Origin of the sequence: Streptomyces sp. NPDC091387, from assembly GCF_044756945.1 — a bacterium.
Classification (GTDB): Bacteria; Actinomycetota; Actinomycetes; order Streptomycetales; family Streptomycetaceae; genus Streptomyces.
Window position 1 is genome coordinate 1 of the sequence record NZ_JBIVTZ010000029.1, and the last position, 55,299, is coordinate 55,299.

Annotated in this window: 52 protein-coding genes and 1 pseudogene (1 of these 53 only partly in view); 29 read left to right on the plus strand and 24 right to left on the minus strand. The window is 71.6% G+C overall.

Annotated features, from left to right (window positions below):
* Positions 1-137 precede the first annotated feature (137 nt).
* Positions 138-1,679: a class I adenylate-forming enzyme family protein gene (locus ACIQM0_RS36590; protein WP_401295063.1), complete on the minus strand. Its 1,542-nt coding sequence runs from the start codon at positions 1,677-1,679 to the stop codon at positions 138-140.
* Between the two features lie 144 nt (positions 1,680-1,823).
* On the opposite strand from ACIQM0_RS36590, the gene ACIQM0_RS36595 reads away from it, so the two are divergent.
* From ACIQM0_RS36595 to ACIQM0_RS36610, 4 genes are all read left to right on the plus strand, one after another.
* Positions 1,824-3,017, plus strand: a complete 1,194-nt coding sequence (locus ACIQM0_RS36595) for an amidohydrolase family protein (protein ID WP_363024206.1) — start codon at positions 1,824-1,826, stop codon at positions 3,015-3,017.
* Between the two features lie 7 nt (positions 3,018-3,024).
* Positions 3,025-4,182 (plus strand): acyl-CoA dehydrogenase, encoded by a 1,158-nt coding sequence (locus tag ACIQM0_RS36600; protein WP_401295064.1) that lies wholly within the window; start codon positions 3,025-3,027, stop codon positions 4,180-4,182.
* 7 nt (positions 4,183-4,189) lie between these two features.
* Positions 4,190-5,137 carry an acyl-CoA dehydrogenase family protein gene (locus ACIQM0_RS36605; protein WP_401295066.1) on the plus strand — a complete coding sequence of 316 codons (948 nt, stop codon included), beginning with the start codon at positions 4,190-4,192 and terminating at the stop codon, positions 5,135-5,137.
* Positions 5,138-5,632: 495 nt separating this feature from the next.
* Positions 5,633-6,214 (plus strand): ATP-binding protein, encoded by a 582-nt coding sequence (locus ACIQM0_RS36610; protein WP_401295068.1) that lies wholly within the window; start codon positions 5,633-5,635, stop codon positions 6,212-6,214.
* 76 nt (positions 6,215-6,290) lie between these two features.
* On the opposite strand, the gene ACIQM0_RS36615 is transcribed toward ACIQM0_RS36610, so the two are convergent.
* Positions 6,291-7,217 carry a cyclase family protein gene (locus tag ACIQM0_RS36615; RefSeq protein WP_363024212.1) on the minus strand — a complete coding sequence of 309 codons (927 nt, stop codon included), beginning with the start codon at positions 7,215-7,217 and terminating at the stop codon, positions 6,291-6,293.
* 83 nt (positions 7,218-7,300) lie between these two features.
* On the opposite strand from ACIQM0_RS36615, the gene ACIQM0_RS36620 reads away from it, so the two are divergent.
* Complete coding sequence (locus tag ACIQM0_RS36620; protein WP_363024213.1) at positions 7,301-8,227, plus strand: SDR family oxidoreductase; 927 nt, start codon at positions 7,301-7,303, stop codon at positions 8,225-8,227.
* A 335-nt stretch (positions 8,228-8,562) separates the two neighbouring features.
* Positions 8,563-9,612: a Zn-dependent alcohol dehydrogenase gene (locus tag ACIQM0_RS36625; protein ID WP_385346812.1), complete on the plus strand. Its 1,050-nt coding sequence runs from the start codon at positions 8,563-8,565 to the stop codon at positions 9,610-9,612.
* A gap of 15 nt (positions 9,613-9,627) precedes the next feature.
* Here ACIQM0_RS36625 and ACIQM0_RS36630 read toward each other — a convergent pair whose 3' ends face one another.
* Positions 9,628-10,620, minus strand: coding sequence for a GlxA family transcriptional regulator (locus ACIQM0_RS36630; protein ID WP_401295071.1), 993 nt, complete (start codon positions 10,618-10,620; stop codon positions 9,628-9,630).
* 135 nt (positions 10,621-10,755) lie between these two features.
* Here ACIQM0_RS36630 and ACIQM0_RS36635 point away from each other — a divergent pair, with 135 nt between their 5' ends.
* The 3 genes from ACIQM0_RS36635 to ACIQM0_RS36645 all read left to right on the plus strand — a co-directional run bounded on the left by ACIQM0_RS36635 (position 10,756) and on the right by ACIQM0_RS36645 (position 13,844).
* On the plus strand, positions 10,756-12,012 hold the full coding sequence (locus ACIQM0_RS36635) for an MFS transporter (protein ID WP_401295167.1): 1,257 nt from the start codon (positions 10,756-10,758) through the stop codon (positions 12,010-12,012).
* Positions 12,013-12,014: 2 nt separating this feature from the next.
* Positions 12,015-12,431: a DUF2809 domain-containing protein gene (locus ACIQM0_RS36640; RefSeq protein ID WP_401295073.1), complete on the plus strand. Its 417-nt coding sequence runs from the start codon at positions 12,015-12,017 to the stop codon at positions 12,429-12,431.
* A gap of 84 nt (positions 12,432-12,515) precedes the next feature.
* Positions 12,516-13,844 (plus strand): MFS transporter, encoded by a 1,329-nt coding sequence (locus ACIQM0_RS36645; RefSeq protein ID WP_401295075.1) that lies wholly within the window; start codon positions 12,516-12,518, stop codon positions 13,842-13,844.
* Positions 13,845-13,854: 10 nt separating this feature from the next.
* On the opposite strand, the gene ACIQM0_RS36650 is transcribed toward ACIQM0_RS36645, so the two are convergent.
* Positions 13,855-14,469, minus strand: a complete 615-nt coding sequence (locus ACIQM0_RS36650; protein ID WP_401295077.1) for a flavin reductase family protein — start codon at positions 14,467-14,469, stop codon at positions 13,855-13,857.
* Positions 14,470-14,703: 234 nt separating this feature from the next.
* On the opposite strand from ACIQM0_RS36650, the pseudogene ACIQM0_RS36655 reads away from it, so the two are divergent.
* Positions 14,704-15,266 (plus strand): annotated as a pseudogene (locus tag ACIQM0_RS36655) (Uma2 family endonuclease).
* A gap of 22 nt (positions 15,267-15,288) precedes the next feature.
* Here ACIQM0_RS36655 and ACIQM0_RS36660 read toward each other — a convergent pair.
* The 3 genes from ACIQM0_RS36660 to ACIQM0_RS36670 form a co-directional block, all read right to left on the minus strand.
* Positions 15,289-16,128, minus strand: coding sequence for an enoyl-CoA hydratase/isomerase family protein (locus ACIQM0_RS36660; protein ID WP_401295079.1), 840 nt, complete (start codon positions 16,126-16,128; stop codon positions 15,289-15,291).
* Between the two features lie 55 nt (positions 16,129-16,183).
* Positions 16,184-18,412, minus strand: a complete 2,229-nt coding sequence (locus ACIQM0_RS36665; RefSeq protein ID WP_401295081.1) for an acetate--CoA ligase family protein — start codon at positions 18,410-18,412, stop codon at positions 16,184-16,186.
* Positions 18,413-18,665: 253 nt separating this feature from the next.
* Positions 18,666-19,853, minus strand: coding sequence for a flavin-containing monooxygenase (locus ACIQM0_RS36670; RefSeq protein ID WP_401295083.1), 1,188 nt, complete (start codon positions 19,851-19,853; stop codon positions 18,666-18,668).
* Positions 19,854-20,026: 173 nt separating this feature from the next.
* Here ACIQM0_RS36670 and ACIQM0_RS36675 point away from each other — a divergent pair, with 173 nt between their 5' ends.
* From ACIQM0_RS36675 to ACIQM0_RS36690, 4 genes are all read left to right on the plus strand, one after another.
* Positions 20,027-20,479, plus strand: a complete 453-nt coding sequence (locus ACIQM0_RS36675; protein ID WP_401295085.1) for a DoxX family protein — start codon at positions 20,027-20,029, stop codon at positions 20,477-20,479.
* Positions 20,476-20,916 carry a Zn-ribbon domain-containing OB-fold protein gene (locus tag ACIQM0_RS36680; protein ID WP_401295087.1) on the plus strand — a complete coding sequence of 147 codons (441 nt, stop codon included), beginning with the start codon at positions 20,476-20,478 and terminating at the stop codon, positions 20,914-20,916. Before ACIQM0_RS36675 ends, ACIQM0_RS36680 begins: the two co-directional genes overlap by 4 nt.
* 167 nt (positions 20,917-21,083) lie before the next feature.
* A complete protein-coding gene (locus ACIQM0_RS36685) occupies positions 21,084-21,851 on the plus strand; it encodes an SDR family NAD(P)-dependent oxidoreductase (RefSeq protein ID WP_401295089.1) in 768 nt (255 codons plus the stop codon).
* A gap of 142 nt (positions 21,852-21,993) precedes the next feature.
* The gene (locus tag ACIQM0_RS36690; protein ID WP_401295091.1) at positions 21,994-22,776 is read left to right on the plus strand and encodes a thioesterase family protein; all 783 of its coding nucleotides are present in this window, start codon (positions 21,994-21,996) and stop codon (positions 22,774-22,776) included.
* Here the strand turns inward: ACIQM0_RS36690 and ACIQM0_RS36695 are convergent.
* A complete protein-coding gene (locus tag ACIQM0_RS36695; RefSeq protein ID WP_401295093.1) occupies positions 22,757-23,353 on the minus strand; it encodes a TetR/AcrR family transcriptional regulator in 597 nt (198 codons plus the stop codon). The two genes, ACIQM0_RS36690 and ACIQM0_RS36695, sit on opposite strands and share 20 nt — an antisense overlap.
* Before the next feature lie 111 nt (positions 23,354-23,464).
* On the opposite strand from ACIQM0_RS36695, the gene ACIQM0_RS36700 reads away from it, so the two are divergent.
* Positions 23,465-24,475, plus strand: a complete 1,011-nt coding sequence (locus ACIQM0_RS36700) for an NADP-dependent oxidoreductase (protein WP_401295095.1) — start codon at positions 23,465-23,467, stop codon at positions 24,473-24,475.
* Positions 24,476-24,585: 110 nt separating this feature from the next.
* Here ACIQM0_RS36700 and ACIQM0_RS36705 read toward each other — a convergent pair whose 3' ends face one another.
* Entirely contained in the window at positions 24,586-25,182 is a 597-nt protein-coding gene (locus ACIQM0_RS36705; RefSeq protein WP_401295096.1) for a DUF1707 domain-containing protein, read from the minus strand.
* A 51-nt stretch (positions 25,183-25,233) separates the two neighbouring features.
* Positions 25,234-25,638 carry a hypothetical protein gene (locus ACIQM0_RS36710; RefSeq protein WP_401295097.1) on the minus strand — a complete coding sequence of 135 codons (405 nt, stop codon included), beginning with the start codon at positions 25,636-25,638 and terminating at the stop codon, positions 25,234-25,236.
* 82 nt (positions 25,639-25,720) lie between these two features.
* On the opposite strand from ACIQM0_RS36710, the gene ACIQM0_RS36715 reads away from it, so the two are divergent.
* The 3 genes from ACIQM0_RS36715 to ACIQM0_RS36725 all read left to right on the plus strand — a co-directional run bounded on the left by ACIQM0_RS36715 (position 25,721) and on the right by ACIQM0_RS36725 (position 27,585).
* A complete protein-coding gene (locus ACIQM0_RS36715; protein WP_401295099.1) occupies positions 25,721-26,533 on the plus strand; it encodes a Scr1 family TA system antitoxin-like transcriptional regulator in 813 nt (270 codons plus the stop codon).
* Positions 26,530-26,724, plus strand: coding sequence for a DUF397 domain-containing protein (locus ACIQM0_RS36720; RefSeq protein WP_401295101.1), 195 nt, complete (start codon positions 26,530-26,532; stop codon positions 26,722-26,724). The genes ACIQM0_RS36715 and ACIQM0_RS36720 overlap by 4 nt, the downstream gene beginning before the upstream one ends.
* 72 nt (positions 26,725-26,796) lie before the next feature.
* Positions 26,797-27,585 carry a GNAT family N-acetyltransferase gene (locus ACIQM0_RS36725; RefSeq protein WP_401295103.1) on the plus strand — a complete coding sequence of 263 codons (789 nt, stop codon included), beginning with the start codon at positions 26,797-26,799 and terminating at the stop codon, positions 27,583-27,585.
* Positions 27,586-27,628: 43 nt separating this feature from the next.
* Here the strand turns inward: ACIQM0_RS36725 and ACIQM0_RS36730 are convergent, their stop codons facing one another.
* Positions 27,629-29,293 carry a serine/threonine-protein kinase gene (locus tag ACIQM0_RS36730; RefSeq protein ID WP_401295105.1) on the minus strand — a complete coding sequence of 555 codons (1,665 nt, stop codon included), beginning with the start codon at positions 29,291-29,293 and terminating at the stop codon, positions 27,629-27,631.
* A gap of 136 nt (positions 29,294-29,429) precedes the next feature.
* On the opposite strand from ACIQM0_RS36730, the gene ACIQM0_RS36735 reads away from it, so the two are divergent.
* A complete protein-coding gene (locus ACIQM0_RS36735) occupies positions 29,430-30,068 on the plus strand; it encodes a LysE family translocator (protein WP_401295169.1) in 639 nt (212 codons plus the stop codon).
* A gap of 126 nt (positions 30,069-30,194) precedes the next feature.
* On the opposite strand, the gene ACIQM0_RS36740 is transcribed toward ACIQM0_RS36735, so the two are convergent.
* Positions 30,195-30,902, minus strand: a complete 708-nt coding sequence (locus tag ACIQM0_RS36740; RefSeq protein ID WP_401295107.1) for a TetR/AcrR family transcriptional regulator — start codon at positions 30,900-30,902, stop codon at positions 30,195-30,197.
* 112 nt (positions 30,903-31,014) lie between these two features.
* Between ACIQM0_RS36740 and ACIQM0_RS36745 the strand changes: the two genes are divergently transcribed.
* The gene (locus ACIQM0_RS36745) at positions 31,015-32,487 is read left to right on the plus strand and encodes an MFS transporter (RefSeq protein ID WP_401295109.1); all 1,473 of its coding nucleotides are present in this window, start codon (positions 31,015-31,017) and stop codon (positions 32,485-32,487) included.
* 13 nt (positions 32,488-32,500) lie between these two features.
* Here the strand turns inward: ACIQM0_RS36745 and ACIQM0_RS36750 are convergent, their stop codons facing one another.
* Complete coding sequence (locus tag ACIQM0_RS36750) at positions 32,501-33,085, minus strand: hypothetical protein (RefSeq protein WP_401295111.1); 585 nt, start codon at positions 33,083-33,085, stop codon at positions 32,501-32,503.
* 31 nt (positions 33,086-33,116) lie between these two features.
* The gene (gene htpX / locus ACIQM0_RS36755; RefSeq protein ID WP_401295113.1) at positions 33,117-34,028 is read right to left on the minus strand and encodes a zinc metalloprotease HtpX; all 912 of its coding nucleotides are present in this window, start codon (positions 34,026-34,028) and stop codon (positions 33,117-33,119) included.
* A gap of 282 nt (positions 34,029-34,310) precedes the next feature.
* Here htpX and ACIQM0_RS36760 point away from each other — a divergent pair, with 282 nt between their 5' ends.
* A complete protein-coding gene (locus ACIQM0_RS36760; RefSeq protein ID WP_401295115.1) occupies positions 34,311-35,531 on the plus strand; it encodes a cytochrome P450 in 1,221 nt (406 codons plus the stop codon).
* Between the two features lie 35 nt (positions 35,532-35,566).
* Complete coding sequence (locus ACIQM0_RS36765; protein ID WP_123462335.1) at positions 35,567-35,755, plus strand: ferredoxin; 189 nt, start codon at positions 35,567-35,569, stop codon at positions 35,753-35,755.
* 62 nt (positions 35,756-35,817) lie between these two features.
* Here ACIQM0_RS36765 and ACIQM0_RS36770 read toward each other — a convergent pair whose 3' ends face one another.
* Both ACIQM0_RS36770 and ACIQM0_RS36775 read right to left on the minus strand, forming a co-directional pair.
* Positions 35,818-36,543 (minus strand): pyridoxal 5'-phosphate synthase, encoded by a 726-nt coding sequence (locus ACIQM0_RS36770; protein ID WP_401295117.1) that lies wholly within the window; start codon positions 36,541-36,543, stop codon positions 35,818-35,820.
* A gap of 113 nt (positions 36,544-36,656) precedes the next feature.
* Positions 36,657-37,826, minus strand: coding sequence for a thiolase C-terminal domain-containing protein (locus ACIQM0_RS36775; protein WP_362962172.1), 1,170 nt, complete (start codon positions 37,824-37,826; stop codon positions 36,657-36,659).
* Positions 37,827-37,990: 164 nt separating this feature from the next.
* On the opposite strand from ACIQM0_RS36775, the gene ACIQM0_RS36780 reads away from it, so the two are divergent.
* The gene (locus ACIQM0_RS36780) at positions 37,991-39,256 is read left to right on the plus strand and encodes an acyl-CoA dehydrogenase family protein (protein ID WP_401295119.1); all 1,266 of its coding nucleotides are present in this window, start codon (positions 37,991-37,993) and stop codon (positions 39,254-39,256) included.
* Positions 39,256-39,813 carry a nitroreductase family deazaflavin-dependent oxidoreductase gene (locus ACIQM0_RS36785; protein ID WP_401295121.1) on the plus strand — a complete coding sequence of 186 codons (558 nt, stop codon included), beginning with the start codon at positions 39,256-39,258 and terminating at the stop codon, positions 39,811-39,813. The genes ACIQM0_RS36780 and ACIQM0_RS36785 overlap by 1 nt, the downstream gene beginning before the upstream one ends.
* Before the next feature lie 130 nt (positions 39,814-39,943).
* Here ACIQM0_RS36785 and ACIQM0_RS36790 read toward each other — a convergent pair whose 3' ends face one another.
* Positions 39,944-40,591 carry a TetR family transcriptional regulator gene (locus ACIQM0_RS36790; protein ID WP_401295123.1) on the minus strand — a complete coding sequence of 216 codons (648 nt, stop codon included), beginning with the start codon at positions 40,589-40,591 and terminating at the stop codon, positions 39,944-39,946.
* A gap of 322 nt (positions 40,592-40,913) precedes the next feature.
* Here ACIQM0_RS36790 and ACIQM0_RS36795 point away from each other — a divergent pair, with 322 nt between their 5' ends.
* Positions 40,914-41,714, plus strand: coding sequence for a VOC family protein (locus tag ACIQM0_RS36795; RefSeq protein WP_401295125.1), 801 nt, complete (start codon positions 40,914-40,916; stop codon positions 41,712-41,714).
* Between the two features lie 179 nt (positions 41,715-41,893).
* Positions 41,894-44,311, plus strand: a complete 2,418-nt coding sequence (locus ACIQM0_RS36800; RefSeq protein WP_401295127.1) for a serine/threonine-protein kinase — start codon at positions 41,894-41,896, stop codon at positions 44,309-44,311.
* Positions 44,312-44,343: 32 nt separating this feature from the next.
* Here the strand turns inward: ACIQM0_RS36800 and ACIQM0_RS36805 are convergent, their stop codons facing one another.
* Positions 44,344-44,952: a hypothetical protein gene (locus ACIQM0_RS36805; RefSeq protein WP_401295129.1), complete on the minus strand. Its 609-nt coding sequence runs from the start codon at positions 44,950-44,952 to the stop codon at positions 44,344-44,346.
* 255 nt (positions 44,953-45,207) lie between these two features.
* On the opposite strand from ACIQM0_RS36805, the gene ACIQM0_RS36810 reads away from it, so the two are divergent.
* A complete protein-coding gene (locus ACIQM0_RS36810; protein WP_401295131.1) occupies positions 45,208-45,750 on the plus strand; it encodes a hypothetical protein in 543 nt (180 codons plus the stop codon).
* Positions 45,751-45,780: 30 nt separating this feature from the next.
* On the opposite strand, the gene ACIQM0_RS36815 is transcribed toward ACIQM0_RS36810, so the two are convergent.
* Genes ACIQM0_RS36815 through ACIQM0_RS36825 form a run of 3 tightly spaced genes read right to left on the minus strand, consistent with a single transcriptional unit; the run spans position 45,781 to position 48,164 of the window.
* Positions 45,781-46,563 (minus strand): enoyl-CoA hydratase/isomerase family protein, encoded by a 783-nt coding sequence (locus tag ACIQM0_RS36815; protein WP_363024286.1) that lies wholly within the window; start codon positions 46,561-46,563, stop codon positions 45,781-45,783.
* 6 nt (positions 46,564-46,569) lie between these two features.
* Positions 46,570-47,010, minus strand: a complete 441-nt coding sequence (locus tag ACIQM0_RS36820; protein ID WP_401295133.1) for a Zn-ribbon domain-containing OB-fold protein — start codon at positions 47,008-47,010, stop codon at positions 46,570-46,572.
* A 5-nt stretch (positions 47,011-47,015) separates the two neighbouring features.
* Positions 47,016-48,164: a lipid-transfer protein gene (locus tag ACIQM0_RS36825; RefSeq protein WP_401295171.1), complete on the minus strand. Its 1,149-nt coding sequence runs from the start codon at positions 48,162-48,164 to the stop codon at positions 47,016-47,018.
* Positions 48,165-48,279: 115 nt separating this feature from the next.
* Between ACIQM0_RS36825 and ACIQM0_RS36830 the strand changes: the two genes are divergently transcribed.
* Complete coding sequence (locus ACIQM0_RS36830) at positions 48,280-49,839, plus strand: FadD3 family acyl-CoA ligase (RefSeq protein ID WP_401295135.1); 1,560 nt, start codon at positions 48,280-48,282, stop codon at positions 49,837-49,839.
* 188 nt (positions 49,840-50,027) lie between these two features.
* On the opposite strand, the gene ACIQM0_RS36835 is transcribed toward ACIQM0_RS36830, so the two are convergent.
* Both ACIQM0_RS36835 and ACIQM0_RS36840 read right to left on the minus strand, forming a co-directional pair.
* Positions 50,028-50,246, minus strand: a complete 219-nt coding sequence (locus tag ACIQM0_RS36835; protein ID WP_401295137.1) for a hypothetical protein — start codon at positions 50,244-50,246, stop codon at positions 50,028-50,030.
* 193 nt (positions 50,247-50,439) lie between these two features.
* Positions 50,440-53,406, minus strand: a complete 2,967-nt coding sequence (locus tag ACIQM0_RS36840) for a BTAD domain-containing putative transcriptional regulator (protein ID WP_401295139.1) — start codon at positions 53,404-53,406, stop codon at positions 50,440-50,442.
* Between the two features lie 236 nt (positions 53,407-53,642).
* On the opposite strand from ACIQM0_RS36840, the gene ACIQM0_RS36845 reads away from it, so the two are divergent.
* Positions 53,643-54,875 carry an amidohydrolase family protein gene (locus ACIQM0_RS36845; RefSeq protein WP_401295141.1) on the plus strand — a complete coding sequence of 411 codons (1,233 nt, stop codon included), beginning with the start codon at positions 53,643-53,645 and terminating at the stop codon, positions 54,873-54,875.
* A 57-nt stretch (positions 54,876-54,932) separates the two neighbouring features.
* On the opposite strand, the gene ACIQM0_RS36850 is transcribed toward ACIQM0_RS36845, so the two are convergent.
* Positions 54,933-55,299 carry the final stretch of a MerR family transcriptional regulator gene (locus ACIQM0_RS36850; protein WP_401295143.1) on the minus strand. The gene runs 461 nt beyond the window's last position, so the window shows 367 of its 828 coding nt (coding positions 462-828); the start codon falls outside the window, past its right edge; its stop codon occupies positions 54,933-54,935.

Here is a 55,299-nt window from a genome sequence, read left to right on the forward strand (position 1 = left end):
TACCCGGGTGAACACGCCATTTCCGAGGAGACGCCCCGGAGGGGCACCACCCCCCACCCACCGGGAAAGCGCCCCCTGCGGGGGCACCCGCACAATCAAGCCCGTCCGGCGATTGAGGACAAAAACCCGCGCCCCGGTCACCGCGTCGCGAACCGCTCCCGCAGCCGGTACTTCAGTACCTTCCGCAGGGTCTCGTTGCGGGGGAGGGCGTCCACCACCTCCAGTTGTTCCGGGAGCTTGTGGACGGACAGGCCCTCGCCGCGCAGGTAGGCCGTCAGTTCGGGGAGGGTGAGCGCGGCGGCGTCCGGCGGCTGTTCGATCACCGCGCAGACGCGTTCGCCGCGTTCCTCGTCCGGGAGGCCAATCACCGCCGCGTCGCCCACGCCGGGGTGGCGGGCGAGGAGGTCCTCCACCTCCTTCGCCGAGATGTTCTCGCCCTTGCGGATGATGATGTCCTTCAGCCGCCCCGTGAGCACCAGGTGCCCGCTCGGCCCGACGTGGCCGACATCGCCCGTGCGCAGGAACCCCTCGGCGTCGAAGGGGCTGGGGGAGGCCAGGTAGCCCTTGCAGACCGCCTCGCCCCGCAGCCGTACCTCGCCGTCCGTGTCGTACGGCAGCGGCTTGCCGTCCTCGTCGGTGATCCGGATCTCCATGCCCTCGGGCGGCCGCCCCTCCGTCTCGGCGAGGTGCTCCACGGTGTCGTCCGGGGCGCCCATCGTGATCATGGGGACCTCGGTCATGCCGTACCCGTGGGTGAGCTGGACGCCCATCTCGCGGACCACCGCGTGGTAGATCTCCGGGGGCTTCGGGGCGCCTCCGCCCGCCAGCAGCCGGAGCGTGGGGATCAGCGGGCGGGTCGGGTCCTTGCGCTGCTCCGTCAGGAACATCGAGTAGAACGCGGTGGAGCCGCCCGCGACCGTCACCCCGTGACGCCGGTAGCCCGCCAGCGCGTCCGGCATCGCGAAGTGCTCGAACAGCACTGCCGGGAAGCCGTACAGCAGCAGCATGACCGAGTAGTCGGGGCCGGCGACGTGGGCGAACGGGAAGGCCATCGAGCCGACGTCGGCCGCCGTCAGGCGCAGCGCGTGGGCCAGGCAGGAGCCGGCCGCGATCAGGCTGCGGTCGGTGTGCAGGACGCCCTTCGGGTCGGAGGTGGTGCCCGAGGTCCAGTAGATCCAGCGCACCGACGTGCCCTCCGCGGGCGGCGGGGGCAGGATCGCCGGATCGCCGTCCGGGAGGCTCTCGTACGCCTTGAAGACCTGCGGCGGGCGGTCGAGGTCCGCTGACAGGCGGCCGGCCATCGCGGTGTGGTCGAAGCCGCGCCAGGTGCCGGGCACGGCGAGGTACTCGGCCTTCGACTCGCGCAGCGCGAAGCCGACCTCGCGGTCGCGGTAGAAGGGGATGAGGGGCGTCTGCACCGCCCCGATCCGGGCCAGCGCGAAGGACAGCAGCGCCGTCTCCAGCCGGGTCGGCAGCTGCCAGGCGACGACGGTGCCGGGGCGTATCCCCATGGCGTACAGCCCGGCGGCCACCCGCTCGCCGCGGTCCCGCAGCTCGCCGAAGGTGAGCGTGCGGTCGTCCTGGATCAGGAAGGGCAGGTCGGGCGTCAGGGCGGCCCGGCGTTCGATGAGCTCCCAGAAGGTGCCCGATGATCCCAGGGCATGTGCGGTCTCGTTCACGGCGAACCCCTCACAGCTGACGGGTAGTCAGATCGTGCGGAGAGCGTAGAGCGCTGTGCCTTGTCGGTCCAGGGGTGCGGGGCTAGCCTGAGGGCGAAGTGAATCTGACGGGTCATCAGAAAAGCGTGCGCCGAAGGGGACACCATGACGGAACTGCCTCGGATCGTCAGCGTCGACGACCATGTGATCGAGCCGCCGCACCTGTTCTCGACCTGGCTGCCGGCCAAGTACCGGGAGCGCGGACCGCAGCCGCTGACCGCGGGCATCGGTGAGCTGGCCTACACCGGCGGCAAGTACGTCATCACGATGGATCCCGACGGCCCGCCCACCGACTGGTGGATCTACGAGGACCTCAAGTTCCCGTACAAGCGGAACATCGCCGCCGTGGGGTTCGACCGCGACGACATGACGCTGGAGGGGATCACCCGGGCGGAGATGCGGCGCGGCTGCTGGGACCCGGCCGAGCGGCTGAAGGACATGGACCTCAACCACGTCGAGGCGAGCCTCTGCTTCCCCACCTTCCCGCGGTTCTGCGGGCAGACCTTCGCGGAGGCGCACGACAAGGAGGTCGCGCTCGCGTGCGTCCGCGCCTACAACGACTGGATGGTGGAGGAGTGGTGCGGTGACAGCGGCGGCCGGCTGATCCCGCTCTGCATCATCCCGCTCTGGGACATCGACCTGGCGGTCGCGGAGATCAGGCGGAACGCGGCGCGCGGGGTGCGGGCGGTGACGTTCTCGGAGATCCCGACCCACCTGGGGCTGCCGTCGATCCACACCGGTTACTGGGACCCGTTCTTCGCCGTCTGCCAGGAGACCGGCACGGTCGTGAACATGCACATCGGGTCCAGTTCGCAGATGCCCGCCGCGTCCCCCGACGCCCCGCCCGCCGTGCAGGCCTCGCTCTCCTTCAACAACGCCATGGCCTCGATGATGGACTTCCTGTTCAGCGGGGTGCTGGTGAAGTTCCCGACGCTCAAGCTCGCCTACAGCGAAGGCCAGATGGGCTGGATCCCGTACGCCCTGGAGCGCGCCGACGACGTCTGGGAGGAGCACCGCGCCTGGGGCGGGGTGCGCGATCTGATCCCCGAGCCGCCGTCGTCGTACTACTACCGGCAGATGTTCTGCTGCTTCTTCCGCGACAAGCACGGCGTCGCCTCCCTCGACGTCGTCGGCCGGGACAACGCCACCTTCGAGACCGACTACCCGCACGTCGACTCGACCTTCCCGCACACCAAGGAGGTCGCCCTCGACCACGTCAAGGGACTGGACGACGAGACCGTCTACAAACTGATGCGCGGGAACGCGATCCGGATGCTCGGCCTGGACCTCGACAAGTAGGCGCGCGGTGGACCTCTCGTACACGGATGAGGAGGAGGAGTTCCGGGCCCGGCTGCGGGAGTGGCTGGCCTCGGTGCTCCCCGGGCTGCCGGGGAAACCCGACCCCGGCGACTGGCCGGGACGGCGGGCGTACGACACCGGCTGGCAGCGGCTGCTGTACGACGCCGGCTACGCGGGCCTGCACTGGCCCGCCGACGCGGGCGGCCGGGGCGCCACCCCCACCCAGCACCTGATCTTCCTGGAGGAGACGGAGCGGGCCGGTGCGCCCTACGTCGGGGCGAACTTCGTCGGGCTGCTGCACGCCGGCCCCACCGTCGCCGCCGAGGGCACCGCCGCCCAGCGGGCCCGCTGGCTGCCGCCGGTGCTGCGCGGCGACGAGATCTGGTGCCAGGGGTTCAGCGAACCGGACGCGGGCTCCGACCTGGCCTCGCTGCGGACCCGTGCGGTGCGCGACGGCGACGACTACGTGGTCAGCGGGCAGAAGATCTGGACCTCGCACGCGGAGGTCGCGGACTGGTGCGAGCTGCTCGTGCGGACGGATCCGGCGGCGCCCAGGCACCGGGGCATCAGCTGGCTGGCGATGCGCATGGACGCCCCCGGTGTCACCGTCCGGCCGCTGCGCACACTCGCCGGATCGACGGAGTTCGCCGAGATGTTCCTCGACGAGGTGCGGGTGCCCGTCTCGCACCGCGTCGGCGAGGAGAACGACGGCTGGCGGGTCACCATGGTCACGCTCTCCTTCGAGCGCGGCACGGCCTTCGTCGGCGAGGTCGTCGCCTGCCGCCGCACCCTGGACGCCCTGGCGGCGGAGGCGCGGCGCAGCGGGCGGTGGGACGACGCGGTGCTGCGCCGGAGGCTGGGCAGGCTGAACGCCGAGTTCCGGGCGCTGTGGCGGCTCACCCAGTGGAACGTCAGCGAGGCGCAGGGCACCGGCGGCGTGCCCGGCACCGGCGGCTCGGTCTTCAAGCTGCGCTACTCGCACGCCCGCCAGGAGCTGTACGAGGCGGCGGCCGAGGTGCTCGGCGCGGGCGACGCCCTCGACCTGGACCGGGAATGGGTGCTGGACCGGCTCTCCTCGCTCTCGTACACGATCGCGGCCGGTACCTCGCAGATCCAGCGGAACATCGTCGCCGAGCGGATTCTCGGCCTGCCGAAGGGGCGGTGAGCGGACAGTGGACTTCCGGCTCTCGGAGGACCAGCGGGCCCTGCGGACGGGGATACGGGAACTGCTCGCCGGCCGGTTCGGCAGGGACCGGATGCGGGCCGCGCTCGACGGCGGCGGGGGTGTCGGCCGTGAGCTGTGGCGGGAGCTCGGCGCGGCCGGTCTCTTCGCGCTGCGGCTGCCGGGAACGGCGGGCGGTGTCGGGCTCGGCCTCCCCGAGTCCGTACTGATGTTCGATGAGATCGGCCGGGTCCTGCTGCCGGGCCCCCTGGCCGCCACCCAGCTGGCCGCGGGCGCGGTGAAGGGGGCGGCGGAGGGCGAGGCCGTGGTGGCGCTGGCGGAGGCCGGGCGGCCGGTGGGCCACCTCGCCGACGCCGACGCGCTGCTGGTCCTGGACGGGGACCGGGCCCGGGTGCTGACCGGCGGGGCCCTCCGGCAGGTCGTACGGGAGGCCCGGCCCGTGCGGTCGCTGGACCCCGGCACCCCCCTGTGGCGAGTGCCGGACCTGGCCGCGCACGACGGCGAACCGCTGCCGGACGGGGCGCGGCTGCGCCGCGAGGGCGCCCTGCTGGCCGCCGCCGAACAGCTCGGCAGCGCGGCCAGGAGCCTGGAGTCGGCGGTTCAACACGCCGGTGAACGTGAACAGTTCGGAGCGCCGATCGGGTCCTTCCAGGCGGTCAAGCATCTGTGCGCCGGAATGCTCGTGCGCGCGGAGACGGCCCGTACCGCCGTCTACGCGGCCGCCGTGACGGCGGACCCGGTGGAGATCGCCGGGGCCAAGCTGCTCGCCGACGAGGCGGCCGTCGGCAACGCCCGCGACTGCCTCCAGGTGCACGGCGGTATGGGCTTCACCTGGGAGGCGGACGTCCATCTGCACCTCAAGCGGGCCTGGCTGCGGTCCGGGCAGTGGCTGACGGCGGCGGACGCGGAGGAGGCGCTGGCCGCCGATCTGGCCTGAACCGGAGTGAACGGGCGGCCGGTGCGTGCGCGGGACGCTACGACCCCCTGAGGTTCACGCTGCGGAGTGACGCAGTGCAGTCGGTATGCACCGATACCGGCTTGTGTCCTATGCGTGATTCGTCACGGGGTGGAGTCGGCGCCGCGCTCGGGTACGCTCCGTTGGATGCGAGTGGTTCTGGAACCTGGCGATCCGGATGTGGCCTGTACGGCTGCTCCGGTCCGCGAGAGGTGCCCTGCTCGCGGTCCACACGGAGGGGCCGGACCTGCCGGGGAAGCGATTCCCGGGGTTTTCATGGTTTCCGGACGCCTCTGTTCGACTCTCCGCAACGTGCGTCGCACAGTATGCACTACGCGTACTCCTTCGCGCTGGAATATGCCCGAAGCGCTTGTTGCGGTGACTGTACGTCAACCATGCTGTCTCGTAGGGGAATCACGTTCCGTGACCCTGAGGAGGCGCGAGGCGATGTGTCCGCCGGTTCGGATGGTGTGAGCGGTGCAGGTGCTTCAGGTTCAGCTGGAGGTCGGGGCCGACCCCGCAGAGGTCGGGCGGGCCCGCAGATGGGCGCGTTCGCGGCTGGTCGGGTCCGGGATACGGGACGACGAGCCACTCGCCGAGACGCTCATCCTGCTGATCTCGGAGCTGGTCACCAACGCGGTCGTGCACACCGGCTGTCCGGCCGTGCTGCGCATGCTGTTCGGCTCGACGGGAGCGCCGGGCGACGCCGGGACCGTACGGGTCGAGGTGGCCGACGCCAGCTGCCGCCCGCCGCAGCAGCGGCACGCGGAGGGCGAGGACACCGGCGGCCGGGGCCTGGAGCTGGTCGACGGCCTGGCCGACCGCTGGGGCTGGCAGCCGGAGGGCGCCGGCAAGCGCATCTGGTGCGAGGTGGACCGGGGCATCCCGCTGATCCAGGTGCAGATGCAGCCCTGCGCCCAGGGCGCGGGCGCGCACGGCGGCGTGCAGGGCCCCGTGCAGGGCCCCGTGCCGTGCGACACCGGCGGCGGCTGTGACGCCGCCGCGCGTGAGGTGGGCGCCGCGTACGAGGCGTCGCACGCGGTCACCCATCGCGCGTAGGTCCGTCAGGAGCGCCGTTTTCCGTCGGTGCGGGGAACGGTCCCGCGCCGGCTCGGCACCGAGGCGGCCCGGCTCCTCAGAAGACCGCGACCGGGGCGACCGGTGTGCCGGTGGCGCCGACGAAGGGCTCCGGCATGGCGGAGAGCAGGAAGCCGTAGCGGCCCGACTCCGCGCAGGCCGTGGACAACGCCTCCAGATTCCAGTTCTGGCCCTGCAGCATCCCCATCTCGACCAGGTCCAGGGCGTGCACCCCCAGCCACAGGTCCTCGATCTCCGGCGGGAAGATCTCGAAGGTCAGCGTGTCATTGGCGACCGCGGCCACGTCCCGGGCGCGGAACCACTCGGGCGTCCGGATCGACAGGCCCGGTGACGGGTAGCCGTACCCGTTCTTGTCCCCGGCCAGATAGACCTGCACCTGCCCGGTCCGTACGAGCACGATGTCGCCGGCCCGCACCCGGACCCCGGCCAGCTCCTCGGCCGCGTCCAGGTCCTCGGGGGTGACGGCGTGGCCGCCGGGCAGCCGGTCCACCCCGTGGGCGCGGGCCACGTCGAGCAGCACCCCGCGCGAGACGATGTGTGTGGCCTTGTCGATGCCGCTGAACCGCGCGCCGCCGTGCGCGGTGATGGTGTCGGCCGGGCGGCCGTTGTAGATCTTCCCCGAGTGCGAGACATGGGTGAGGGCGTCCCAGTGGGTGGCGGTCTGGAGGCTCAGGACCGCGCTGTCGTCGCTGGTGGCGACGGTGCCGGGGCCGAACAGCTCCTGGTTGATCTGGACCATGGTGTGCAGCGGGTTGATCCGCCCCTGGATCAGCCCGCTCTGCACGCCGTCCTGCTGGAGGGGGAGCGCGAGCGGGATCCGCAGCCCGGTACGGACGGTGGCCGCCGCCTCCCGTACGACCTCGTCGGTGATGAGGTTGAGCGTCCCGATCTCGTCGTCCGCGCCCCAGCGGCCCCAGTTGTTCACGCGCTTGGCGATGTCGTGGAACTCGTCCGGCAGTGACATGGAGCCTCCTGGGGCTTGTGCCAGTGGACCTGATGACCCATAGAATCTAACGGTCCGTCAGAAACCGCGGGAAGGGGCCGGGCATGGGGAACTTCTTGGCAGGCAAAGTGGTGGCCGTCACGGGTGCCGGGCGCGGCATCGGGCGGGCCGTCGCGCTCGCCGCCGCGGCCGAGGGGGCGAGAGTCGTGGTCAACGACTACGGCGTCTCCATCGAGGGCGGCGAACCCGCCAGTGAGATAGCCGAGTCCGTCGTCAAGGAGATCGTGGCGGCGGGCGGCGAGGCGGTCGCGGTGGCGGACGACATCTCCACCATGGCCGGCGGGCAGCGGGTCGTGGACACCGCGCTGGCGCGGTTCGGGCGCCTCGACGGGGTGGTGTGCGTGGCCGGCATCCTGCGCGAACGGATGCTGTTCAACATGTCGGAGGAGGAGTGGGATCCCGTGATCGCCACCCACCTCAAGGGCACGTTCACCGTCTTCCGGGCCGCGTCCGCGGTGATGCGCAAGCAGGAGGGCGCGGGCACGCTGATCGGCTTCACCAGCGGCAACCACCAGGGGAGCGTGGCGCAGGCGAACTACAGCGCGGCGAAGGGCGGGATCATCTCGCTGGTCCGCAGCGCGGCGCTGGGCCTGCACAAGTACGGCGTCACGGCGAACGCGGTCGCGCCGGTGGCGCGTACCCGGATGTCCGCCAACGTCCCCATGGAGCTCAAGGAGATCGGCGAGCCGGAGGACGTGGCGGCGCTCGTCGTCTACCTGCTCAGCGAGCGGGCCCGCGCGGAGAAGATCACCGGGCAGGTGTACACGATCGCGGGCCCGAAGATCGCGGTCTGGGCCCAGCCGAGGGAACTGCGCGCGGGGTACGCGGAGGGGGCGGCGTGGACCCCGGAACGCATCGCGGACTTCCTGCCGGGGACGGTGGGCACGGACCCGATGCCGATGCTGGCGCAGCTGGAGGCGATGGCGGAGGCGGCGCGGGCCGCGGCAGCAGGAGCCCGCCCGAACGCCTGACCGGGGACCGGGGGTGGGGGCGCGCTCAGCCCCTCCGGCGATTGAGGAGCGGGGGTTCGGGAGCGGAGCCCCCGGTTGCCGGGCGCGCGGGTGCGTCGCCGGGGCGCTGCCCCGGACCCCGGTCCTCAATCGCCGGACGGGCTGGATATGGGCACCCAACCCCGGACGGGCCGGGTGGGCACCGAACCCCCGGCGGGGCCGGAGGCAGCGCCCCGAACCCCGGACGGGCCGGGTGGGCCGCGAACCCCCGGCGGGGCCGGAGGCAGACCCCGCCCCCGCACAACGCAGCGCTACATCATCGCCGAGCGCGTGCTCGGCCTACCGAGGGAGCCGAGATGAGAGGTGTCGTCTTCGACGGCAAGCGGACCGAGGTCGTCGATGATCTGGAGATACGTGATCCGGGTCCCGGCGAGGTGCTGGTCGCGGTGGCCGCGGCAGGCCTCTGCCACAGTGATCTGTCGGTGATCGACGGGACGATTCCGTTCCCGCTGCCGGTGGTGCTCGGGCACGAGGGCGCGGGCGTGGTGGAGGCGGTCGGCGCGGGCGTGAGCCATGTGGTGCCCGGCGACCACGTGTCGCTGTCCACGCTGGCCAGCTGCGGGGCGTGCGCGCAGTGCGACCGGGGCCGGCCGACGATGTGCCGCAAGGCGATCGGGATGCCGGGGCAGCCGTTCTCGCGGGGCGGGAAGCCGCTGTACCAGTTCGCGTCGAACTCGGCGTTCGCCGAACGGACCCTGGTCAAGGCCGTGCAGGCGGTGAAGATCCCCGCGGACCTGCCCCTCACCTCGGCGGCCCTGATCGGCTGCGGGGTGCTGACGGGAGTCGGAGCCGTACTGAACCGGGCCAGGGTCGACCGCGGCGAGAGCGTCGTCGTGATCGGCACCGGCGGCATCGGGCTCAACGTGATCCAGGGCGCGCGGATCGCCGGTGCGCTGACCATCGTCGCGGTCGACTCCAACCCGGAGAAGGAGGCCGTGGCCCGGCAGTTCGGCGCCACCCACTTCCTGACCTCGGCCGACGGCGTCAAGGAGATCCTGCCGCACGGCGCCGACCACGCCTTCGAGTGCGTGGGCCGCACCGAGCTGATCCGTACCGCGATCGACCTGCTGGACCGGCACGGCCAGGCGATCCTGCTGGGCGTGCCGGCGGCGACGGCCGAGGCGTCGTTCCTGGTCTCGTCGATGTACCTGGACAAGTCGATCCTGGGCTGCCGCTACGGCTCCTCGCGCCCGCAGCGCGACATCGCCCTGTACGCGGACCTGTACCGGGAGGGCCGGCTGCTGCTGGACGAACTCGTCACCGAGACCTACCCGGTGGAGGACTTCGCCAAGGCGGCGGACGACGCCCACCACGGACGGGTGGCCCGGGGGGTGCTGGTGTTCTGAGGGCGGGGAGGCCGCTCAGCAGCGGTCTCCCACCGTCGCCCGGAACGTCCGGCGGTACATCGTCGGCGATACCCCCAGCGTCGCCTGGAGGTGCTGCCGCAGCGAGGTGGGCGTGCCGAAGCCGGCGTCGCGGGCGACCTGGTCGATCGACAGGTCGGTGGACTCCAGCAGCTGACGGGCCCGTTCCACCCGCTGCTGGGTGAGCCACTGGACGGGGCTGATCCCGACCTCTTCACGGAAACGGCGGGTGAACGTCCGTACGCTCATCGACTCCTGCTGCGCCATGTCGCGCAGCAGGATCGGCCGTTCCAGCCGCCCGAGCGCCCAGGCCCGTGCGGTGGTCGTGCCGGCGATCTGGGCATCGGGGACCGGGCGCTTGATGTACTGCGCCTGGCCGCCGTCGCGGTGCGGCGGTACGACGATGCGCCGGGCGACGTCGTTGGCGACGGTGGTGCCGTGGTCCCGGCGCACGATGTGCAGGCAGAGGTCGATCCCGGCGGCGACCCCGGCGGACGTCAGGACGTCCCCGTCGTCGATGAACAGGACGTCGGGGTCGACCCGGATCGCCGGGAACAGCTTCTGGAAGTGGTCGGCGGACGACCAGTGGGTGGTGGCGGGGCGGCCGTCGAGGTATCCGGCGGCGGCGAGCACGTAGCTGCCGGTGCAGATGGAGACCATCCGGGTGCCGGGCCTGATGTACGCGAGCGCGGCGGCGAGTTCCTCGGTGAGCCGGCCCTCGGTGTGGACGGGGCCGAGTTCGTAGCTGGCGGGGATCACCACCGTGTCGGCGGTGGCGAGGGCCTCCGGGCCGTGCTCGACCGTGATCGTGAAGTCCGCGTCGGTGTGGACCCGGCCGGGCGGGCGGATCGAACACGTGACGACTTCGTAGAGTTTGTGGCCCAGGTTGAACGGCTCGATTCCGACGGAACGGCCGAATATCCTTTGGGGGATGCCCAGTTCGAAGGGGATCAGCCCATCGAGGGCGAGGACGACGACTCGGTGTGGCACGGCGGACTCCCTTCACCACTAGCTGGTATAGACCATAAGCTGATACATGTCATCGGTGTGAAGGAAAAGTCAGCAGACCACGCATGCATTCCCGCCGCGGACAGCGAGAGCGCTTTGCGTGATTCGCCCCCCTTGGTGCCGTTGGCCGGACTCTCGTCCCTGCCACCCGAGTCGCTCCTGCCGCCCTTGCCCGTCGGGCCCGACCGGCTCTGGAACCGCAACTTCCGGCTCTTCTTCGTCGCCCGTACCGCGGCGCTCTTCGGCGACGGAATGATCCCGGTGGCCCTCACCGCGGGCCTGTTGGGTGCGGGGCGCCCGCACTCCTCCGTGGGGTACGCGCTGGCGGCCTGGATGGGACCGCTGGCGCTGTTCGTCCTCTTCGGAGGCGTACTGGCGGACCGGTTCACCCCGCGCCGGATGATGATCATCGCCGACGCGCTGCGGCTGATCGGCGCCTCCGCGCTCGCGGTCTCCTTCGCGGTCGGCAACCCGCCGCTGTGGGCGGTGTACTCGCTGAGCGCGGTGGCCGGCGTGGGGGCGGCTCTCTTCCAGCCGGGGGTCGCCTCGACCGTGCCCCGGGTGTCCTCCGACGTGCAGCGCGCCAACGCGGTGCTCCGCGTCTCCGAGGCGCTGATGACCATGGCGGGCCCGGCGTTCGCCGGTGTGCTCGTCGGGCTGGCCAGCGCCGGCGCGGTCTACGCGGCGAACGCCTCGACGTTCCTGGTCTCCGGCATCTGCCTCTTCCTGCTGCGGCTGGCCCCGGCCCCGTCGGACGAGGCGCAGCGCGGCACGTTCGTCGCCGAACTGGTGGACGGCTGGCACGAGTTCCGGGCGCGCAGCTGGCTGTGGGGTGTGATCGCGGTCTGGACGGTGTACGGGTTCAGCGTGCTCGGCCCGATGCTCCCGCTGACCGCCGTCGAGGTCACAGAGGCGCACGGCTCGGGGACGTACGGCGCGATGATGGCGGTGAACGGCGCGGGCAGCGTCGTCGGCGGTCTGCTCGCCCTGCGGCTGCGGCCGCGCCGCCCGCTGGCGGCGGGGGCCGTGGCGCTGACCGGGGTGTGCGTGAACCTGTTGGTGCTGGGGCTCGGGATGCCCGTGTTCGCGCTGGGGATCGGTCAGTTCATCGCGGGCTCGGCGTTCGCGTTCTGGCTGGTGATGTGGTCGACGACCGTCCAGACGCAGGTGCCGCCGGAGGCGCTGAACCGGCTGCACGCGTACGACGTGGCCGGATCGCTGCTGATGCTGGCGGCGGGCCGGGCACTGGCGGGACCGGTCGCCGACCGGGTGGGCGCACCGCAGGTGCTGCTGGCCGGAGCGGTGATCAACATGCTGGCGGTGGGCGTGCTGCTGGCGGCCCGGCCGATCCGCCGGCTGGAGCGGATCAGGTGAGGGTGCGCGGACGACGCGTGTACCGGGCCCGGTTGGCTGCGGCGGGGGCGGCCGTGGTGACGGTCGCGGCCGGGCTCGGCGTCCGTACCGTCGCGGAGGGCGCTCTCGCCAAGTACGCCGGGGACGCGCTCTACACGGTCCTGATCTGCGCCCTCGTCGCGCTGTGCGCGCCCCGGGCCCGGCCGCTCACCGTGGCCGGCACGGGGCTGGTGCTCAGCTGGGCGGTCGAGCTGAGCCAGCTGACCGGGGTGCCCGCGGAACTGTCCCGGCACAGCGCGGTGGCGCGGCTGGTCCTGGGCTCGACGTTCAACGCGCCCGATCTGCTCTGGTACGCGGTGGGCGCGGCGGCGGCCTGGGGCGTGCACACCGCGGCGCTGGCTTCCCGCGCGCCCGGTCCCCGGACTTCCGCGCCCCGATGACCACCCGGGCCCGGCTCCCCGCGTGGCCCGATCCCTGCGAACAGTGTCCCTCCGGCCACTCGTGAGGGGGGTCGCGGTGACGGGATGCTGACGGACGTGACCCAGACAACCGAAAGTGCCGCCCGGGATGCCCGTCGGCGGATCTCCCCCGAGGTGCGGCGCCGGCCGCGTATCCACCGCGCGTGGATCGTCGCCGCCGTCACCTTCGTGACGATCATCGGCGGCGCGGCCTTCAGCTCCCTTCCCGGGCTGCTCATCGACCCGCTCCACACGGAGTTCGACTGGTCGCGCGGGGAGATCGGGCTCGCGGTGTCGATCGACATGGCGCTGTACGGGCTCACCGCGCCGTTCGCCGCGGCGCTGATGGACCGGTTCGGCATCCGCCGGGTCGTGGTCGTCGCGCTCGGCGCGGTCGCCGCCGGGGCGCTGGCCAGTGTGTGGATGACGGCGGCCTGGCAGCTGATGATCTATTGGGGCGTGCTCGTCGGCCTCGGCAGCGGCTCGATGGCGATGGCCTTCTCCGCGACGGTCACCAACCGCTGGTTCGTCACCCGGCGCGGCCTGGTCACCGGCATCCTCACCGCGGCGGGCGCCTCCGGTCAGCTGGTGTTCCTGCCGCTCTGCGCCTGGATCATCGACGCGCACGGCTGGCGCCCGGCCTCGGTGACCGTCGCACTCGCCGCCCTGGTCGTCGTCCCGTTCGTCTGGCTCCTGATGCGCGACCACCCGGCCGACGTGGGCCTGGCCCCGTACGGCGGGGAGTACGTGGAGAAGCCCGCGCCCGCCCGGGGTGCGGCGAGCCGGACCGTGCGCGTGCTGTTCGACGCCGCCCGCACCGGACCGTTCTGGCTGCTGGTCGGCACCTTCGCGATCTGCGGCGCCTCGACCAACGGCCTGATCCGCACCCACTTCGTGCCCTCGGCGCACGACCACGGCATGCCCATCACCGCCGCGGCCTCACTGCTCGCGGTCATCGGGATCTTCGACATCATCGGCACGGTCTTCTCGGGCTGGCTCACCGACCGCTTCGACTCCCGGCGGCTGCTGGCCGTCTACTACGCGCTGCGCGGGATCTCGCTGTTGTTCCTGCCGATGCTGATGGGGCCGACCGTGCATCCGCCGATGGTCTTCTTCATCGTGTTCTACGGCCTGGACTGGGTCGCCACGGTCCCGCCGACCCTGGCCCTGTGCCGGGAGCAGTACGGCGAGGACAGCGCGATCGTCTTCGGCTGGGTCCTGGCGTCCCACCAGGTGGGCGCGGCGGTGGTCGCGTTCCTCGGCGGAGTGGCGCGGGACCGGTTCGGCTCGTACGACGTGGTCTGGTACGCGGCGGGGGCGCTGTGCGCGGTGGCGGCGCTGATGGCGCTGGTGATCCAGCGGGTCCGGCAGCCGTCGGACTCCGTCGTGCTGTGACCGGGTCCGCTCAGCGGCTGAAGCGCCCGAACGCCCCCTGGTGGAACAGCAGCGGACCGTCCCCGTCCGTCGCCGCCCCCAGCGCCTCCACCCGGCCGACCACGATCAGGTGGTCGCCGCCGGTGTGGACGGCCTGGATACGGCAGTCGACCCAGGCGGGCACGTTGTCCAGCAGCGGCGAGCCCGTCGCGGGTGCGGGGGAGTGGGCGACCCCGGCGAACTTGTCGGCCCCGCTGACCGCGAAGGACCGGCACAGCGCGCCCTGTTCCGCCCCCAGGATGTTGACGCAGAAGGCCCCGGCGCGGGCGATGCGCGGCCAGGTCGTCGACGTACGGGCGACCATGAACGTGACCAGCGGCGGGTCCAGCGAGAGCGAGGCGAACGACTGGCAGGCGAAGCCGGCCGGACCGGCTGTGCCGTCGGTGTTCGGATCGTGCGCGGTGACGATGGTGACCCCGCTGGCGAAGTGCCCGAGCACCCGGCGGAACTCGCCCGGATCGACGGGCAGCCGCTCGTCGTCCGCGACGGCTCGCAGGGACGGGCGCGGCAGTGGATCGACCGGCACCGGAGCGGCGGCCGTCGCGGCGCCGACGGACCTGAGGTAGCGGACTGCGGTCGCGGCCATTCCTGCGTGTCCCATCACCCTTCGATTAGACCTGACGGCATGTCAGATGGGAAGGGGTGCGGGACCGGCTCCCCGCCTCGCCAGGGGCCGGCCGTGCTCGCGGCCGCACGCGGCCGGAGGGCGGCCCGGTACTGCGGAAAGTCGGGTCCCCGGCGCTTCGACGCCCGGCGTCACCTGGTTCCGAAACGGCGACGCTGAGTCGTCAGGATTCGGTGGAGCGGGACGAGACGTGAGATGACCAGCGCGCCCGGCTACGGCCAGGGCATCGACTCCGAGCGTGCCCTGAAGTTCGCCGTGCAGCGGATCCGCGGGGACCGTGTGCAGATCGTCGAGGGGATCATCGAGCACGGGGCACCGGCCCGGGACCACGAACGTGCCGCCCGAGTGGTCGCCGGCAGATCGAGGAACGCATCGACGAGCTGGGGTGCGTCGAAGGCTCCGGGAACCTGGACCTGCCCGGGTCCTCCAACTGGTACGTCCCCGACATCGCGGTGGTCCCCGAGGCGCTCGCCAAAGGGGGCGGCGCTCTGCTCCCCGACCGGACGCTCCTGGTCGTGGAGGTCACGTCGGAGTCGAACGCGGAAACCGACCAGGTCGTGAAGCGCCGCCGGTACGCGGAGTACCGAGCGCCGCTGTACCTCCTCGTCGACCGGATCGAGGGCAGCGTGACCCTCTTCTCCGAGCCGGGTCACCTGGGCTGCACCCGGGTGGACGGTCCGCACCCGTTCGGTGCGGTTCTGCGCCTTCCGGACCCGTTCGGCCTGGACCTGGACACCAGCGGGCTGTCACCCGCGTGAGCCAGGCACAGCGGCAATTCGTCTAGATCCCGCGGTACTTCGGTGCCCGCCGCTCCACGAAGCCGGCCACGCCCTCGTTGGCGTCCCGCGTGGTCATGTTGATCTCCTGCGCCATGGCCTCGGCGGCGAACGCCGTGGCCCGGTCGGAGTCCAGCGAGGCGTTGACCAACTGCTTGGTGAGGGCGATCGAACGGGTGGGCCCCTCCGCCAGCCGCTGGGCCCACGCCCGCGCCGTCGCCGCCAGCTCCTCGTCCGGGACGGTCCGGTTGACGAGCCCCAGGCGCTCCGCGTCCCGGGCCGGGAGCGAGTCGCCGAAGAACATCAGCTCCTTGGCGCGCTGCGGTCCGATCAGCCGGGGCAGCAGGTACGCGCCACCGCCGTCCGGTACGAGGCCGCGGCGCACGAACACCTCGATGAACTTCGCCGATTCGGCGGCCAGCACCAGGTCGCAGGCGAACGCGAGATGGGCCCCGATGCCGGCCGCGGTGCCGTTGACCGCCGCGATGACGGGCTTCTCGCAGTCCAGGACCGCGGCGATCAGGCGCTGCGCGCCGAGCCGGATCGTGCGGGCGACGTCGCCCGGCACCCGGTCACCGGTCGCCGGGGCGCCCCGCAGGTCCGCTCCGGCGCAGAAGCCGCGGCCGGTGGCGGTCAGGACGACGGCCCTGACCCCGGGGTCGGCGGAGGCCTCCGCGAGCAGCGCGATGACGCGTTCGCGCTGGTCCCAGGTGACGGCGTTCATCGCCTCCGGACGGTTGAGGGTGATCCACGAGACGCCGTTGTCAGTGGCGTGGAGTATCAATGATTCAGGCGATCCGGACGGGTCGTGGTGGTCGGTGGTGTCTTCGGGGGAGGATGGCATGAGGCAGCTCCTGAGCAGGTGGTGGGCTCGATGGCGGGTGCGGCGGCGGGGCCGGTCAGCGGCAGACGGCGAGGGCGTCCAGCGCCACCGCACCCTGTCCGCGCCCCAGCACCATGAGCGGGTTGATGTCCAGTTCGCAGAGGTCGTCGCCCAGTTCCAGTGCCATCCGCTGCACCCGCAGCACCACTTCGACGAGCGCGTCCACGTCCACCGGCGGTCCGCCGCGCACCCCTTCCAGCAGGGCCCGGCCACGCAGCTCGCCGAGCATCGCCCGCGCCTGGTCCTCGCCGAACGGCGGCACCCGCACCGCCGCGTCGTGCAGCACCTCGACCAGTACGCCACCGAGCCCGACGGTCACGGTCGGGCCGAACAGGGCGTCCTGCGTGACGCCGACCATCATCTCGACGCCGCGCTCGACCATCTGGCAGACCAGGATCCCGTCCAGCTCGATGTCCTCGTAGCGCGCGATGTCGGTCAGTTCGCGGTAGGCGTCCCGCACCTGGCTGGCGGAGGTGAGGCCGACCTTGACCAGGCCCAGTTCGGTCTTGTGGGCCAGCCGTGCGCCGGAGGCCTTCATGACGACGGGGTAGCCGACCAGTCCCGCCGCCCGGACGGCCGCCGCGGCGCTGGTCACCAACTGCTCGCGGGGCACCCGGATCCCGTACGCCCGCAGCAGCTGCTTCGCCGCGTGCTCGCTCAGCTGGTGGCCCGGACGCATCAGTGCCTGCGCCTTGCGGAAGGAGGGCGACGGCGTGCGCGGCGCCTCGTCGAAGGGGGAGCGGTAGGAGGCGGCGAACCGGTGGTGGTCCAGATAGGCCTTCACCGCGGTGATGCAGTTGCCGAACGTACGGAAGGTGGCGACGCGGGAGGAGCCGAGCAGCGTCGTGCGGTAGGCGTCCTCGGTGCCGACGGGCGAGCCCCACACCACGCACACCAGCTTGTCCGTGGCCTCCGCCGCGTCCACCAGGTCCTGCGCGAGTCTGTCGCTCATCGGCGGGAAGGGGCCGGTGATCGGACAGATCAGCACCCCGACGGCGGGGTCCGCGAGAATCGCGTCGATGATCTTCCGGCCGCGCCAGTCGCCGACCGGGTGCCCGCCGTTGTCGACCGGGTTCGCCACGTTGAGGTAGTCGGGTATCCAGGTGTGCAGCTCGGCCTGCTTCTCCTCGGACAGGACCGGGATGTCCAGGCCCGCCGCGGTCGCCAGGTCCGAGAAGTGCGCGCCCGTGCCGCCCGAGATCGAATAGACCACGACCCCGTCGGCCAGCGGCTTGCGCGCCCGCGCCAGGAGGGCCGCGGTGTCCTGGAGTTCGTCGAGGCCGTCCACCCGGATCACGCCGAACTGCCGCATCGCCGCGTCGACGACCTGGTCGGCGCCGGTCAGCTTGCCGGTGTGTGACGCGGCCATCCTGGCCCCCGTCTCCGTCCGTCCGACCTTGACCGCGACCACCGGGACCCCGGCCCGTGCGGCCCGGTCGGCGGCGAGCAGGAAGGAGCGCCCGTCCTTGAGCCCCTCCACGTAGCAGGCGATGGCCCCGACCTCGGGGCGCTGGGAGAAGTACGCGATGAAGTCGGCGGTCTCCAGATCTGCCTCGTTGCCGGTGGGGGCCCAGTGCGAGAGCCGCACGCCCAGCTCCTGGAGGCTGTAGACGGGGCGCCCCTGGTGGCCGGACTGGGTGATCAGCGCGATCGCCGGCCCGTCCAGGTCGTCCCGGAACTCCTCGAAGGCGTTGAGGTTGGTGTTCGGCCCGAGCAGCCGCAGCCCCGACCGCTCCACCGCGGCGGCCAGCCGGGCCTGCGCGGCGGCGCCCTTTGCCCCGGTCTCCGCGAAACCGGAGGCGAAGGCGACGGCGAACTTCACCTTGGCGTGCGCGAGTTCCTCGATCACCGGGAGCGGGTCGCCGACCAGCAGCACCGCCAGGTCCACCTGCTCCGGCAGATCGGCCACGGAAGGAGAGCAGGCCCGCCCGAAGACGGACTCCCGCGTGGGGTGCACCGGATACAGCCGCGCCCCGACCCGCTCGGCCCAGGCGATCAGCTGGCGGGTGATCCCGGTATTGGGCCGGCCGTCGGTGTCGGAGGCGCCGATGACGGCCACGGACTCCGGCCGGAAGAACCGGTCCAGATCCGGCACGGCCGCGTGCAGTGGACGGCCGCTGACATCGAGATCGCCTTCCGCGGCGGCGGCCGTCATGCTGTGGACGGCGGCGTGCGGTTCCTCGCCACAGGCCACCACCCTGGCGCGGAAGTCGGTGGTGAGGGTGCCGTGAGTCGATCCAAGCATCGTTCCGCCCACTCCTGCTCGAAGGTCCCCGGCGCTCGTGCTGCCCGGCCGGCGTCATAAGCTGACGCTCTGTCAGGCTACTGAACTGACGGCCCGTCAGGAATGGTTGTGCAGGCAAAGGCTGAGAGTGACGGTTCGCAGCGGGATCGCCGCAGCCCCCGCGGAGACGTCCGGCGGGGGCTGAAGAGTGAGGTCGGAGGTGGGGGACGAGGGGTGCGGGGGTGGAGGGCGAGGGCGTGCGGGCGGTGGTGGATCAGCGGGTGCGGGCGAGCTTCCTGGCGATCTTCTCCGCGTCCAGGGCCAGTTCGCGGAGCATGCCGCTGATCGGGTTGGTGAACCCGGTGAAGTAGAGCCCGGGTGCCTGCTTCGGTGTGCGGCCGCCGTGCACCACCGGCCGCCCCCGGGCGTCCAGCACCCCGAGGTGGCCGACCAGCCCCTCGAGCGAGCGCAGGTAGCCGGTGGCCGCGATGACCGCGTCCGGGGTGATCCGGGTCCCGTCGGCCAGCACCACCGCGTCCTCGTCGAACGAGTCGACGGCCGCCACCGGGACCACCCGGCCGCCCTTCACCGCGTCGATCAGCCCCACGTCCTGGACCGGGATGGCGCCGTCCTTGACCCGTGAGTACAGGCCGGTGTCCGGGCGGGGGAGTCCCTGTTCGGCGAGGTCGGGCATGGAGACGCGGGTCAGCAGGCCCCCGGCCCGGTCGACGAGCGCGACCGGCAGCCGGCGCACCAGGATGCCGGTGCCCTGGGCGGGCCAGCCCAGCGTGGAGCGCCGCAGGATGTGCGGGACGGTGCGCACCGCGAGCCGCACCCGTGACGCGCCGCCCTCCACCAGGTCGACGGCGATCTCCGCCCCCGTGTTGCCGACGCCCACGACGAGGACGTCCTTGCCCGCGTAGGGGGCCGGGTCGCGGTAGTCGGAGGCGTGCGTCAGTTCGCCGGTGAAGGTGTCGCGCCCGGACCAGTCGGGGATGCGCGGGGTGTGGTTGAAGCCGGTGGCCACGACCACGGCGCGGCCGGTCAGCTCCCGGCCGCCGGTCGCGGTCAGCCGCCACCCGGCGCCGTCCGGCGCCCGGTCGATGCGGGAGACCTCGACGCCCGTCACCACTTCCAGCTCGTGGTGCTCGGTGTACTTCTCCAGGTAGCGCACCACGTTGTCGCGGGACACCCAGCGGCCGAACCGGCGGGGCATGGGCAGCCCGGGGAGGGCGGACCAGCGCCGGGTGGTGTGCAGGTGCAGCCGGTCGTAGTGGCGCCGCCAGGATGCGCCGACGTCCGCCGACTTCTCCAGTACGACGGCCCGTTGCCCCTGCGCGCGCAGGGCCGCGGCGGCGGCGAGCCCGCCCGGACCGCCGCCGATGACGTACACGGGGCGGCCTTCGGTGAGGTCCGTGGGGGCCGGAATGGGGCTACCGGGGGTAGATGTGCTGTCGGGCATGGTTTGGAGCGTAATCGCGCGCCCTCTTGATGGGTCTCGGTCAAGACCGGAATCGATTGCGAATTGATCACGGGTGCGCACTCGTGCGCATCCCCTTGCGCGGCCCGCCGCTATCGGGTGAACTGACGCACCTGAACTGACGTACCGTCAGATTGCGCGAACGGGAGGGCCCCATGCGGACGATCTGGCTCGACGGAGCCGAGTGGCTCGCCGTGCTCCGAATAGGCCTCGGCCTGTGGTGGCTGGAGAGCTGGCGGCACAAGGACAAGAAGGGCTGGTTCGAGCGCGGCACCGGCATCGCCTGGGCGACGGGCGTGGCGGAGAAGCACCGCTGGCCGGTCGTGCGCGGCGGCTTCGCCAAGATCGTCGCGCCGCGCCCGAAGGCCATGGCGTACGTCGTCGTCTACGCGGAACTCGCCCTGGGCCTGGGCCTGGTCACCGGCCTCCTGACCCCGGTCGCCCTGGTCGCGGGACTGCTGCTCAACCTGCTCTATCTGGTACTGATGATCCACGACTGGGCCGAGCAGGGGCAGAACGCGATGATGGCGCTGATCTCCCTCGTCGCCCTGTTCGCCATGTCCTGGCAGACCTGGTCCCTCGACCACGCGATCGGACTCTTCCTGTGACGGCGACCCCGCCGGCCCCCCGGACGACCACCGCGCCGGCGCCCCGCTACGACCTGCCGGAGCCGGACGCCTCCACCCGCCCCTACTGGGACGCCGCCGCCGAGGGCCACCTGCTGCTCCGCCGCTGCCGGGCCTGCGGCCGGGCGCACCACTACCCGCGCGAGTTCTGCCCGCACTGCTGGAGCGAGGACGTCGACTGGGAACGGGCGAGTGGCCGGGCCGCGCTCTACACCTGGTCCGTCGTCCACCGCAACGACCTGCCCCCGTTCGGCACCCGCGTGCCGTACGTCGCGGCCGTCGTCGACCTAGCCGAGGGGCCGCGGATGATGACGGAGGTCGTGGAGTGCGAGGAGTCCGCGCTCGCCATCGGGATGGAGCTGCGGGTGACGTTCCGCCGGGAGGATGGGGGCGAGGCGGTGGCGGTGTTCCGGCCGTGAACGGAGTTGCACGCGGCGGCATCCCGCCCACCGGGACGGAGCACTGCCCGGCCGGGCCGCACAGGTTTGGATGAGGGCCCTCGCCCTGCACGAGAGGTACCCATGCGGCTGGGAACCACCGGTCCGGTTGCCCCGACTGCCGGCAACGGAACGTAAGGGGAGAACTCATGCCACTCGCAGGACGCGTCGCGATCGTCACCGGGGCCGGGGACGGAATCGGAGCCGCCGTGGCCCGGCGGTTCGCCGCCGAGGGAGCCAGGGTGCTGGTCGCGGAGTTGAACGAGGAGACCGGCCGCGCCACGGCCGAGGAGATCGGCGGCCGTTTCGTGCGCACCGATGTCAGCGACAAGGTACAGGTGCTGGCGATGGTCGATGCGGCGGTGCGGGAGTGGGGAAGCGTCGACATCCTGGTCAACAACGCCTGGGGGGCCGGCAATGTGGGGCGGGTCGAGAACAAGACCGACGAGATGCTCGCCCGTGGTCTGGGTGTCGGCTTCTACGGGCCGCTCTGGGCGATGCAGGCAGCCTTTCCGCACATGAAGGAGCGGGGATGGGGCCGGGTCATCAACATGTGCAGCCTCAACGGCGTGAACGCCCATATGGGCACCCTGGAGTACAACGCCGCCAAGGAGGCCCTGCGCACCCTGACCCGCACGGCAGCCAGGGAGTGGGCTCCCACCGGGGTCGTGGTCAACGCGATCTGTCCGGGGGCGAAGAGCGCGGCCTTCCGCAGGATGATGAGCGACCATCCGGAGCTGGAGCAGCAGGCCGAGGCCATGAACCCCATGGGGCGGATAGGCGATCCCGACAGGGACATCGCCCCGGTCGCGGTGTTCCTCGCGGGCGAGGACGCGCGTTACGTCACCGGCAACACGCTCTTCGTCGATGGCGGGGCGCACATCAACGGAGTCGCGTGGGCCCCGGACCTGCCGTGACCGGCGTCCGGGAACGCGTTCCGCCGGGCCACCGAACGCCTCTCCAAGGCTGACGGCTCCCCGAGGACCCGGGCGCCGGCCGGCATCCGTGCGGTGGCACGCTGTTGTTCCCTGATCCGCACGGCCGCGAGGGAAGCACCCAATGAGCACCGGCAGTTATTACGAGCGCATCGACGAACACCGCTTCAAGCCCACTGTCCACGCGAGCGGTGCGTGGAGCACGGACGAAGTGCACTTCAGCCCGTTCGGCGGCCTCCTCGTCCACGCCATCGACCGCCACCTGGCCGACCGGCCCGGGAACGGCCTGCTCATGTCCCGGGTCAGCTTCGACATCCTCGGACGTCTCGCCCTCGACGCGTGCGAGATCCGGGTCGAGACCATCCGGCCCGGCCGCACCATCGAACTGGTCGAAGCAGTCGCCCTCATCGCCGACCGCCCCGTCGTACGCGCCAGGGCCTGGTGCCTCGCCTCCGTCGACACCGCCGCCGTCGCCGGGGGCGAGGCCGACAGGCTCACGGCACCCGAGACACTCGCACCCTGGCCCATGGCCGACCTCTGGCCAGGCGGCTACATCGCGTCCCTCGACGTCCGCCCGCTCGCGCCGCCCCAGCCGGGCCGTACGACCGCCTGGATCTCCACGCCCCTCGACCTCGTAGCGGGCGAACCCGCCGGCGCGCTCGCGTCCTACGTCGCGCTCGTCGACACCGCCAACGGCATTGCCGTACGTGAGTCACCCAAAGCCTGGACGTTCCCCAACGTCGACCTGACCATCCACCTGCACCGCCACCCCGAGGGCCGCTGGACCGGGCTCGACACCACGGTCGTCTTCGGCCCGACCGGCCAGGGCATCACCAGCACGGTCCTGCACGACATCAACGGACCCGTCGGCCAGGCTCAGCAGATCCTCACCGTCCGCCCTTCGTAGGGCGGCGCTCCGCCTTGGCATGGCTGCTCCCTGCGCTCGTCAGAATCGCGGACGCGACCACCTCGAAGAGGTGGTCGGCGCGTGGCGCGAGGGAGGGCTGATCGCCGAGCCACGCGAGCGCCGCTATCAGTGCGAACAAGTCGGAGCCATCGATATCGCTCCGCGCCATGCCCGCGGTCTGCGCACGGGTGAGGAGCCGCGCACCGGCTGCGCGCAGGGTGACGCACGAAGCGTGGAGCGCGGATTCGGTGTCGTCGATGGCGGCTGCCATGAGCACGGTCACGCCCCGATACTCGGTTGTCCACGCCACGCAGTCGCGTAGCCACGAAACGAGAGCGTCTTCGGGCGAGCTCGACGTCTCGAACTCGGCTGCCGTTGCCGTCAGTTCGTCGAAGCTCGTGCGGAGCAGGGCATCGAGCAGCGCCTCGCGCGTCGGGTAGTGACGCAGCAGCGTCGCGAGTCCGACATCGGCCCTGCGCGCGATGTCGCGCAGTGACACGTCGACGCCCTGCTCGGTGATAGCGGTGCCCGCTACGGCGAGCAGGTGGTCGCGGTTCTTCCTGGCGTCGGCCCGCATCTGTCCCTCTTGACTATTCGGATCAGTGGTCCATATATTTGGATCAGTGGTCCGGTTACATGGATCGCTGATCCGGATAAGCCTAGCCCCCAGCACGAGCAGGAGAAAGCAATGCCGACACACACGATGCGAGCGGTCCGGCTCCATGAGCACGGCGGCCCTGAGGTTCTGCGTTACGACGAGGTGCCGATTCCCGAGCCGGGGCCGGGCGAGGTGCTCGTCCGCGTGCACGCGGTCGGTGTCAATCCCCCCGACTGGTACCTGCGCGACGGCATGTCCAACCTGCCTCCGGAGACGAGGCCGAAGTTCGACCTGCCGGTGATCCCGGGGACGGACCTGTCGGGCGTCGTCGAGGCTGTCGCCGCGGATGTGGACGCCTTCTCCGTCGGCGATGAAGTCTTCGGTCTCCTGCGCTTCCCCAGCTTCGACGGCAGCACCTATGCCGAGTACGTGGCCGCGCCCGCGTCGGACCTCGCACTCAAGCCGGCCGGCATCGATCACGTGCACGCCGCCGGAGCCCCCATGTCCGGGCTCACCGCGTGGCAGTTCCTGATCGAGCTCGGACACGATCACCCCTCGCCCTTCCAGGCGGCGCGGCATCGTCCGGTGCCACTCGACGCCGATACGACAGTGCTCATCAACGGCGCCGCGGGCGGCGTGGGGCACTTCGCGCTACAGCTGGCGAAATGGAAGGGCGCGCGTGTCATCGCGGTGGCATCGGGCGAGCATGAATCGTTCCTGGGCGAGCTCGGTGCCGACGAGTTCATCGACTACACCAAGAGTCGCCCTGAGGAACTCGTACGGGGCGTCGACCTCGTTCTCGACGCCGTCGGCGGCCCTCACAGCAGCCGCTTCCTCCCCACACTCAAGCGCGGCGGCTCCCAGTTCCCCGTGTTCTTCGGCGAATTCGACGAAGAGGAGACCGCGAAGCTGGGCGTCACCGTCACGGGCACCCAGGTCCGCTCGAACGGCGCGCAGCTCGCCGAACTGGGACGCCTGCTCGACGCGGGCACGGTCCGCGTCGCGATCGACAGCACGTTCACGCTCGCGGACGCCCAAGCAGCGCACGAACGTGCCGCCGGAGGGCACATCCGGGGCAAGATCGTACTCACGGTCGCTTAGGAACGAGTCGCCTCACCAGCGCGTCCGGCGCCCCGCAGGTGGTCCGGACGGAGGGGGCGACCAGGCGGCCGGTTGGGCCCTTCCTCCAGTCCCGGTTCCTCAGGGCCCGGTCAGGTCGACCGCGACAACTCCTTGCGCTGCTTGCGGCGTTCCCGGAGATTGGGGTGGCGGATGACCACGCCACCCATGCCGCACGTGCCCGTGATCCGGAGCACGGGCGTGCCCGGCAGCCGGTCGCCCGATGTCTTGTCCTTCAGGCCGCCGAGCCCGAGATCCAGTGCGTCGGTCTCCGCCTTCCAGCCCAACGGGACCACGATCCGCACCCCCGCCATCTGAGCGTCCACCTCCACCTCGATCTCGCGCAGCCGGCATTCCGCCTGTGTGAAGTCGAGCCGTACGCCGCCCATGCCCCCGTAAGCGACGATCCGCGGCGGCACCTTCCAGCGGCCGGACCGCGCCGCGCCGTGGACGCCGCCCTGCAGCGTCAGCGGTTCGCCCGAGTCGAGCACGGCCGGCCCGAGGTCATCGGTGAGGGGCACGAGTTCGCCGCGGGTCCTGGCGGCCAGGGCCTGTCCCAGGCGGGTGTCCAGCTCGTCGAGGTCGATACGGCCCTCGGCCGCCGCCTCCCGGAGCTGGTCCACGACCGCTTCGCGGTCGGCGTCGGAGGCCCGCATACGGCCGGCGGATCGCGAGGGCTCTGCAGTCATGCAGCTGATGATACGGACGCAGGTACGCGAGGCGAAGGCTCGTGGCCCCGGCTACTCCTCGGGCACGAGTTGCGCCGTCACCACGCCGTGCAGCAGCTCCACGTCCACGAAGTCCCCCGCCTCCGGCGCCCCGCACCGCCAGCTCAGCGGATACGTGTTGCCGTGCGGCGCCGGGATGCCCACGTACTGGTCGCGGACGGCAGGCCCGAAGCACTTCGCGCCGGGCGGCCAGTCGAAGTCCTGGCTCGCGCCGGGCGCGAGCAGGAAGTAGGTCCACCGCGCTCCCGCGATCTCCCGCACGACGGGCCCGGGGTGGCCGTCGGTGAGCGTGGCCAGGTGGTGCAGCACCGCCTCGCCGCGTACGCCGCGCAGCCGGATCGCGTCGAAGTGAATTCCGGTCAGGTGGAGTTGGAGCCCCGAGCCGGGTACCCATTCGGGGAGTTTCTTCTGCGTCATGACCACGAGCATTCCGCCGGTTGCGTAGCGTGGCCAGGAGGACACGATCCACATCGTGCGGTGTGGGGAACGGTGGTGAGGTGTGGGGAAGACCGAGGTATCCCATGTCCGGCGGCTCGTGGGGGAGCTGATTCGCGTCCACCGGGTGCGCGCCGGGTTCACGCAGAAGACGGCCGCGCAGAAGCTGCTGATCTCGGAGTCGCTGATGGGCGCGGTGGAGCGCGCGGAACGGATTCCGTCGATCGATCTGTTGCTGGCGGCCGATGAGCTGTTCGCAGCTAACGGCGCTCTGAGGGAGTGCTGCGAGATGCTGGACGAGGAGAAGTATCCGCCGAAGTTCGTGAGCTGGGCACAGTCCGAGCGGACCGCGCGGGTCATCAACGGGTACGAGGCGATGGTGATGCCAGGTCTGCTCCAGTCCGAGGCGTATGCCTACGCACTGCACCGCGTGCGTGTGCCCGCGTACACGGAGTCCGAGGTCATCAGCCGCGTGGAAGCGAGGCTGGAACGACAGGCGATTCTGACGCGCACGCCGCCTCCGCACATCGGATTCGTCGTGGAGGAGTCGGTGTTGGAACGGTGCTTGGGCGGGCCGGAGGTGCTGAAGGAGCAACTGCGGCACATGCTCGACTGCATCGAGCGCCACAACCACGTGACAGTGCAGGTGATGCCGACAGCGCAGCACACCCATGCGGGACTGATGGGGTCCATGAACCTGATCTCCCCGGCGGAGGGACGCGCGTTCGTGTACGTGGAGGCACGTGGCGGGGATAGGTTTATCTCGCAACCGGACAAGGTCGTCGACTTGTTCGACCTCTTCGGCACCTTGCGGGCTCAGGCGCACAACCCCTGGGAATCCGTAGAGATCATCGAGAAGAAGATGGGGCAACTGTGAGCTACCACGACACCGGACTGATCTGGTTCAAGTCCAGCTACAGCAGCAACGAGGGCGCGACCTGCGTCGAGGTGGCCGCCTGCCCGCACACCGTCCACGTCCGCGACTCCAAGGTCACCGACGGCCCCACCTTCGCCGTCGCCCCCGCCGCCTGGACCGCGTTCCTGGGGCACGCCACAGCCAACGGCTGACCCGCACGCCGGGCCGCCAGGGGCGGCGTAATTACGGGCGCGGCACGCGGTGTTGATCCATAGACTGCCCGCATGTCTGTGACGGATCTCCAGCGCATCGCGGCCTTTCGCCTGTCCTTCGCCCGGCGGCAGGCCGCTGTCGTGACCGAGGTTCCCGGCGGCGCGGTGGTCCTGGACCCGGAGTACGGGGCGTCGTACGAGCACAACCAGCTCGTCGTCGGCGGAATGCCGGATCCTCTCGGGCTCCCGGCTCTGGCCGAGAGGATCCTCGGTCACCTGCGCCACCGCCAGATCACCGTGCTCGACGACACCACCGGTATCGACTGCGCACCCGCCCTCACCGCAGCCGGCTACTCCCACGCGAGCCAGCTGGTCATGGCGTACTCCGGCTCCGCAACGGCATCCGCAGCTGCGCCCGCAGCCGGCCTACCCGCGCAGTCCGTCGCGTTCGCCGACCTGCGCCCCGCTCTGCTCAGCCAGCTGCGCCGGTGGATGCCGCAGGCCGAGGAGGCGGTGGTCAGCCAGCTCGCCGACCGCAGGACAGCCCGGCTCCGCGGCGCCGAACAGGTCCGCTTCCTCGCCGTCCACGACGAGGAGGGAACGGTCGGCTCCTGGGCCGACTTCTACTGCGACGCGACTCAGGGGATCGCTCAGATCGAGGACGTCGTCACCGCCGATACCCATGTCCGGCGCGGCTACGCGGACACTCTTCTCACCACCGCTCTGCGGCACGCGTCGGACTGCGGCCTGGTCTTCCTCCTCGCCGATCCCGACGACTGGCCGCGCGCCTGGTACGTCCGCCGTGGCTTCAAGACGATCGGCCGCTTTCACGTGTTCACCCGTGCGGAGGCCGAGAGCTGAGCACCCATGACGCCACGGAGCTGTCTCCGAGCCCAGGCCCGTCTCAGAACAGGCGCTCGGAGGGCAGGACGTGCTTTCCGCCTGCATACGCGGCGAGCTCCGTGCGCAGCCGGTCGATCACGGCCTTCGCTCCCATCCCGTAGGCGACGCGAGCCGGGCAGCAGAGGATGTAGCAGTCCCCGTGCGTGGGACGCCTGACGCCGGTGCGCTGCATCCACTCCTTCGTGGGCTTGCTGTCGGCGCGGAACCAGGCGAGGAGCGGGGCCTCGCACCCAGCCCCCTGGATCCCGATCCGGTCGATCGACGCCCAGGGGATGGAGAACTCGGCGACACGCATCTGCCCGTGCCGCTTGACCTCCTGCTCGATGGTGAGATGCCCGGTGTCGAGGCGGATCCTGCTCTGCCCGTGATTCTTCTTGTCCGTCACCAAGATGTGCTCCCAGGCCACGCACCCGAGCACCATCACGGCGATCACGCCGTAATCCGGCCCGACGGGGATCCAGCCTTCCTCCGGGTGGGAATGGTGGTAGATCGCTGCCCACACGGTCAGCACCACCGCGCCGATCAGCAGCTTCCAGCAGAGACCTGGGAGGTGTCCGGCCCATGTGCGGGGGAACTCTCCCGGACGGCGGTCCCGCAGGCTCGACGCGAAGGCGACCCGGGGCGGTTCCTCGCGTTCCTTCTTCTTCTCCGGCTTCCGCGCCTGCCTCCGCCCCAGCTCATGCAGCTGCCGCCGCCCTTGAACATGCTTGTGTTCGAGCCGCCGAAGCGCTGTGGCCAACTCCCGCATCTGATGCCTGCGCGCCTCCGCCAACTCGGCGGCTGCACCGTGCCGGTCCACCAGTGTCGGCAGGTGCCAGGGGGTGCGTCCAAGCTGCCGCAGCGCGCCGGAGAGTTCGTCCGCGCTGGTGTTTCGCTCGCGCGGGTCCTTGCGCAGCAGCATGAAAATGACCTCGTCCCAGGCCGGCGGGATACCCGCCGCGACCGAACTCGGGGCGGGCGCCTCCTGCGTGAGGTGGGCCGTGATGTAGCCGAGGGTGTCCGGGGCCTGGAACGGCAGGCGGCCGGTGATCATTTCGAAGAGGAGGCAGCCGAGCGCGTACAGGTCGCTGCGGGCCTCGGGGTGTCCGCGGGCCTGCTCGGGGGCCATGTACGGAGGCGTTCCCACGATGAAGCCGGTCTGGGTGAGCCGGTCCGCCGTTGCGTACGGGTCGGCTGCCCGCGCGATGCCGAAGTCCAGGACCTTCGCGGCCCCCGAGGGCATGACGTGGATGTTGGACGGCTTGATGTCCCGGTGCAGGACGTCGGCCCGGTGCGCTTCGGTGAGCGCGTCGCAGATCTGCGCGCCCCACTCGGCCGCCTCGGACAGGCTGACCGGTCCGCGACGCAGCACTGCGTCGATCCCCTCGCCGCGGAGCAGCTCCATCACCAGAAAAGGGGCCTTGCCGTCCTCGCCCTCGGCCTGGCCGAGGTCGTGGACGGTCACGATGTTGGGATGCTGCAGCAGGGCGGTGATCCGAGCCTCGCGGAGGAACCTGGCCCGAGCCTCGTCGCCCCGACTGCCGCCGCCGGACAGCAGGGTGATCACCTTCACCGCGACCAGGCGTTCCAGGGTGGCGTCGTGCGCTTCCCACACCTGGCCCATGCCGCCTTCACCCAGCTGACGAATCAACCGGTAGCGGCCCCCGAGGAGTTGGTCCTGATCCACACGATCCCCCGTTCGGAATGAATCTGACCACCCGACATTACTCCGGTACCCAAATGAGAGGCGAGCGAGTGTAGTTGGTGATCGTGGTGCGGAAAGGGCCTGAAGCGCGGCCCCTGCCCGTGCTTACATGAGTTTCATGGTGTCTGCTGACCGCGTACTCGCTTTTGCAGCCATGTCGTTCCTGCTGATCGTTGTTCCTGGCCCCAGCGTGCTGTTCGTGATCGGGCGCGCGCTGGCCCAAGGCCGCCGCGCCGCGCTGGTCACTGTCGTGGGGAACACGATCGGCGCCTACCTGCTCGTTGTGGCCGTGGCGCTGGGGATCGGGTCCATCGTGGAGCGCTCCGTTCTCGTCTTCACTCTGCTGAAGCTGACCGGGGCCGCATATCTGGTGTATCTCGGCGTCAAGGCGTGGAGGCAACGAGGTGCGTTGCAGGCGGCGTTGGCCGATAGCAAGGCCACGCACGGCAGTCTGCGCACGGCGTGGGAAGGGTTCGCGGTCGGCGTGGCCAACCCCAAGACCATGGTGTTCTTCGCCGCGGTGCTGCCGCAGTTCGTCGACCGCGGCCAAGGCCACGTCGTGGCGCAGATGCTGCTGCTCGGCCTGGTCTTCAACATCATCGCGGTGGCTTCGGACACTGTGTGGGGGCTGACCGCAGCGACCGCACGGAACTGGTTCGCCCGCTCGCCCCGGCGTCTCTCCCTGGTCGGCGGAGTGGGCGGACTCGCGATGGTCGGCCTCGGTGTCACCGTCGCGGTGACGGGCCGCAAGGACTGACCGCTTCCCAGTCAGTCGGCCAGGGAGTGAAATGCTCAGCATGGAGGGCAAGTTGATCGCGCTGGTTCAGAGCTCCGGCCGGGTCCCGGCCGGCCGCTCGCGCGGCAGGGAACGGTCGCCTCGCCTTCAGGCTCCGGCCTGAAGGCGGAGGCCCGCCAGAGTCAGCTCCAGCGCGGCGAGGAACTGCTCCTTGTCCTCGTGTCCGTCGAACTCGTCGACGATGTCGTGCACGAACGGATACTCCTCGGCGTCGAGCGCACGCCACGCCTCGGCGTAGCGGCCGAGGAACTCCTGTTGGGTCACGAGGCCGTCGAGAACCTCCTGGGGAGGCTCCTGCCCCAGGTCGGCGGCGCTGCCGACCACGACGCTCACGACCGCCGAGACGGCGTGGAACCGCTGCCGTGGCGTGAGGTCGAGCCGGAGCGTCTGCTGCCCCAGCTCCTCGTAAAGGCGCAGCGAGTTGCCCTGGACGCTGATGTTCTGCATGAAGTTCGCAGCCAGCCACGGACGGTCCACGATCGCGTCGAACAGTGTGACGGCCATCACGCGCAGGTCGTCGATCGGGTCACCGCTGTCCTTCTGTCCTTCGACTGCGGTCAGCACCCCGCCGAGCGCATGGTCGACGGCGCGGTCGAGCAGTTCGTCCTTGCCCGAGACGTACCAGTAGATGCTGCCGACGCCGGTGCCGAGCCGGGCGGCGAGGGCGCGGAGGGTCAGTGCCGGCACGCCTGCCTCGTCGAGCAGGGCCACGGCCGCGGTGAGAACGGCCTCGATGGAGTGCGAGGCACGTTGGCGTCCTCGGGACGGACGGTCGGCGGGTCGCGGGCCTGTCATGGTCCACATCCAATCACAGCTTGCACAATTATCGAACTGCGTTCTATGGTCGAACCTCGTTCTATTCTAGAACGTCGTTCGATAGCTGGCGGCGTTCCGAGAGAAGGCCGCCATGACCACCACCGCACCCGAACCCACCGCACCCGAACCCACCGCGTCGCGCACCTATCCGTCCCTGCGCGCGGCATGGATCCCCCTGGCCGCGCTCTGCCTGGCCTTCTTCGTCGAGATGGTCGACAACACGCTGCTCTCGATCGCGCTGCCCACGATCGGCCGGGACCTCGGCAGCGGTACGACCGCGCTGCAGTGGGTCACCGGCGCGTACTCACTGACATTCGGCGGCCTGCTGCTGACGGCAGGATCGATGGCCGACCGGCTCGGACGCCGACGTGTGCTGCTGGTCGGCCTGGCGGTCTTCGGTCTGCTGAGCCTGGGCGTCGCCGCGGTATCCACCGCGGGGGAGCTCATCACCCTGCGGGCCGGCCTCGGCATCGCCGCCGCGGCCATGGCCCCCATCACGAACTCGCTGGTCTTCCGGCTGTTCGACGACAAGGCGCTGCGGATGCGCGCGATGACCCTGATGATCGTCGTCGGCATGTCCGGCTTCGTCCTCGGCCCGCTGCTGGGCGGCACCGCCCTGGCCCACGTTCAGTGGCAGTGGCTCCTGCTCGTCAACGCCCCGATCGCCCTGATCGCGGCCATCGGTGTCCGTCTCGGCGTCCCGGCCGACCGGCCGCAGGACCTGACCCGCGACAAGCTCGATCTGCCGGGCGCCGTGCTGAGCGTCACCACCATCGGCCTCGCCTGCTATTCGCTGACCAGCGGTGTCGAGCACGGCTGGCTCTCCGCGATCACACTCGCATCACTCCTCGGCGCCATCGTCGCGGGGATCGCGTTCGTGTGGCACGAGCGCCGCAGTGCATCGCCCATGCTGGACCTCCGCCTCTTCTCCAGCGGCACAGTCCGGGGCGCCGCCATCGCGCAGATCGGCACGGCCATCGCGATGGCCGCCGTGATGTTCGGGCTGATCCTCCACTTCCAGTACGCGTACGGGTGGAGCCCCGTACGGGCCGGCCTGGCGAACCTGCCGCTCATCGTGACCATGATCGCCGCGACCCCTCTGTCCGAGTGGCTCGCGGCCAGGTTCGGCCACCGCATCGCCTGCCTGGTCGGCGCGGCCTGCCTGGCCGGCTCACTGGCCGGACTGTCCTGGGGCGTCGACCACGGGTACGTCGTCATCGCGCTCTGCATGGTCGTGATGACCATCGGGCTGCGCACCGTCATGACGATCTGCGCCATCGCGCTCGTCGACGCGATGCCGGGCAACCGCACGTCGATCGGCACGGCGCTCAACGACACCGCGCAGGAGGTCGGCAGCAGCATCGGCACCGCCGTGGTCGGCACAATGATCGCCGCGCTGGTCACCACACAGCTGCCCGCAGGAACCTGGAGCGACGCTCTGGTGGCGTCGTTCTTCCATGGCGAGCGGATCACCTACGCCGTGCTGGCGGTCATCGTCGGCCTGGTCGCGGCCGGCGGTGCACTGACACTCACCAGCTCCCGCGTCACCGAAGAGCCCACCTGAGGCGTCCGAACACTCACAGCCCCGGCGCCCCCCACACCGGGAACCAGCGGGCCAGGTCCTTCTCCACCCGCAGGTCGTCCCCGAGGGCGGCCCGGACCTGGAGTTCGAGCCCGTTGTCGCGCTTCTCGCCGCTGCCCGGCGCCGGGGCGAACGGATAAAACGTACCCCGTTTGAAAAGGTAAACCAGCGCCAGCGGCCGCTCCCGCTCGTCCCGGAAGCCGATCAGTGAGCAGAGCAGCTGCGGGCCGAAGCCGCCGTCCTGGAGCAGCGTGTTGACCGCGTGCAGGTCGTTGACCAGCGCGGCGGTGTCCTCGGCCGGCTGCCGGGCGAGCAGCCAGGTGTAGCCGTAGGAGTCCTGGCTGAACTCCACCGGGATGCCGCCGCGCGCGGTGTCCGCGTCCAGCAGCTCCCGTACGTCCTGCTGGATACGGGCGAAGGTGCCGCCCTCGACGCCCGCGAAGCACACCGAGCCGAGGCCGGTCGGGACGAATCCCGTCGCCGCCTGGAGGGTGAGCGCGGCGGACGGGACGGCGAAGAGCTGGTCGAGGTCGGGGCGGACCGGTTTGCTGCGGCCCAGGATGCTGTCGAGCAGGCCCACGGACGTACTCCTCAAGGGTTGACGAACCGGGTCAGGGACGGGAGAGGTCGGCGGAGATGCGGGCCAGCTGGTCGAGGCGCTGTTCCAGCGTCGGGTGCGAGGAGAGCAGCCGGCTCAGGCTCTCCTTGGAGGAGAAGGCCGGGACGAAGTAGAAGGCGTTGTACGGCTCCGCCTTCCGCAGGTCCTCCGTCGGGATCCGGGCCATCTGGCCGCTCACCTTCGTCAGGGCGGAGGCGAGGGCCGAGGGCCGGCCGGTGAGCAGCGCGGCGGTGCGGTCGGCGGACAGCTCGCGGTAGCGCGACAGCAGTCGGGTCAGCAGGAAGCTCAGGGCATAGACCACCGCACTGACCAGCGGAATCAGCATGATCGCGATGCCGATGGGGTCATTGCTCCGATTGGAGCGGGAGAGGCCGCCCCACAGGGCGACACGGGTGATGATGCCCGCGAGTACGCCGAGGAACGAGGCGATCGTCATGACGGCGACGTCACGGTGTGCGACGTGCGACATCTCGTGGGCGAGCACGCCCTCCAGTTCCTCGGGCTCCAGTCTGCGCAGCAGACCGGTGGTCGCGCAGACGAGGGCGGTCTTCTCGGAGCGGCCGGTGGCGAAGGCGTTCGGCACGTCGCTCTGGGCGATGGCCACCCGCGGTTTGGGCATGTCGGCGAGGGCGCAGATCCGGTCGATGGCGCCGTGCAGTTCCGGTGCCTGCTCAGGGGTGACCTCGCGGGCGCCCATGCTGAAGGCCGCGATGCGGTCGCTGAACCAGAACTGGGCGATGAACATGCCACCGACGACGATCAGGATGATCGGCCAGGCGCCGCGCAGCACGGCGAGCAGGACGCCGACCAGTACCACGTACAGCAGACCGATCAGGAACATGGTGGAGACCATGCGTGTGGTCAGGCCGCGGTCCGGGGCGTACCGGCTACGGGTTCGGGTCATGGGTGACCTCCAGTCCTCATCTGCTTCCCATAGTGCTCCTCGGCGGTTCGAAGCGGATAAGCGCGACCGGTAAACAGACGGGCAAACGGACCGCTGAGGCGACCCGTGAGGCGAGCGGTGGGGCGACCCGTGGGGTGGCCGGAAAGCGGTGGGTGCGGTTCCGGCCGTCGCCCGATGGGTGGATACGGGGTATTTGGCCGAACTACGCCTAGCCCATCTAGGTGCCTGGGGCATCTAGTGGGGGTGATCGGCAGGACTCCCCCTCTCTTTGCGAGGTCCTCCATGGCAGAGACCGAGACCGTCACCTTTCCCCAGAACCGCACCTGCCCCTACCACCCGCCGACGGGATATCCGAGTGAGAGCCGGGGGCAGCAGTCGGTGACCCCCGTCCGCATCTACACCGGCCGGACGGTGTGGCTGGTGACCGGTCACGCCGAGGCACGGTCGCTCCTGGCGGACCCCAGGCTGTCGTCCGACCGGGAACACCCCGAGTTCCCGCTGTTCGCCAAGCGGCAGGCCGAGATCACCCAGCGGCGGGTGGAACTGATCGGCGTCGACGATCCGGAGCACAACGTCCAGCGCCGGATGCTGATCCCGAGCTTCACGGTCAGGCGGACGGCGGCCCTGCGGCCGCAGATCCGGGCGACCGTGGACACCCTGCTGGACGCAATGGTCGAGCAGGGTCCGCCGGCCGACCTGGTCGACGCCTTCGCGCTGCCGGTGCCCTCCATGGTCATCTGCGCGCTGCTGGGGGTGCCCTACGAGGACCACGAGTTCTTCGAGGCGCAGTCGCGCAAGCTGCTCCGCGGCCCCGAGGCCTCCGACGTGGAAGCCGCGCGGGACGCCCTCGACGAGTACTTCCGGGCGCTGATCGAGCGCAAGCGGCGCGCTCCCGGCGACGGACTGCTCGACGAGCTGATCGCCAAGCAGCTGGAGACCGGGGCGGTGGACCGCGAGGAGCTGGTGCGGCTGGCCGAGATCCTGCTCGTGGCGGGCCACGAGACGACCGCGAACATGATCTCGCTCGGCACCTTCACCCTTCTCCAGCACCCCGAACAGCTGGCCCTGCTGCGCGCCGCCGGTGCCGCTTCCGGCGACGACGCCGGTCCCGGGATGCCCGCCGCGGTGGAGGAGCTGCTGCGGTTCCTGTCCATCGCGGACGGGCTGTCACGGGTGGCCGTCGAGGACATCGAGGTGGGCGGGGTGACCGTCCGGGCGGGTGACGGCGTCCTCCTGTCCACGGCGGTGATCAACCGGGACGAGTCCGTGTACCCGTCGGCCGACGAGCTGGACCTCGGCCGCAACGCGCGCAATCACGTGGCGTTCGGGTTCGGCATCCACCAGTGCCTGGGCCAGAACCTGGCACGGGCCGAACTGGAGATCGCGCTGCCCGCCCTCTTCGAGCGTCTTCCCGGCCTGCGGCTGGCGGTGCCCGCGGAGGACGTTCCGTTCAAGCCGGGGGACACGATCCAGGGGCTCCTGGAACTGCCCGTGACGTGGTGACCGACAACCGACCGGAAGGCCCTGCTGGGATGCAGATCAAGATCGATATCGACCGGGACGTGTGCATCGGCGCGGGGCAGTGCGCGCTGGCCGCGCCGAAGGTGTTCACGCAGGACGACGACGGGTTCAGTGAGCTGCTGCCCGAACCGGGAGACGCCCTCGCCGGCCCCCTGGTCGGTGAGGCGGCCCGCGCCTGTCCCGTGCAGGCGATCACGGTGAACTGAGCGGCCGGACGGCTGCCCCGCACGGCGCGGGGCGGCCGCCCGCCGGTCGCTCGGCCCGCCGGTCAGGGCCAGAGCAGCTCCCGCTGCCAGGCACCGGCGGGCGCCGAGGTTTCTGCGGCCCCCGCCGCCTCCGCCGCCCCGGCCTCCCGGTGGTAGCGCAGCCGGATGTGCCGGCGCCGCGCGTCGCCCTGGAAGAACTCGACCTCGTACGGCTCGACCACGTACCGCGTCCAGCTCGCCACCTCGGCCTCCGGCTCCTCCCGGGCCCGGTCCCAGGCGGCGTCGGAGGCGCGGTCCAGCTCGGCGGACGAGCCCAGCACCTCGCTCTGCCGCCCCACCAGCGCCGAGGCCAGCGCCCCGGTGGAGCGGGCGTGCAGATCGGCCCGGCTCTCGGCGGCGGAGCACGCGGTGACCGGTCCCCGCACCCGTACCTGCCGCCCCTGGGCGGGCCAGTAGAAGCCCAGCGCGGCATGGGGGCGACCGGCGAGCTGGCGGCCCTTCGCGCTGGTGGCGTGCGTGGCGAAGTGCCAGCCGCGCTCGTCCGCGTCGTGCAGCATCAGCGTGCGCACATCGGGCCGGCCCTCCGCGTCGGCCGTGGCCAGGGTCATGGTGTGCGGCTCCACCTGCCCGGCGGCCACCGCCTCGGCGAACCAGGAGTGGAAGAGGGGGAGCGGGGCACGCGGCGCGGCGGCCGGGTCGAAGGCGGGCAGCTCGATGTCCCACACACGCTGGGCGTGGAGCAGATCACGGAAGGCGCGCTGTGCGGCGGCGGCGGATGCGTCGGTCATGCGGCCATTGGACCTCACGGACCGGTCGGCACCGAGCCGGCGGCCCGGCGAGGCCCGGGTCCGGGAGCCCGGCTCCCGACTACCCCCACCCCCACCCCCTCACCCCCACCCCCTCACCCCCGCCCCAGCACCACCGTCCCCGACGAGCAGAACCAGCCGCCCGTCCCCGACGCCACCGCCAGCTCCGGCAGCCGGCCGCCCGCCTTGCGGACCTGGCGGGCCCCCGCCTCGCCGCGTAGTTGGCGTACCGCCTCCACCAGCAGGAACAGGCCGCGCATTCCGGGGTGGCAGGCGGACAGGCCGCCGCCGTCCGTGTTCACCGGGAGCTCGCCGGTCAGGCCGGTGCGGCCCTTCTCGACGAACGCGCCGCCCTCGCCCTTCGCGCAGAAGCCCAGGTCCTCCAGCGTCACCAGCGTCATGTAGGTGAACGCGTCGTAGATTTCGGCCAGATCGATGTCGGCGGGCCGCACCCCCGCCCGCTCGAACGCAAGCCGGCCCGACACGGCGGCGGGGGAGACCGTGAAGTCGTCCCACTCCGACATGGCGGAGTGCGAGACGTGCTCGCCGGTGCCGAGGATCCAGACCGGGTCCTTCGCCGTGTCCGGTACGTACTCCTCGGCCGCCAGCAGCACCGCGCAGCCGCCGTCGCTGCGGATGCAGCAGTGCAGCTTGGTGAACGGGTCGGCGATCATCGGGCCCGACAGCACCTCGTCCACGGTGACCGGATCGCGGAACATCGCGTCCGGGTTGGCGGCCGCGTTGGCGCGGGCCTGCACCGCCACCTCCGCGAGCTGCTCCAGAGTGGTGCCGTACTCGTGCATGTGGCGGCGCGCGGCCATCGCGTACTTGGCGATCAGCGAGTGCCCGTACGGCACCTCGAACTGGAGCGGGCCGCGGGCGCCGAAGGAGAGGTTGGACGTGCGGCGGCCCGCCTTGATGTCCGCGCGTGCCGTCGATCCGTACACCAGCAGTACGGCGTTGGCGCGGCCCGCCGCGATGGCGTCCGCCGCGTGGGCCGCCATCACCTCCCAGGTCGAGCCGCCCACCGAGGTGGAGTCCACCCAGGTGGGTTTCAGCCCCAGGTACTCCGCGACCTCGACCGGGGCGAGCGTGCCGAGTCCGGCGGAGGCGAATCCGTCGACGACCGACCGGTCCAGACCCGAGTCGGCGAGCGCCCGGCGGGCGGCCTGGGCGTGCAGGGCGTACGGCGTGGCGGTGTCGACACGTCCGCAGTCGGCGAGGGATATGCCGACGACAGCGACCTTGCGGTGGGAAGAAGGCATGAATCTGACGGTACATCAGATCAGGTTCGGGTGAACCGGCTTGCGGAAGTGGGATCTTGCGGGCCGTCGCCGTGCGCGGCTCTGGGAATCTCGTACCATCCGTCCTAGCATGACGGCCCGTCAGATCAGAGGCCGTTCGGCCTCTGAGGGGAAGGAGTCCGACGATGGATGCCGCCTTCACCGCGGAACAGGACGAGATCCGCCGCACCTTGCGCGAACTGCTGGCCAGACACAGCGGACCCGACGACGTCAGGAGCGCGGCGGGTGCGCGGGACGGATACGACGCCGAGCTGTGGCGCCGGCTCGCCCGCGAGCTCGGGCTGCCCGGACTCGCCCTCCCGCAGGAGTACGGGGGCGCCGGCCGCGGTCCCGCCGAGCTCGCCGTCGTCTGCGAGGAGACGGGCCGCGCGCTGCTGCCGTCCCCGCTGCTCGCCACCGCCGTACTCGCCGCGCCCCTGATCGCCGCCCTCGGCACGGAGGCGCAGCGCACCGCCCTGCTGCCGGCCGTCGCGGCGGGCGAGCTCACCGCGGCGCTGGCCGTCCCCGGCGGCTCGCTCTCCACCGCACTCGGCCTCACCGGCGACCTGACCGGCGGAAGCTGGGCGGGTGGCGGCCGGGCGGGCGGCGTCCAGGCCCGGCCGGCCGGTGACGGCGGGGGGTGGCGGCTGTACGGAGAGGCCGACCAGGTGCTGGACGGGCACAGCGCGGGACTGCTCCTGGTCGCCGGGCACACGGGCGGCTTCCCGCGCAGCCGCACCCTGCTGTTCCTGGTCCGGACGGACGGGCCGCAGGCGCCCGCCGGACTCGTCCGCACCCCGCAGACCGCACTCGACGAGACCCGGCCGCTCGCCCGCGTCCAACTGCGTGACACCGAGGCCGAACTCCTCGGCGCCGACGACACGGTGGACGCCTCGGCGGCCCTCGCCGTGGCCGGCCGGGCCGCGGCCGCCGCACTCGCCGCCGAGGCGGTGGGGGCGGCGGCGAGCGCGCTGGAGCGGACGGTCGCCCACGTCGGGGAGCGCGAGCGGTTCGGCCGCGCGACCGGCTCCTTCCAGGCCGTGAAGCACCGCCTCGCGGATCTGTACGTACAGGTGCAGTCGGCCCGTTCCGCGGCGTACTACGCGGCCCGGGACCCGGAGGCCGGCGGGCTCGCCCTCGCCCAGGCGCTGGAGGTCCTGCACGTCACCACCTCGGAGGCCGTGCAACTGCACGGAGGCGTCGGCCTCACCGGGGAGCACCAGGCGCGTCGGTACTTCGAGCGGGCCGCCGCCGGTGAACTGCTCCTCGGTCCGGTGCACCGGCTCCGCGACCACGCGGCCCTGCGGGCGGGGCTCTTCGGCCCCGGTCCGGAGGCAGCCGGTCCGGAGGCGGCCGGTCAGGGCGCGCCGGGACCCGCCGAGCAGGGACCGGCCGAACGGGTGGCGGTCTGATGGCGCCCGGCGTCCGCCTCGTCCAGAAGGTCTCCTCGACCCGGGCCTTCGCCCGGATCGCACCCCATCTCGTACCGGCCATGGACCGCACGGTCCACCGGCTCACCCGCGGCCGGGTGCTGCTCAGCGCGCAGATGCTGCCGGGGGTCGTCCTGACGGTGCCGGGGGCGCGGAGCGGGCAGCTCAGGACCACTCCGCTGGCCTGCATGCCGGAGCACGGCGACGGCGATCCGGAGCGGGCGGGCAGCGGCCGGGGCGGAAAGAGCAAGGGGGATCGGGGCGGCGGTGAACCGGGCAGCTGGATCCTGGTCGGCAGCAACTTCGGCCGTACGGGGCACCCGGCCTGGACGGCGAACCTGCTGGCGCATCCGGACGGGGCCGTCATCAGCTGGAAGGGCCACGACATCCCGGTACGGGCCGGGCTGCTGGCGGGTGCCGAGCGGGCGGCGGTGTGGGAGACGGCGCTGAGGTTCTGGCCGCCCTACGCGGCGTACCAGGCGCGGATCGACCGCGAGATCCGGCTGTTCCGGCTGGAGCGGCGCGACGGTCCGGGGTGAGGGCGGGGCCCACGGCCGGGTCCGGATACACCGACGGCGGACCACATGCGTGGTCCGCCGTCGGTGAGACAGGACCTGGGGCGCCCGGGGTCACCGAGCGTCACCCAGTACGGGGAATCCGGCGCGGGCGCTACTTCGTCGGCTTCTTGCCGGTGATGCCCAGATGCACCAACAGCGCAAGGTTCGGGCGGAGTTCGGACTGCTTCACACCCCAGGTGGTGAAGCCCTTCTGGTGCGAGGCGACCGCCGCCAGCATCGCGACCAGGGAACCGGCCATCGCCGCGGGGCTGATGTCCTTGTCCACCTTGCCCTTGGCCTGGAGTTCCTTCACCGAATCCGTGAGGGAGTTGGTGACGGAGTTGAGGATCTTCATACGGATCTTGTAGAAGCGCTTGTCGCCCTCGGCCGCGCCGAGGTCGACCACGCGCAGGATCGCGTCGTTGCGCCGCCAGAAGTCGAGGAATCCCTCGACGAGTTCTTCGGCGGTCTGCCAGCCCGACTTGCCGACCCAGGAGCGCCCGGCGACCAGTTCGGTCAGTCCGGCACCCTCCTTGGCCATCTCTTCGGCGATCTCGAGGACGGCGCCCTCGACGTCGGGGAAGTACTGGTAGAAGGTCGCGGGTGAAGTCCCCGCCTTCCGGGCGACGTCGATGACTTTGACGTCCCGGTACGGCGAGGAGCTGAGCATCTCGCTGAGGCAGTCGAGCAGCTTCTGCCGCGTCGCCTGTCCGCGTCGACCGGCCACGCGGCCGTCGACGGTGCGTACTTGTCCTGTCATGCCGTCAGCTTACCGACGGGTGATCGGAGCGCGATTCGGCCGACTGCAAATGGGGACGGCGCCAGGCGTGGTGGGGGGAGTGCGGGGATTTCCGATGATGTGCCCCTCGGTTCCGCACGCCTTTCGGTGCGCCGTTCCCCACAGTCTCATTAATGTTATCAACATCCTGTGGATAACTTCCGTGGATAACTTTCCGTGACGACGACATTCGAGGGTCCGATGTCGAATGTATGTTCGTATCGGGGGTGCTGAGGCGCGCACCGGGCCCCCCGCGGTTACGTTGGCTGTGACGAGCGTCACCGCGGAGGAAGGATCCGGGCCCATGGCCGCATTCGCGCAGTCCGCGCCGTGCTGGGTGGACGTGCAGCTGCCCGACCTCGAAGCGGGCAAGCGCTTCTACGGTGCGCTCTTCGGCTGGACCTTCCGGGCGGGCGACGGGTCCTCCGCCGACGCCCTCAGCGACGGGGCCCTGGTCGCCGCGCTCGCCGCCAAGAAGGACGGCCGGATGCCGACCGCCTGGGGCGTCTACTTCGCGACCGACGACATCACCGCCTCCGTCGCCCGCGTCCGGGAGGCGGGCGGGCAGGTGATCACCGAACCGGTCCGGGCCGGCCGGTCGGGTGTCCTCGCCCAGGCGGCCGACCCCGGCGGCGCGGTCTTCGGGCTGTGGCAGGCGGGTGAACGCAAGGGCTTCCAGAAGCAGAACGAGCCGGGCTCCTTCTGCTGGACCGAGGTCTACACCCGGCAGAAGGAACGCGTGGACCCCTTCTACGAGCGGGTCTTCGGCTTCCGCTCCGTCGATCCGGACGCGGCCGGCGCCGGTGCCCCGGGCACGGACGAGGCAGGCGTCGACTTCCGCATGTGGTCACCGGCCGGCACGGAACCCGGGCCGGACACGGCCGTCGGCGGGCGCGGCGTCATCACCGACGCGTTCCCCGCCGTGATGCCGAGCTACTTCCTCACCTACTTCGCCGTGGCGGACTGCGACGCGTCGGCCGCGACCGTCGTCCGGCTCGGCGGCCGGGTCTCCGCACCGCCCTTCGACATCCCGTACGGGCGGATGGCGGTACTCCAGGACGACCAGGGCGCCGTCTTCGCCGTACTTCAGCCACCGGTGTCCTGATACCGCCCGGAGTGATCCATGACACCCGCTTCTGCCCCCGGGTTCGCAACCGGCGCCTCGGCCAGGAACAATCGGGGTGCGCACCGTCGGGTGGTGCCCAGTGGTGAGACGCTGCACAGGGCGGTTTTTCGCGGGCCTCTGTCGACTGAGGTCCGTACGGGGAGGGTGGCAGGTAAGTGATGGAGCAGCTGACGCAGCACGACCCGAGGCGGATCGGCCCGTTCGAGGTGCTGGGACGGCTCGGGGCCGGCGGCATGGGGCTGGTCTATCTCGCCCGCTCGGCGTCGGGCCGGCGGGTGGCGATCAAGACGGTACGTACGGAACTGGCCGAGGACCAGCTGTTCAGGGTCCGCTTCACGCGTGAGGTGGAGGCCGCCCGCGCGGTCAGCGGCTTCTACACGGCCGCCGTGGTGGACGCCGACCCGCGCGCCGCCGTGCCCTGGCTCGCCACCGCCTATGTGCCCGCGCCCTCGCTCGAGGAAATAGTGAATGAGTGCGGGCCGATGCCGACCCAGGCGGTGCGCTGGCTGGCCGCGGGCATCGCGGAGGCCCTCCAGTCGATCCACGGGGCGAAGCTCGTCCACCGCGACATGAAGCCGTCGAACGTGCTCGTCGTGGAGGACGGCCCCCGGGTCATCGACTTCGGGATCGCGTCCGGCGTCTCCAACACCCGGCTGACCATGACGAACGTCGCCGTGGGCACACCCGCGTACATGTCGCCCGAGCAGGCGCGGGACTCGCGCAGCGTCACGGGCGCCAGCGACATCTTCTCGCTCGGCTCGACGCTCGTCTTCGCCGCGACGGGCCATGCGCCGTTCCACGGGGCCAACCCCGTCGAGACGGTCTTCATGCTGCTGCGCGAGGGCCCCGACGTCACCGGTCTGCCCGACGACCTGCGGCCGCTGATCGAGTCCTGCATGCAGATGGACGCCACGCGCCGGCCCACCCCGGCCGAGCTCCAGTCGCAGCTGGCCCCGCACCTCTTCGCCTCCGGCGGCGACGACAGCGGTACGGCGTCGGCCTGGCTGCCGGCCTCCGCCACCGAGATGATCGAGCTGCGCCGCGGCGGCGGACGCGTGGTCGCCGTCGCACCCGCCCCGGCCCCTGCCCCCGTTCCCGCCCCGGCCCCCGTGCCGCCGCCGCCCGCCAGGCCTCCGGGCGCCGACTGGGACACCGCCTGGCGCGGCGGCGCCGACCTGCGTCCCCGGCACTCCTCGCCCACCCCGGCCACCTCGCCACTGGAGGCCCCCGACGGCGGCCCGGTGCGGCTGTCCGGTGCGAAGGCGCCGATCGGCCCCGGTCCGCGCGTCCAGGACGTCCACGCCTCGGCGGCCGCCGCCGAGGCGGCTCCGGCGACCGGCTGGGTGCGCCCGCCCGCCGGAGTGAACGGCGCGCCCCCGGCCCCGCCCGTCCCCGTGCCCGCTCCGGCGCACGCGCCGGACAGCGGTCCCTCCGGTCCGGAACGCTGGCGGCCCTGGCGGTTCCGGATGTCGAACGACGTGTGGGGCACGCCGGTCGTCGTCGGCGGCCTGCTCTACGTCACCTCCTTCGAGGTCCACGCGCTGGACACCGGCAACGGGCGGCGCCAGTTCAAGACCCGTGACGTGGCCTGGGCGATGGCCGTCAACGGCGGCCGCATCCACGCCTCCGACGGCCCCTCGCTCTACGCCCTGGACGCGGTCACCGGCGCGGAGCGGTGGCGGCTCCAGACCGACGCGTGGGTGTACTCGCTCAAGGCCGACCGCGGCACGGTCGTCACGGGCACCCGGGGCGGCGGCGTCCAGGCGTGGGAGGCGTCCACCGGGGAGAAGCTCTGGGAGACCACCGGCGCGCAGACGGACTTCGAGACGTCGGAGGCCGGACCGGCCGTGCACGACGGGACGGTCTACCTCTGGCAGGACGCCCGGCTGCGGGCCGTCGACGCCCGTACGGGCGTCGAGCGCTGGTCCTACCCGGTCGGCGACGCGGCCTCCTGCGGCGGGGTGCCGCTCCGGGTGACCCCGGCGCCGGACGGCTACGCGTACGTCTGCGCGGGAACCAGGGTCCTCGCGCTGGACATCGCCTCCGGCCGGGTGCGCTGGCACTTCGAGTCACCGGCGGTCTTCCTCTCGCCGCCCGCGTTCGCGCCCGGCCCGGCGGTCACCGGCGGCGGGGTGTACCTCGCGGACTACCTCGGCACGGTGTACGCGCTGGACGCCTCGACCGGCAAGGACCGCTGGCGCATCGCCACGGAGTCCCGCCAGTCGACCGAACCGGTGCTGGTGACGACGGGGAACGTCCATGTCGGCAGCGGCAGCGCGCTGTACACGCTGGACGCGGTCACCGGCACCCCGAAGTGGCGGTTCGCCGCGGGCGGCGAGGTGGTGGGCGCACCGGTCGTCGCCGACGGGCGGGTCCACTTCGGCTCGGCCGACCACGTCCTGTACACCCTGGACGCGGCGGGCGGCCAGCTCCGCTGGAAGCTCGCCACGGGCGGCGAGATCACGGGCTCGCCGGTGGCGCAGGGCGGGGTGGTGTACGCGTGCAGCAAGGACCGCTGCGTGTATGCCCTGGACGCGCTCAAGGGCACCGGCACGGGCGGCAGACCCCGTACGTAGCCGGACGCGAGCTGGAGAAGGCTGGTCCGGGCTCAGGGCTGCGGGGGACGGTCGTCCGGCGGACGGCCGTGGTCCGGCGGACCCACGTACGGATCGGCCTCCGGCTCCGGCCAGGGGCTCGTCTGCATCGACGGGCCGGGCTCCCGGGTGGGCGGCCAGGTGTCGGGGTCCTCGGACCCCGGCGCGTCGTACGGCCGGCTCCGGTCCGCCCGCGCCCCCAGCCGCGCATGACCGCGCCCGGACATCAGCGCCGCGCCCAGCAGGAGCAGCACCCCGCCGCCCGCCGCGCACGCCACGCCCAGCTGGAGCCCGGAACCGTCGCCGGAGACGGTCAGCTCCCCGGCCGCCTGGCCCTGACGGACCATCCACAGCACCGTGAACCCGAGGACCACCACGCCCGCGAGGGCGACCAGCAGCCGGGACCGGAGCACCACGCCGACGACCGTCACGACCGCGGCGAAGAGGAACGGCAGCAGGATCGAACCGAACACGCCGGGGTGCGCCCCGGTGACACCGGTGAAGAGGTCGCCGATCCGGTAATGCCGCCCGAGGCGGCCGTCGTACCAGTCACGGAAGGGGCTCAGCACGGCGGCCGCCGCTCCTGCGAGAGCGACGATCGAGCCGAGGACGTTACGGATCATCTCCGGCCTCCAGCGGGTGTGCGAGGCGCCACCGGCCGGTGACGCGGATCAGCACCGCTCTCGCCTCGACGCTACGCCGGGCGCATGGCCCTCGCCACCAGACGGCGGCGCGCGGACGATGACGAGATCGTGACAGGGTCATGACCGGGAGGCCGAACGAAACCGGCCATGCTGTGCGCTACGGTGTCGCGCGGCTGTCCGGCAGCAGTGCCGAACACCGCACAGCCGATCCACAACACAAGGGGGGCGGCATCGATGATGCGGCAGCACATGAAACTGACAGTGGTCCTGGTCGCGGTGGTGCTCGCGCTCACCGGCTTCTCCAGCTCCGGCCACGGCAGCAAGAGCGGCAAGAGCAGGAAGTCCAGCAGCAGTAGTGGCGGCGGGTGCTCCAACTCCAAGAAGAGCAACGGCACCTACCACGACACCGACTACAACGACGACGACTACGGCTCGTCGGGCAGCTCGTCCAGCGGCTCCGCCTACGACACCGCCACCCCCAGCGCCACCGCGACGGACGCGCCCCGGGCGTACGTCTTCCGCTGCGCGACCCCCCGCAAGGGCAAGCGCAAGGCCGTCACCTCCTCCACCGTGCGGCTCAGCGCGAGCGCGCCCGGCAGCCACACCTACGAGGTCGACGTGACGTTCCTCGACTCGCGCGGCAACACCGTCGACACGGGCGAGGCGAGCGTGGCCGCGGACGGCGGCGAGACGAAGACCCTCTCCGTCCGGATGGACAGCCCGAGCAAGGTCTCCCGGGTGAGGAAGTGCTCGGTCACCGCCGAGCTCTCCTACTGACCGAAAGGGAGACCGGCGGCGGCTCCGTACTCACCGCAGCCGGTACCCGCCGCCGGACCCCCTGCCCCGCCCCTCGAACAGCTCCGCCTGCCGTTCCGGCGTCAGGTTGCCGAGCGCGATCAGGTGCGGGGCATGGGCCAGTGCCTGCGTCCGCGCCGCCTCCTTCGCGGACCAGACGGCCCGCACCGTTCCCTGTACCGCCTCGGTCGGGTACGAGGCGATGACCGCCGCCGCCCGCAGCGCCGCCAGCACCGTGCCACCGGTCTCGGTGACCTCGCTGACCAGCCCGGTCTCGTACGCGCGCCGGGCCGTGACCCGTTCGGCCGTCCCCATCAGGGACATCCGGGCGACCTCACCGAACGGCATCCGCTGCGCCATCGAGATCGCCTCGTAGGCGCTGACCATGCCGTACGTGGTGTGCGGGTCGAAGAACGTCGCGTCCTCTGACGCGATGACGAACTCCGACTCGCCCAGCAGGTAGAACGCCCCACCGCAGGCCATCCCCTCCACGGCCGCGATCACCGGCTTCCACAGGTCGTTCGCCTTCGGCCCGATCGCGATCAGCGGATCGTCGATCGTGTACGGGGACGAGGGCTGCGGGACGTCCACGCCCCGGTCGATCCCGGTACAGAACGCCCGGCCGCCCGCACCCGTCACGACGACGACCCGCACCTCGTCGTCGTACCGCAACGCCCGCCAGGCGGCCTTCAGTTCGGCGGCCGTCGCGAGATCGATCGCGTTGTGCCGCTCCGGCCGGTCCAGGGTGAGCAGCGCGACCCCGGTCTCCTTGTCCGTCTCCGTGCGCAGCGCCATCTCCGGTCACCGCTCCAGCAGCCAGCGGACCAGGGTCACCTCGGGGGAGACGGGGCAGAAGACCGCCCTCACCGCCGCCCCGATCCGCAGCCGCGACGGATCGACCGAGTTCAGCGGCGCGTCCGGCCCGGTCACCACGTTGCCGACCAGCCGGATCTCCGGGGCGTCGGCCAGTTCGACCACCACCGCGTTGTACGGGGCCTGGGCCGCGTAGGCGGGCAGCAGCGGCGGATGCGGCAGCACGTACGACCAGACGCGGCCGCGCCCGCTCATCGCCCGCCACTCGCTGTCGAACGACTGGCAGTGCGGGCAGCACGGCCGGGGCGGGAAGCGGAGCCGGCCGCAGTCCGGGGCGGCGCACGCCTGGACGCGCAGTTCACCACGGGCCGCGTACTCCCAGAAGGGCGCGCCGTCCTCGTCCACGGCGGGCAGCAGCAGTCCATCCATCTCGGTCAGCTCCTCAGCAGTACGGCGGATGTGGGCACGCCCTCCCCGGCGGTGACCAGGCAGGTCGAGGCGTCGGGGACCTGGGCGGTGGAGACGCCGCGCAACTGCTTCACGCCCTCGTTGATGAGGTTGAAGCCGTGCACGTACCCCTCGCTGAGCCCGCCGCCGCCCGTGTTGACCGGCAGCCGGCCCCCGCTCTCCAGGGCGCCTCCCTCGGTGAACGCGGCGCCCTCGCCGCGCCCGCAGAACCCGTACCCCTCCAGGGAGAGCGGGATGAGCGGGGTGAACGCGTCGTAGATCTGGGCGACATCGACGTCCTGCGGCCCGAAGTCGGCCTGCTTCCACAGCTGTCGGGCGGCGGCCCAGGCCGGACCGGTGAGCGGGTCGTCGTTCCAGTAGTTGACCATCCCGTGGTGCTGGGCGGGCAGGCCCTGGGCGACGGAGTGCAGGTAGACGGGCTTCTGCCGGCAGTCGCGGGCCCGTTCGGCGGAGACGATGACGCAGGCCAGCGCCCCGTCCGTCTCCAGGCAGTTGTCGAAGAGGCAGAGCGGCTCGCTGATCCAGCGCGAGGTCATATACATGTCGCGGGTCAGCGGCCGTTCGTACATCACGGCGTCGGGGTTCTGGTTGGCCCGGTTGCGGCAGGCCAGCGCCACGTTGAAGAGGTGGTCGCGGGTCGCCCCGTACTCGTGCATGTACCGCCGGGCCAGCATCCCGATCTCGTCGGCGGGCCGCAGCAGCCCGTAGGGCCGGGTCCACTGGGCGGGGGTGGGCAGTTGCACCGCGGTGTTCTTCCACGGCCGGGGCCCCGAGCCCCGCTTCCGCGACCGCCAGGCGACCCCCACGCTCGCCTGCCCGGTCGCCACGGCGGCGGCCAGGTGCGCGAGCGTCGCGCAGGAGCCGCCGCCGCCGTAGCCCACCTTGCTGAAGAAGGTGACATCGCCGGCTCCGATGGCCTTGGCGACCTCGACCTCGTCGGTCTCCTCCATCGTGTACGAGGCGAACGCGTCCACCTCCGACGCGGCGATGCCCGCGTCGTCGAGCGCCGCGACGATGGCCCGGCAGGCCAGGGTCTTCTCCGTCTCGGGCAGATGTTTCGCGAACCGGGTCTGCCCTATGCCGGCTATCGCTGCCTTGTCCTTGAGCGTCGTCACCGCCACCTCCGAAGCCGTCATGACTGCTGACAGCGGAGGAGGCTACAGCTAATCTGACGGATAGTCAGCTACTGCGGTACGCAGGGCTGTTCGGACTGAGACGGGAGGGCGCGAGATGCGCGGCGACGAGGAATGGTCCACCGTCCCGAACCTGGTGCGGGAGGCGGCGCGGCGGTACGGCGACCGCGAGGCGGTGGTCGAGGGCCGCACCAGGATCACGTACACGGAACTCGGTGAACGCGTGGAGCGGGCCGCCGCCGCGTGCATGGCGTCCGGGGTGGAGCCGGGGGACCGGGTGGCGGTCTGGGCGCCCAACACCCTGGACTGGATCGTCTCCGCGCTGGGCGCGGTGACGGCGGGCGCGGTCCTGGTCCCGCTCAACACCCGCTTCAAGGGCACGGAGGCGGCGTACGTACTGGAGCAGAGCCGGGCGAAGCTGCTCTTCGTCACGGGCACCTTCCTCGGCACGTCGTACGTGGCGTCCCTGCGCCGCGCCGACGTCGAACTCCCGCACCTGGAAACGGTGGTGGTCCTCGCGGACACCGCCCCCGCCGACTACGTCACCTGGAAGGACTTCCTGACCGCGGGGGAGCGGATCTCTCCCGAGCGGGTACGGGAACGGGCCGACGCGGTCCCTCCGTCCGCCCCCTCCGACATCATCTACACCTCGGGCACCACGGGACGCCCCAAGGGCGCGGTCATCAGCCACGCCCAGACCCTGCGTTGCTACGAGATCTGGAGCGAGCTGGCCGGTCTGCGCGAGGGCGACCGCTATCTGATCGTGAACCCGTTCTTCCACACCTTCGGCTACAAGGCGGGCGTCATCGCGTGCCTGATGCGGGGCGCGACGATGATCCCGCAGCCGGTCTTCAACGTGGACACGGTCCTCGCCAACATCGCCGCGGAGCGCATCTCGGTCCTCCCCGGCCCGCCCACCCTCCACCAGTCGCTCCTGGACCACCCGGCCCGCTCCAGCCACGACCTCTCGGCACTCCGCCTGGTCGTGACGGGCGCGGCGGTGGTCCCGCTCCAGCTGGTGGAGCGCCTGCGCACCGAACTCGGCATCGCCACGGTCCTCACCGCCTACGGCCTCTCCGAGGCGAGCGGCATCGTCTCGATGTGCCGCCGCGGCGACCCGGCGGACGTCATCGCGTCCACCTCCGGCCGGGCGATCCCCGGCACGGAGATCCGCGTCCTGGCGGCCCCCGGCACCCCGGGCGAGGTCCTGGTCCGCGGCTTCAACGTGATGCGGGGCTACTTCGAGGACCCGGAGACCACGGCCGCCACGATCACCTCGGACGGCTGGCTGCACACCGGCGACGTGGGCGTCCTCGACGAGGACGGCAGCCTGCGGATCACGGACCGGATCAAGGACATGTTCATCGTCGGCGGCTTCAACGCCTACCCGGCGGAGATCGAACAGCTCCTGGGCCTGCACCCGGACGTGGCGGACGTCGCGGTCATCGGCATCCCCGACCCCCGCCTCGGCGAGGTCGGCAAGGCGTACGCGGTGCGCCGCCCGGGTGCGACGGTCACGGCCGACGACCTGATCGCCTGGTCGCGGCGCGAGATGGCGAACTACAAGGTGCCCAGGGCGGTGGAGTTCGTGACGGAGCTGCCCCGCAACGCGAGCGGCAAGGTGGTGAAGGGAGAGCTGCGGGGGCGGGCGCGCTGACCTGTCACCCTGCTGCCGGCCTCGGCATGGTGAGAGGTATGGCAACCAAGAAGTACACGGTCACGCTGTTGCCCGACCGGTGTGCGGACGTGCGGCGGCCGCGACGGCTCCCCCTCCGCGCCGCCGCGGCCGTTCCCCCGTTCCCCCTGCCCCCGTTCCCCCGTTCCCCCTGCCCCCCGGCAGGTGGCTCAGCGCGGGTCGGCGCCGGTCATGTGGCTGTCCATGGGCTTTATCTCGGGCTCGCCGGTCATGTGGCTGTCCAGCGGCTTGAGCTTCGGCTCGCCGGTCATGTGGCTGTCCATGGGCTTTATCTCGGGCTCACCCGTCATGTGGCTGTCCGCGGGCTTGGCTTCGCCCGTGGCGCCGGACTTCGGTGTGGGCGCCTGGATCTTCTTGTCGTCGCTCATGCTGTGAACTCCGTTGCTCGGTGCATGGATGGTCGGCAAAGCCCGTCCGGCTGCTCCCCCGTGGGCTGCCGGACGGGCTGTTCAGAGCCGTTCACCTTAGTGTGCGGTTCCCCTGTCGACTCGCCTGCCCCCCGACGCGACGCATCGACAGGTAGAGAATGACGGGTGGTGATAAACGAACGATGAACGCGGCTCAGCGTCCGTGGGACGGGAGGGCCGCACCGAGCAGACCGCGAACGATGTCACCCTCCGGGGCCTTCAGCTGATCGAAGACCGCCAGCGCCTCCCGCCAGCATGCCTTTGCCCGGTCCGCCTGGCCTATCCCGTCCAACGCCTTGCCCAGTACGGTCCGCACGTTGGCCCGCCGCCACTCGCCGCCGATGTGGAGCAGCACCGTCAGCGCCTGCTCGGAGTACGCGGCGGCCTGGGCCGGCCGCTGAGCCGCGAGGTGCACCTCGGCCAGCCTGAAGAGAGTCATCCCTTCCCACAGCCGTTGGCGGCTGTCCCGAAAGACGGAGAGCGCCTCGGACAGACGGACCTCGGCCTCGTCCTGCCGACCCGCTCGGGTCAGCGCGAGCCCCAGGGCGTAGCGGCCGTTCGCCAGCCGCAGGGTGAGCCCCAGCCGGGCGTATATGTCGATTCCCTGGCCGGCGAGTTCGACGGCGCTGGCGGTCTGCCCGATGGCCAGTCGGACCCGGGACAGATTGCACAGGGCGCTGGCCTCGCCGGCGTGGTTGGTGTCGGACCGGAAGGCGGTGATGGTCTGCTGGAGGAAGGCCTCTGCCTCGGAGAGCTGATTCCGGTAGCCGGCGATGATCCCGAGCTCGTTCGGAGCGTTGCAGTGGGTCCAGACGTCGTCGATCGACGATGCGAGAACCATGGCCTGCCGGGCCTCGCTCTCCGCCTGGTCGAATCGGCCCGCGGTGCTGTGCACCTGAGCGAGTGCCGTCCGTGCCCGCGCCTCGGAGCGCGCGTCCCCGGTGGTGACCGCGGCGTCCCGCACGATGGTGGCGACCGATTCGAACTGACGCGAGTTGGCGCCCGATTCCGCGAGGTCCTTCGAGGCGAGCAGGAGATCCACGGCACGCCGGATGGTCGTCGCGGTGATGCTCTGCTGGATACAGGCCAACAGCGGATTGGCCTCCGAGTACAGCCAGTCGAGAGCCTTGCCGTGTCCGGAGAACGGCAGTCCGGGATATTCGGTGCGTTCCAAGTGGTTGACGGTCCGGTCCCCCGGCCGCTCCAGCGCATACACCCCCGCGGCCGTCGCCAGATAGAAGTCCAGCAGCCGCGACAACGCCAGCTCCGGCTCCCGCGACGACCGCTCGTCCCGCTCCGCGCACGAACGCGCGTAGAGGCGCACCAGGTCGTGGTAGCGGTAGCGGCCCGGGGCCGCCGACTCCAGGAGGGACGTGTCGACCAGGGACTCCAGGAGATCCTCCGCCGCGTGCATCTCCAGGTTCAGCAGGGCCGCCGCGGCGGCGAGTGAGATGTCGGGGCCGTCCGCGAGGCCCAGGAGGCGGAAGGCGCGGGCCTGGGCGGGTTCCAGCTGGCCGTAGCCGAGTTCGAAGGTGGCCTTCACCGCGAGGTCGCCCGCCTGGAGTTCGTCCAGGCGGCGGCGCTCGTCGGCGAGCTTGGCGGCCAGGACCGAGACCGTCCAGGTGCGGCGGGAGGCCAGCCGGGAGGCGGCGATGCGGATGGCGAGGGGGAGGAAGCCGCAGGCGGCCACGACGTCGAGGGCGGCCTTGCGCTCGGAGTTGATGCGTTCCTCGCCCACGATGCGGGTGAAGAGCTGGAGCGCCTCCTCGGGCGACATCACGTCCAGGTCGACCAGGTGCGCGCCCGCCAGGTCGACCATCCGGACCCGGCTGGTGACCAGCGCCGCGCAGCCCGTCGTGCCGGGGAGCAGGGGGCGGATCTGGGCCGTGTCGTGGGCGTTGTCCAGGAGGATCAGGATGCGGCGGCCGTCGAGCGTGGAGCGGTAGAGCGCGGCGCGTTCGTCGAGGGAGTCGGGGATCGCCGAGTCCGGGGTGCCCAGGGCGCGCAGGAACGCGCCGAGCACCGTCTCCGGTTCGGCGACGCGGGAGCCCGCGCCCTGGAGGTCGACGTACAGCTGGCCGTCCGGGAAGTGCTTGCGGGCCTGGTGGGCGACGTGCACGGCGAGGGTCGTCTTGCCGACGCCGCCGATGCCGGCCAGCGCGGAGACGGCCATGACGGAGCCCTCCGTGGTGGCGAGGCGGTCGCCCAGTTCCCGTACGAAGGAGGCGCGGCCGGTGAAGTCCGGGACGGTGGCCGGGAGCTGGGCCGGGCGGACCGGTGCGGCGGGGGCGGGATCGTCGGCCGGGCGGGCCAGCTCCTCGTCGGCCCGCAGGATGCGCTGCTGGAGCTGGGCGAGTTCGGGGCGCGGGTCGACGCCCAGTTCCTCGGCGAGCAGCCGGCGGGTGTCGGCGTACACCGCGAGGGCCTCGGCCTGGCGGCCGCTGCGGTACAGGGCGACCATCAGGAGTTCGCGCAGCCGCTCGCGCAGCGGGTGCGCGGCGGTGAGCGCGGTCAGTTCGGAGACCGCCTCCGCGTGGCAGCCGACCTCCAGGTCCAGGTCGAGACGGGTCTCGGTGAGCTGGAGGCGCCACTCCTCCAGCCGGGTGCGCTGGTTCTCGGCGTACGGTCCCGGCACGGAGGCGAGCGCCTCGCCGTCCCACAGGGCGAGCGCCTTGTTCAGGAGCACCCTGGCCCGGGAGCGGTCGCCCGCGGCGCGGGCCTTGTCGGCGCCGGCGGCCAGCTCCTCGGCCACGGTCACATCGACGGCGTCGGGCCCGGTCCGCATCGCGTACCCGCCGGAATCGCTCGCCAGGGTCTGCGGGCCCAGGATCTTGCGGAGCCGGGAGGCGTACGTACGCACGGCGGCCAGCGCCTGCGAGGGCGGCTCGTCGCCCCAGATGGCGTCGATGAGTTCGGCGGCCGTGGCGGTGTGCCCGCCGCGCAGCAGGAGGGCGGTCAGCAGGGCGCGCTGCTGGGGGGAGCCGGAGGGCAGCGTCTCGCCGCCCCGCCGGGCCCGTACCGGGCCGAGCACGGAGAAGCGCAGGTCCGTGTCGTCCGCCGGCCGTCGCTCCGGAGCTCGCTGTTCCGGAACACGCACCCGTGGTCCGTCGTCACGGCCCATTGCCGCCTCCTGTCCTGCTCTCCGCCACTGCCCAGTGCCGCTCCGCACATGTCGGGACACCGCCGAGGAGATCCGGATTGCTCCATACCGTTGGTATCGCCGTCAACAGTCTGCCTTGTGAAGGGGGGACACGTCAGCAGTGGGTGACTCTCTGCACGAGCCCTCGACAACGATTGTGGAACGGAGCCTCGCACAGATAGCTGACGGTTCGTCAGATCAGCGCTACCGTGGCAGGTATGGAGACCTTCCCGAAGATCATCTCGGTGGACGACCACACGGTGGAGCCCCCTCATGTCTGGCGGGACCGGCTCCCGTCCAAGTACGCGGACTCCGGTCCGCGCATCGTCCGGGCGCCCCTCAAGGAAATGACGTTCATGGGCGGAAAGTTCGCGCCCGTGATGGGTGCGAAGGGCGACGACGGACCGGTCGGGGACTGGTGGGTGTACGAGGACCTGCACCGCCCGCTCACCCGGCTCGACACCTCCGTCGGCTACGACAGGGGCGAGATCAAGCTCGAAGTCATCACGTACGAGCAGATGCGCCCCGGTTCGTTCTCGGTGCCCGAGCGGCTCGCCGACATGGACATCAACCACGTGCAGTCCGCCCTCTGCTTCCCGACCTTCCCCCGCTTCTGCGGCCAGACCTTCACCGAAGCGAAGGACCGCGAGCTCGGCCTGCTCGGCGTCCGGGCGTACAACGACTGGATGGTCGACGAGTGGTGCGGCCCGGCGGCGCACGGCCGGCTCATACCGCTCACCCTGGTCCCGCTCTGGGACGCACAGCTGGCCGCCGACGAGGTCAGGCGCAACGCGGCGCGCGGGGTGCGTGCCGTGGCGTTCTCCGAAATACCTCCACATCTCGGTCTGCCGTCCATTCATACGGACGAGTGGGATCCGTTCCTCCGGGCCTGCGACGAGACGGGGACGGTGATCGCCATGCACATCGGCTCGTCCTCGAAGATGCCGTCCACCTCGGCCGACGCCCCGCCCGCCGTCGGCTCCACCATCACCTTCGCCAACTGCTGCTTCTCGATGGTCGACTGGCTGATGAGCGGCAAGTTCGAGCGCTTCCCGAACCTGCGGATCATGTACGCGGAGGGCCAGATCGGCTGGATTCCGTACATCCTGGAACGCGCCGACGTGGTCTGGGAGGAGAACCGCGGCTGGGGCGGGGTCGCGGACAAGGTCCACCGGCCGCCGTCGGAGCTGTTCACCGAGCACGTCTACGGCTGCTTCTTCGACGACGCCTTCGGGCTGAAGAACCTGGACGCGATCGGCGTCGGCAACGTGCTGTACGAGACGGACTACCCGCACTCCGACTCGACCTGGCCCAAGTCCCGCGAGGTCGGCGAGGAGCAGATGGGGCACCTGGACGCGGACGTGGTGGACCGCATCGTGCGCCGCAACGCGATCGAGCTCCTCGGGCTGACCCCGGACGGACTGTGGGCGGGCCCCGGCACCGGGGCGTGAAACGGGCGGGTGCCGGGGCCGTCCGCCCGGACGGCCCCGGCACCCACCCCTCCCGCGTCAGTCCCCGACGACCGGCTCCTGGAGCTCCGTCACCCACTTCGCCTCGTCCTCGGGGCACTCCAGGCTGACCTCACGGGCGTACCCCGCCGACCGGTAGCCGGAGGCCTCGATCCAGCGGGCCAGGGCCTGGGCCGTCGGCAGGACGCCGTCCATCGAGCCCCGGTGGATGACGGTCGCCGCCTCGAACGGGGGCAGCTCGACCACCGTGACCCCGGTGTCGCCCAGCGGCCCCACCGGCGCGGAGACCGTCACCCCGGCATGGACGACGACCGCTCCGCCACCCTCGGGCGCGTCCTCGTAGCGCGCGATCCCGGGGCCCGTCTGCGCGACCCCGGCCCGGCCCAGCAGCGGGAACAGCTGCTCG

What these genes read in the sequence shown, in the direction of transcription:
- ACIQM0_RS36805 (WP_401295129.1), bottom strand. Translation starts at nt 44,952, where the DNA reads ATGATCCGTAACGTCCTCGGCTCGATCGTCGCTCTCGCAGGAGCGGCG.
- ACIQM0_RS36685 (WP_401295089.1), top strand. Translation starts at nt 21,084, where the DNA reads ATGCCACTCGCAGGACGCGTCGCGATCGTCACCGGGGCCGGGGACGGA.
- ACIQM0_RS36595 (WP_363024206.1), top strand. Translation starts at nt 1,824, where the DNA reads ATGACGGAACTGCCTCGGATCGTCAGCGTCGACGACCATGTGATCGAG.
- ACIQM0_RS36650 (WP_401295077.1), bottom strand. Translation starts at nt 14,469, where the DNA reads ATGGCCGCGACCGCAGTCCGCTACCTCAGGTCCGTCGGCGCCGCGACG.
- ACIQM0_RS36725 (WP_401295103.1), top strand. Translation starts at nt 26,797, where the DNA reads ATGTCTGTGACGGATCTCCAGCGCATCGCGGCCTTTCGCCTGTCCTTC.
- ACIQM0_RS36700 (WP_401295095.1), top strand. Translation starts at nt 23,465, where the DNA reads ATGCCGACACACACGATGCGAGCGGTCCGGCTCCATGAGCACGGCGGC.
- ACIQM0_RS36670 (WP_401295083.1), bottom strand. Translation starts at nt 19,853, where the DNA reads ATGCCCGACAGCACATCTACCCCCGGTAGCCCCATTCCGGCCCCCACG.
- ACIQM0_RS36660 (WP_401295079.1), bottom strand. Translation starts at nt 16,128, where the DNA reads ATGCCATCCTCCCCCGAAGACACCACCGACCACCACGACCCGTCCGGA.
- ACIQM0_RS36800 (WP_401295127.1), top strand. Translation starts at nt 41,894, where the DNA reads ATGGAGCAGCTGACGCAGCACGACCCGAGGCGGATCGGCCCGTTCGAG.
- ACIQM0_RS36795 (WP_401295125.1), top strand. Translation starts at nt 40,914, where the DNA reads ATGGCCGCATTCGCGCAGTCCGCGCCGTGCTGGGTGGACGTGCAGCTG.
- ACIQM0_RS36740 (WP_401295107.1), bottom strand. Translation starts at nt 30,902, where the DNA reads ATGACAGGCCCGCGACCCGCCGACCGTCCGTCCCGAGGACGCCAACGT.
- ACIQM0_RS36625 (WP_385346812.1), top strand. Translation starts at nt 8,563, where the DNA reads ATGAGAGGTGTCGTCTTCGACGGCAAGCGGACCGAGGTCGTCGATGAT.
- ACIQM0_RS36815 (WP_363024286.1), bottom strand. Translation starts at nt 46,563, where the DNA reads ATGGCGCTGCGCACGGAGACGGACAAGGAGACCGGGGTCGCGCTGCTC.
- ACIQM0_RS36745 (WP_401295109.1), top strand. Translation starts at nt 31,015, where the DNA reads ATGACCACCACCGCACCCGAACCCACCGCACCCGAACCCACCGCGTCG.
- ACIQM0_RS36710 (WP_401295097.1), bottom strand. Translation starts at nt 25,638, where the DNA reads ATGACGCAGAAGAAACTCCCCGAATGGGTACCCGGCTCGGGGCTCCAA.
- ACIQM0_RS36835 (WP_401295137.1), bottom strand. Translation starts at nt 50,246, where the DNA reads ATGAGCGACGACAAGAAGATCCAGGCGCCCACACCGAAGTCCGGCGCC.
- ACIQM0_RS36735 (WP_401295169.1), top strand. Translation starts at nt 29,430, where the DNA reads ATGGTGTCTGCTGACCGCGTACTCGCTTTTGCAGCCATGTCGTTCCTG.
- ACIQM0_RS36615 (WP_363024212.1), bottom strand. Translation starts at nt 7,217, where the DNA reads ATGTCACTGCCGGACGAGTTCCACGACATCGCCAAGCGCGTGAACAAC.
- ACIQM0_RS36695 (WP_401295093.1), bottom strand. Translation starts at nt 23,353, where the DNA reads ATGCGGGCCGACGCCAGGAAGAACCGCGACCACCTGCTCGCCGTAGCG.
- ACIQM0_RS36845 (WP_401295141.1), top strand. Translation starts at nt 53,643, where the DNA reads ATGGAGACCTTCCCGAAGATCATCTCGGTGGACGACCACACGGTGGAG.
- ACIQM0_RS36840 (WP_401295139.1), bottom strand. Translation starts at nt 53,406, where the DNA reads ATGGGCCGTGACGACGGACCACGGGTGCGTGTTCCGGAACAGCGAGCT.
- ACIQM0_RS36645 (WP_401295075.1), top strand. Translation starts at nt 12,516, where the DNA reads ATGCTGACGGACGTGACCCAGACAACCGAAAGTGCCGCCCGGGATGCC.
- ACIQM0_RS36790 (WP_401295123.1), bottom strand. Translation starts at nt 40,591, where the DNA reads ATGACAGGACAAGTACGCACCGTCGACGGCCGCGTGGCCGGTCGACGC.
- ACIQM0_RS36620 (WP_363024213.1), top strand. Translation starts at nt 7,301, where the DNA reads ATGGGGAACTTCTTGGCAGGCAAAGTGGTGGCCGTCACGGGTGCCGGG.
- ACIQM0_RS36665 (WP_401295081.1), bottom strand. Translation starts at nt 18,412, where the DNA reads ATGCTTGGATCGACTCACGGCACCCTCACCACCGACTTCCGCGCCAGG.
- ACIQM0_RS36770 (WP_401295117.1), bottom strand. Translation starts at nt 36,543, where the DNA reads ATGACCGACGCATCCGCCGCCGCCGCACAGCGCGCCTTCCGTGATCTG.
- ACIQM0_RS36760 (WP_401295115.1), top strand. Translation starts at nt 34,311, where the DNA reads ATGGCAGAGACCGAGACCGTCACCTTTCCCCAGAACCGCACCTGCCCC.
- ACIQM0_RS36785 (WP_401295121.1), top strand. Translation starts at nt 39,256, where the DNA reads ATGGCGCCCGGCGTCCGCCTCGTCCAGAAGGTCTCCTCGACCCGGGCC.
- ACIQM0_RS36820 (WP_401295133.1), bottom strand. Translation starts at nt 47,010, where the DNA reads ATGGATGGACTGCTGCTGCCCGCCGTGGACGAGGACGGCGCGCCCTTC.
- ACIQM0_RS36830 (WP_401295135.1), top strand. Translation starts at nt 48,280, where the DNA reads ATGCGCGGCGACGAGGAATGGTCCACCGTCCCGAACCTGGTGCGGGAG.
- htpX (WP_401295113.1), bottom strand. Translation starts at nt 34,028, where the DNA reads ATGACCCGAACCCGTAGCCGGTACGCCCCGGACCGCGGCCTGACCACA.
- ACIQM0_RS36780 (WP_401295119.1), top strand. Translation starts at nt 37,991, where the DNA reads ATGGATGCCGCCTTCACCGCGGAACAGGACGAGATCCGCCGCACCTTG.
- ACIQM0_RS36705 (WP_401295096.1), bottom strand. Translation starts at nt 25,182, where the DNA reads ATGACTGCAGAGCCCTCGCGATCCGCCGGCCGTATGCGGGCCTCCGAC.
- ACIQM0_RS36690 (WP_401295091.1), top strand. Translation starts at nt 21,994, where the DNA reads ATGAGCACCGGCAGTTATTACGAGCGCATCGACGAACACCGCTTCAAG.
- ACIQM0_RS36775 (WP_362962172.1), bottom strand. Translation starts at nt 37,826, where the DNA reads ATGCCTTCTTCCCACCGCAAGGTCGCTGTCGTCGGCATATCCCTCGCC.
- ACIQM0_RS36675 (WP_401295085.1), top strand. Translation starts at nt 20,027, where the DNA reads ATGCGGACGATCTGGCTCGACGGAGCCGAGTGGCTCGCCGTGCTCCGA.
- ACIQM0_RS36810 (WP_401295131.1), top strand. Translation starts at nt 45,208, where the DNA reads ATGATGCGGCAGCACATGAAACTGACAGTGGTCCTGGTCGCGGTGGTG.